At 69.3% G+C, this 57075-nt stretch carries 49 protein-coding genes (1 of these 49 running past the window's edge); 27 read left to right on the top strand and 22 right to left on the bottom strand.

Annotation, left to right across the window (positions count from 1 at the left end; translation table 11 throughout):
• The 6 genes from D3869_RS23230 to D3869_RS23205 all read left to right on the top strand — a co-directional run.
• Window positions 1–1113, top strand: the 3' portion of a protein-coding gene (locus tag D3869_RS23230; RefSeq protein ID WP_137142190.1) for a lipid II:glycine glycyltransferase FemX. It extends 87 nt beyond the left edge of the window; the window shows 1113 of its 1200 coding nt (coding positions 88–1200); the start codon falls outside the window, past its left edge; the stop codon is at window positions 1111–1113.
• Window positions 1114–1164: 51 nt separating this feature from the next.
• Window positions 1165–2205, top strand: coding sequence for an SIS domain-containing protein (locus D3869_RS23225; RefSeq protein ID WP_137142189.1), 1041 nt, complete (start codon window positions 1165–1167; stop codon window positions 2203–2205).
• Between the two features lie 156 nt (window positions 2206–2361).
• A complete protein-coding gene (locus tag D3869_RS23220) occupies window positions 2362–3573 on the top strand; it encodes a hypothetical protein (protein WP_137142188.1) in 1212 nt (403 codons plus the stop codon).
• Window positions 3570–4247: a GDSL-type esterase/lipase family protein gene (locus D3869_RS23215; RefSeq protein WP_137142187.1), complete on the top strand. Its 678-nt coding sequence runs from the start codon at window positions 3570–3572 to the stop codon at window positions 4245–4247. Before D3869_RS23220 ends, D3869_RS23215 begins: the two co-directional genes overlap by 4 nt.
• 42 nt (window positions 4248–4289) lie before the next feature.
• Window positions 4290–5432, top strand: a complete 1143-nt coding sequence (locus D3869_RS23210; protein ID WP_137142186.1) for a THUMP domain-containing class I SAM-dependent RNA methyltransferase — start codon at window positions 4290–4292, stop codon at window positions 5430–5432.
• A gap of 27 nt (window positions 5433–5459) precedes the next feature.
• Window positions 5460–7577, top strand: a complete 2118-nt coding sequence (locus tag D3869_RS23205) for a molybdopterin-containing oxidoreductase family protein (RefSeq protein ID WP_137142185.1) — start codon at window positions 5460–5462, stop codon at window positions 7575–7577.
• Here D3869_RS23205 and D3869_RS23200 read toward each other — a convergent pair.
• The 3 genes from D3869_RS23200 to D3869_RS23195 all read right to left on the bottom strand — a co-directional run bounded on the left by D3869_RS23200 (window position 7574) and on the right by D3869_RS23195 (window position 9954).
• Entirely contained in the window at window positions 7574–8308 is a 735-nt protein-coding gene (locus tag D3869_RS23200; RefSeq protein WP_137142184.1) for a proteasome-type protease, read from the bottom strand. The two genes, D3869_RS23205 and D3869_RS23200, sit on opposite strands and share 4 nt — an antisense overlap.
• A 161-nt stretch (window positions 8309–8469) precedes the next feature.
• Entirely contained in the window at window positions 8470–8637 is a 168-nt protein-coding gene (locus D3869_RS33225) for a hypothetical protein (protein WP_175426583.1), read from the bottom strand.
• Between the two features lie 582 nt (window positions 8638–9219).
• Window positions 9220–9954 carry a GntR family transcriptional regulator gene (locus D3869_RS23195; protein WP_247895994.1) on the bottom strand — a complete coding sequence of 245 codons (735 nt, stop codon included), beginning with the start codon at window positions 9952–9954 and terminating at the stop codon, window positions 9220–9222.
• A 224-nt stretch (window positions 9955–10178) separates the two neighbouring features.
• On the opposite strand from D3869_RS23195, the gene D3869_RS23190 reads away from it, so the two are divergent.
• The 7 genes from D3869_RS23190 (at window position 10179) to D3869_RS23155 (ending at window position 18115) form a co-directional block, all read left to right on the top strand.
• Window positions 10179–11192, top strand: a complete 1014-nt coding sequence (locus D3869_RS23190) for an ABC transporter substrate-binding protein (RefSeq protein WP_137142183.1) — start codon at window positions 10179–10181, stop codon at window positions 11190–11192.
• 216 nt (window positions 11193–11408) lie between these two features.
• Complete coding sequence (locus D3869_RS23185; protein WP_094304680.1) at window positions 11409–12215, top strand: ABC transporter permease; 807 nt, start codon at window positions 11409–11411, stop codon at window positions 12213–12215.
• A gap of 3 nt (window positions 12216–12218) precedes the next feature.
• Window positions 12219–13001 carry an ABC transporter ATP-binding protein gene (locus D3869_RS23180; RefSeq protein ID WP_137117753.1) on the top strand — a complete coding sequence of 261 codons (783 nt, stop codon included), beginning with the start codon at window positions 12219–12221 and terminating at the stop codon, window positions 12999–13001.
• Entirely contained in the window at window positions 12998–14329 is a 1332-nt protein-coding gene (locus tag D3869_RS23175) for an amidohydrolase family protein (protein ID WP_137142182.1), read from the top strand. The genes D3869_RS23180 and D3869_RS23175 overlap by 4 nt, the downstream gene beginning before the upstream one ends.
• A gap of 17 nt (window positions 14330–14346) precedes the next feature.
• Window positions 14347–15078 carry a maleate cis-trans isomerase family protein gene (locus tag D3869_RS23170; RefSeq protein WP_137142181.1) on the top strand — a complete coding sequence of 244 codons (732 nt, stop codon included), beginning with the start codon at window positions 14347–14349 and terminating at the stop codon, window positions 15076–15078.
• 138 nt (window positions 15079–15216) lie between these two features.
• Window positions 15217–16653 (top strand): dihydropyrimidinase, encoded by a 1437-nt coding sequence (gene hydA / locus D3869_RS23160; RefSeq protein WP_247895993.1) that lies wholly within the window; start codon window positions 15217–15219, stop codon window positions 16651–16653.
• Between the two features lie 46 nt (window positions 16654–16699).
• Complete coding sequence (locus tag D3869_RS23155) at window positions 16700–18115, top strand: amidase (protein WP_137142178.1); 1416 nt, start codon at window positions 16700–16702, stop codon at window positions 18113–18115.
• Between the two features lie 115 nt (window positions 18116–18230).
• On the opposite strand, the gene D3869_RS23150 is transcribed toward D3869_RS23155, so the two are convergent.
• The 4 genes from D3869_RS23150 to D3869_RS23135 all read right to left on the bottom strand — a co-directional run bounded on the left by D3869_RS23150 (window position 18231) and on the right by D3869_RS23135 (window position 22091).
• Window positions 18231–18983 (bottom strand): SGNH/GDSL hydrolase family protein, encoded by a 753-nt coding sequence (locus D3869_RS23150; RefSeq protein ID WP_247895992.1) that lies wholly within the window; start codon window positions 18981–18983, stop codon window positions 18231–18233.
• A gap of 58 nt (window positions 18984–19041) precedes the next feature.
• Entirely contained in the window at window positions 19042–19803 is a 762-nt protein-coding gene (locus D3869_RS23145; RefSeq protein WP_137142177.1) for an SGNH/GDSL hydrolase family protein, read from the bottom strand.
• The gene (locus tag D3869_RS23140) at window positions 19800–20963 is read right to left on the bottom strand and encodes an OpgC family protein (RefSeq protein ID WP_247895991.1); all 1164 of its coding nucleotides are present in this window, start codon (window positions 20961–20963) and stop codon (window positions 19800–19802) included. Before D3869_RS23140 ends, D3869_RS23145 begins: the two co-directional genes overlap by 4 nt.
• A gap of 324 nt (window positions 20964–21287) precedes the next feature.
• On the bottom strand, window positions 21288–22091 hold the full coding sequence (locus tag D3869_RS23135) for a hypothetical protein (protein WP_137142175.1): 804 nt from the start codon (window positions 22089–22091) through the stop codon (window positions 21288–21290).
• 522 nt (window positions 22092–22613) lie between these two features.
• Here D3869_RS23135 and D3869_RS23130 point away from each other — a divergent pair.
• From D3869_RS23130 to D3869_RS23115, 4 genes are all read left to right on the top strand, one after another.
• Window positions 22614–23777, top strand: a complete 1164-nt coding sequence (locus D3869_RS23130; RefSeq protein WP_137142174.1) for an ABC transporter ATP-binding protein — start codon at window positions 22614–22616, stop codon at window positions 23775–23777.
• A 46-nt stretch (window positions 23778–23823) separates the two neighbouring features.
• Complete coding sequence (locus tag D3869_RS23125) at window positions 23824–24870, top strand: ABC transporter substrate-binding protein (protein WP_137142173.1); 1047 nt, start codon at window positions 23824–23826, stop codon at window positions 24868–24870.
• A gap of 102 nt (window positions 24871–24972) precedes the next feature.
• The gene (locus D3869_RS23120) at window positions 24973–25872 is read left to right on the top strand and encodes an ABC transporter permease (RefSeq protein WP_137142172.1); all 900 of its coding nucleotides are present in this window, start codon (window positions 24973–24975) and stop codon (window positions 25870–25872) included.
• Window positions 25865–26680 carry an ABC transporter permease gene (locus tag D3869_RS23115; protein WP_175426582.1) on the top strand — a complete coding sequence of 272 codons (816 nt, stop codon included), beginning with the start codon at window positions 25865–25867 and terminating at the stop codon, window positions 26678–26680. The genes D3869_RS23120 and D3869_RS23115 overlap by 8 nt, the downstream gene beginning before the upstream one ends.
• Before the next feature lie 16 nt (window positions 26681–26696).
• Here D3869_RS23115 and D3869_RS23110 read toward each other — a convergent pair whose 3' ends face one another.
• Window positions 26697–27053 (bottom strand): hydroxyisourate hydrolase, encoded by a 357-nt coding sequence (locus tag D3869_RS23110; RefSeq protein WP_137142171.1) that lies wholly within the window; start codon window positions 27051–27053, stop codon window positions 26697–26699.
• Window positions 27054–27082: 29 nt separating this feature from the next.
• On the opposite strand from D3869_RS23110, the gene D3869_RS23105 reads away from it, so the two are divergent.
• The 5 genes from D3869_RS23105 (at window position 27083) to D3869_RS23085 (ending at window position 34490) form a co-directional block, all read left to right on the top strand.
• The gene (locus tag D3869_RS23105; RefSeq protein ID WP_137142170.1) at window positions 27083–28315 is read left to right on the top strand and encodes an MFS transporter; all 1233 of its coding nucleotides are present in this window, start codon (window positions 27083–27085) and stop codon (window positions 28313–28315) included.
• On the top strand, window positions 28303–29700 hold the full coding sequence (locus tag D3869_RS23100; RefSeq protein ID WP_137142169.1) for an amidase: 1398 nt from the start codon (window positions 28303–28305) through the stop codon (window positions 29698–29700). The genes D3869_RS23105 and D3869_RS23100 overlap by 13 nt, the downstream gene beginning before the upstream one ends.
• Before the next feature lie 429 nt (window positions 29701–30129).
• Complete coding sequence (locus D3869_RS23095; protein ID WP_175426581.1) at window positions 30130–33033, top strand: hybrid sensor histidine kinase/response regulator; 2904 nt, start codon at window positions 30130–30132, stop codon at window positions 33031–33033.
• A gap of 146 nt (window positions 33034–33179) precedes the next feature.
• Window positions 33180–33368, top strand: a complete 189-nt coding sequence (locus tag D3869_RS23090) for a hypothetical protein (protein WP_137142167.1) — start codon at window positions 33180–33182, stop codon at window positions 33366–33368.
• 156 nt (window positions 33369–33524) lie between these two features.
• Window positions 33525–34490 (top strand): hypothetical protein, encoded by a 966-nt coding sequence (locus D3869_RS23085; protein WP_137142166.1) that lies wholly within the window; start codon window positions 33525–33527, stop codon window positions 34488–34490.
• Between the two features lie 24 nt (window positions 34491–34514).
• On the opposite strand, the gene D3869_RS23080 is transcribed toward D3869_RS23085, so the two are convergent.
• Complete coding sequence (locus tag D3869_RS23080) at window positions 34515–35147, bottom strand: class I SAM-dependent methyltransferase (RefSeq protein ID WP_137142165.1); 633 nt, start codon at window positions 35145–35147, stop codon at window positions 34515–34517.
• A 159-nt stretch (window positions 35148–35306) separates the two neighbouring features.
• On the opposite strand from D3869_RS23080, the gene D3869_RS23075 reads away from it, so the two are divergent.
• Window positions 35307–35636, top strand: a complete 330-nt coding sequence (locus D3869_RS23075) for a hypothetical protein (protein ID WP_137142164.1) — start codon at window positions 35307–35309, stop codon at window positions 35634–35636.
• A gap of 25 nt (window positions 35637–35661) precedes the next feature.
• Here the strand turns inward: D3869_RS23075 and D3869_RS23070 are convergent, their stop codons facing one another.
• The gene (locus D3869_RS23070) at window positions 35662–35991 is read right to left on the bottom strand and encodes a hypothetical protein (protein WP_040136188.1); all 330 of its coding nucleotides are present in this window, start codon (window positions 35989–35991) and stop codon (window positions 35662–35664) included.
• 125 nt (window positions 35992–36116) lie between these two features.
• Window positions 36117–37739, bottom strand: a complete 1623-nt coding sequence (locus tag D3869_RS23065; RefSeq protein ID WP_247895990.1) for a ribonuclease J — start codon at window positions 37737–37739, stop codon at window positions 36117–36119.
• Window positions 37740–38259: 520 nt separating this feature from the next.
• Here D3869_RS23065 and D3869_RS23060 point away from each other — a divergent pair.
• Complete coding sequence (locus D3869_RS23060; RefSeq protein ID WP_137142163.1) at window positions 38260–39597, top strand: BON domain-containing protein; 1338 nt, start codon at window positions 38260–38262, stop codon at window positions 39595–39597.
• A gap of 58 nt (window positions 39598–39655) precedes the next feature.
• Here D3869_RS23060 and D3869_RS23055 read toward each other — a convergent pair whose 3' ends face one another.
• On the bottom strand, window positions 39656–41452 hold the full coding sequence (locus D3869_RS23055; RefSeq protein WP_137142162.1) for a glycoside hydrolase family 15 protein: 1797 nt from the start codon (window positions 41450–41452) through the stop codon (window positions 39656–39658).
• A 192-nt stretch (window positions 41453–41644) separates the two neighbouring features.
• Here D3869_RS23055 and D3869_RS23050 point away from each other — a divergent pair, with 192 nt between their 5' ends.
• Window positions 41645–43150 carry a right-handed parallel beta-helix repeat-containing protein gene (locus D3869_RS23050; protein WP_247895989.1) on the top strand — a complete coding sequence of 502 codons (1506 nt, stop codon included), beginning with the start codon at window positions 41645–41647 and terminating at the stop codon, window positions 43148–43150.
• A gap of 331 nt (window positions 43151–43481) precedes the next feature.
• Window positions 43482–44354 (top strand): response regulator transcription factor, encoded by an 873-nt coding sequence (locus D3869_RS23045; RefSeq protein WP_137142161.1) that lies wholly within the window; start codon window positions 43482–43484, stop codon window positions 44352–44354.
• A gap of 60 nt (window positions 44355–44414) precedes the next feature.
• Here D3869_RS23045 and D3869_RS23040 read toward each other — a convergent pair whose 3' ends face one another.
• On the bottom strand, window positions 44415–45041 hold the full coding sequence (locus D3869_RS23040) for a response regulator transcription factor (protein WP_247896019.1): 627 nt from the start codon (window positions 45039–45041) through the stop codon (window positions 44415–44417).
• A gap of 962 nt (window positions 45042–46003) precedes the next feature.
• Between D3869_RS23040 and D3869_RS23035 the strand changes: the two genes are divergently transcribed.
• Window positions 46004–46687, top strand: a complete 684-nt coding sequence (locus D3869_RS23035) for a response regulator transcription factor (protein WP_247895988.1) — start codon at window positions 46004–46006, stop codon at window positions 46685–46687.
• Here the strand turns inward: D3869_RS23035 and D3869_RS23030 are convergent.
• The 9 genes from D3869_RS23030 to D3869_RS22990 form a co-directional block, all read right to left on the bottom strand.
• Entirely contained in the window at window positions 46638–47186 is a 549-nt protein-coding gene (locus tag D3869_RS23030; protein ID WP_137142158.1) for a response regulator transcription factor, read from the bottom strand. The two genes, D3869_RS23035 and D3869_RS23030, sit on opposite strands and share 50 nt — an antisense overlap.
• A 124-nt stretch (window positions 47187–47310) precedes the next feature.
• On the bottom strand, window positions 47311–48747 hold the full coding sequence (locus D3869_RS23025; RefSeq protein ID WP_137142157.1) for a UDP-glucose dehydrogenase family protein: 1437 nt from the start codon (window positions 48745–48747) through the stop codon (window positions 47311–47313).
• Between the two features lie 80 nt (window positions 48748–48827).
• Window positions 48828–49835 (bottom strand): SDR family NAD(P)-dependent oxidoreductase, encoded by a 1008-nt coding sequence (locus D3869_RS23020; protein ID WP_137142156.1) that lies wholly within the window; start codon window positions 49833–49835, stop codon window positions 48828–48830.
• Between the two features lie 27 nt (window positions 49836–49862).
• Window positions 49863–50942 (bottom strand): GDP-mannose 4,6-dehydratase, encoded by a 1080-nt coding sequence (locus D3869_RS23015; RefSeq protein ID WP_137142155.1) that lies wholly within the window; start codon window positions 50940–50942, stop codon window positions 49863–49865.
• A gap of 73 nt (window positions 50943–51015) precedes the next feature.
• Window positions 51016–52260, bottom strand: coding sequence for a glycosyltransferase family 4 protein (locus D3869_RS23010; RefSeq protein WP_137142154.1), 1245 nt, complete (start codon window positions 52258–52260; stop codon window positions 51016–51018).
• A 198-nt stretch (window positions 52261–52458) separates the two neighbouring features.
• The gene (locus D3869_RS23005; RefSeq protein WP_137142153.1) at window positions 52459–53265 is read right to left on the bottom strand and encodes a WecB/TagA/CpsF family glycosyltransferase; all 807 of its coding nucleotides are present in this window, start codon (window positions 53263–53265) and stop codon (window positions 52459–52461) included.
• Window positions 53262–54341 (bottom strand): NAD-dependent epimerase/dehydratase family protein, encoded by a 1080-nt coding sequence (locus D3869_RS23000; RefSeq protein WP_137142152.1) that lies wholly within the window; start codon window positions 54339–54341, stop codon window positions 53262–53264. Before D3869_RS23000 ends, D3869_RS23005 begins: the two co-directional genes overlap by 4 nt.
• Before the next feature lie 51 nt (window positions 54342–54392).
• Window positions 54393–55946: an undecaprenyl-phosphate glucose phosphotransferase gene (locus D3869_RS22995; protein WP_175426580.1), complete on the bottom strand. Its 1554-nt coding sequence runs from the start codon at window positions 55944–55946 to the stop codon at window positions 54393–54395.
• A 136-nt stretch (window positions 55947–56082) separates the two neighbouring features.
• Window positions 56083–57030 (bottom strand): UDP-glucuronic acid decarboxylase family protein, encoded by a 948-nt coding sequence (locus tag D3869_RS22990; protein WP_137142150.1) that lies wholly within the window; start codon window positions 57028–57030, stop codon window positions 56083–56085.
• Window positions 57031–57075 lie beyond the last annotated feature (45 nt).

The following is a 57075-nucleotide window of genomic DNA, read 5'->3' as shown; positions in this document are numbered from 1 at the left end:
ATTCTCGATGGCTTCGACGACGCCAACATCTTCCAGACCTGGGATTATGGCCGCATCGCCCATGCCGGGCGCGAGTTGAGCCACCTCGTCGTGCGGCGCGACGGGCGTCCGGTGGCGGCGGTTCAGGTGCTGTTGCGCCGCGTGCCGGGCATCGGCGGCCTGGCGCTGGTCATGTGGGGCCCGATGTGGCACCCGCGCGGCCAGGGGCCGGACCACGCCGCCCTGATGACCGCGCTGCACGCGCTGAAGGCGGAATACACGGACCGGCGCGGCCTGCTGCTGCGCCTGCTGCCCCATGTCTCGCAGGCGGACGGGGAGGCGGTGACGGCGGCCCTGGCTTCGCTGGGGATGCGGTTCCGGGAGGAGAAGGCCCCCTACCGCACCTTCATCACCGACCTGAACGCCGACGAGGCCGGCCTGCGCTCCAACCTGTCGCACCACTGGCGGCGCGGGCTGAACAAGGCCGAGCGGATGGGGATTGAGGTCGTCGAGGGCTCCCACACCGAGCTGCTGGAGACCATCGACGACATCTTCGTCGAGACGCAGCGCCGCAAGGGCTTCAAGGCCTACGACAGCCGCACCTTCACCCGCATCAACGAGGCGCTGCCGACGCGGCGGAAGATGCGCGCCTTCCTTGCCATGCATGAGGGGCGGCCGGTGGCCGGCGTGGTGGTGTCGCTGTTCGGCACCACCGGCCAGATGCAGAACTCCGCCACGCTGGAAGCCGGGCTGCGGGTCAACGCCGCCTACCTGCTGCAATGGCGGGCGCTGCTGTGGATCAAGGCGAACGGCGGGCTGCGCTACGACCTGCACGGGGTGAACGCTCAGACCAACCCCGGCGTCTATCAGTTCAAGCGCGGCCTCGCCGGCAAGCATCCGGTCGAGACGGTTCATCTCGGCACCTTCGAGACGCCCGGCCCCCTGCCCAGCCGCCTGCTGGTCCAGGGCGGCGAATCGATGCGCGCCCAGGCCGACCGCTGGAAGACCCAGGCCGGCGCGATGGTGAACCGGCTGCGCAATTGGAAACCGCCCCAGGCCGAACCCACCCCGACGGAGGAGATGGACCCCGCCGACGCCGCCGTGCTGGCGAAGGCGCCGACCGGCCCGGCGTGAGTTTGAGCGGCACCGCCGTGTTATGATCGGCCTGGAACGGAGGCCGGACCCATGACCAGCGATCCCCTGATGATGCAGGAGGCCGCCACCGCCCCCGCGGCGGTGCGGCGCCTGCTCGACTCCGACGCCGAAGCGGTGGCGGCCCTTGCCGACCGGCTGCGGGCCGTGCCGCCACCCTTCGCGATGACGATCGCGCGGGGCAGCAGCGACCACGCCGCCGGCTACGCCCGCTACCTGTTCGAAACGGCGCTGGGGCTGGTCACCGCCTCGGCGGCGCCGTCGGTGGTCACAGCCTACGGCTCCAATCTGCGGGTGAGGGACGCCTTCGTCCTGGCCATCTCCCAATCGGGCCAGAGCCCCGACCTGCTGCGCGTCGCGGACGCGGCGCGGGCCGGCGGCGCTCTGACGGCGGCGCTGGTCAACGCAGAGGACTCGCCGCTGGCGGAGCGGGTCGCCCATCCCTTGCCCCTGCACGCCGGGCCGGAGTTGAGCGTCGCCGCGACCAAGAGCTTCGTCGCCAGCCTCGCCGCCATCGCACGGCTGACCGCCGTCTGGACGGACGACCGCGCGCTTCTCGACGCCCTTTTCCGGTTGCCCCCTTGGCTGGAGCGGGCCGGAGCGGCGGACTGGTCGGCGGCGCTGCCGATCTTGGAGACCGTGTCCAGCCTGCTGATCGTCGCGCGGGGGCGCAGCTATCCCATCGCCCAGGAAATGGCGCTGAAGTTCAAGGAGACCGCCGCCGCCCACGCCGAACCCTTCAGCGCGGCGGAGGTGATGCACGGCCCGATGGCGCTGGTCGAGCCGGGCTTCCCCGTGCTGGTCGTGGCGGTGCGGGACGAGACGCTGGACGGCGTGCTGGACACCGCCCGCGCGCTGAAGCGGGCCGGCGCCCATCTGCTGGTCGCCTCCGCCGAGGAACGGGCGCTTGCCTTGGCCGACACGCCCCTGGCCCTGCCACCGCCGCTGCACCCGGTGCTGGACCCCATCGCGGCGATCCAGGCCTTCTACCCCTTCATGGCCCGGCTGGCGGTGGCGCGCGGCTTCGACCCCGACCGGCCCCGCCATCTGCGCAAGGTCACTCGGACAGTCTGAACGGTCGGCCAGCCCGAACGGCCGGACAGTCTGATTGAATTGCCTCGAATTCGCGGTGATCATTTCGGTGCCGCCGCCACCGCCCGTTGACGCGGCCCGACCGGCTCGCGCTAGGCTTGCCGAAACCACGGCTTGGCAGCGAAACGGGACAGCAGCATGACCATCGGCATCGGCGCGGACGACCTTCTGCGGTTTGAAAGTCTGGGCGACAATTGTGAGTTCGGCTTTGTCCTGCGCCGGTTGTCCTGCGAGGCGGGGAGCCTGTTCCGCTGGGCCTCCATGAAGCCCGACCAGCTCCTGGCCAAGCTGCGCGCCAATTTCGAGGGCATGTACCGGTTCGAGAATCTGTCGCCGCTGCGCACCGGCATGGTGCTGGATTCCGCCTACGGCATCGGCTGGCACAGCGACATGAAGTCCGATGTCACCGGCGGACGCTTGGTCTTCCGCGACGACGAGGCGACGAGGCGCGCGATGCACCGCCGGGAGACGCGCAAGATCCAGTATCTCCAGACCAAGTTCACCGCGCGGGCGGCGATGGGCGGGGTGATCTTCGTCGTGAAGTCGAACCCCGGCATCGCCCCCGCGACCGTCGACGGCCTTTATGAGGCGTTGGCCGCACTGGCGGGCCACGACGACTTCGCCCTGCTCGAGGTTCAGGCGACCGACGACCCCGCCCGGATCGGCCGCGTGGATTGGCAGCGGCCCGGCCTGATGCGCGGCTACGTCACCCGCTTCGCCCCCTACCATCAGGCGGACGACATCGACGCCGCGGCGTGGTTCTCCATCGTCCAGGGCGCGCTGCGCCTGTTCCCCTGTCACGACTGGGCGCAGCGCCACGCCGCCCTGCGCATCGGCACACCGGACGCGCTGGTGCAACTGCGCTTCCCCTTCGGCCCCGATCAGGACATGAGTAAGCCCATCGCGGGCGACCTGCGCGCCGGAACCGCCCGGTTGCTGAACGGCAACAGCTGGTGCCGCCCCTATGAGGGGATGTTCCGCCTGCACGGCCCGGATCCGGAGAAGCCCGGAACCACGCTGCGCTGGACGGGAGTCCACGCGCCCGGCGCCTTCCATCTCGGCGCCACCCTGCGCTGCCCCCTGCGGGACTCCGTCCCGCTCCGCGTCGCGGTTTCCATCGCCGCGGAGGACGGCGCAACGCTGGCCGAGGAGCGGTTCGAGGTGCATCCCGGCCGGGCGACCGACCTCGTGCTGGACGCCCCCGCCCCGAAGGGTCCGCTGACCGTCGCGCTGACGGTGAACGCCCTGCGCCCGCTGACCGAGGGTGAGCGCGCCGTGCTGGACCTCTCGCCGCCCGCCCTGCACCCGGAGCAGGTCCCGGCCGTCGCCCTGCCGGCGAAGGCGGCGTGAGTCGGATCATCCGAGCGGGATGGGCCGGGGTCGCCGCACTGCTGGCGTTCCTGGCCATTCCGGCGCAGGGCGAGACGCCTGTCGGCCCACGCACGCAGCCGCCCTACCCGGACTGGCTGACCAAGCGCATGGAGACGCTGCGGCGGCAGGACCCGAAGGCAATGCTGCTGGGGGATTCCCTGATCGCCGGCTGGCCCCCCGATCTCGCCCACCGGCTGTTCGACGCGGAACCGCTGAATTTCGGGGCCGGGGGCGACACCACGGGAAACCTGCTGTGGCGGGTGCGGCACTCCTTCGGGCCGGGCATGGGGCTGAGGTCCGCGCTGATCCTGGTCGGAACGAACGACCTGCCGAACCGCTCCGCCGCGGAGATCGCCGGCACCATCGGGACCATCGCGGCGGAGGTGAGGCGGTCCGCCCCCGGCGCCTGCGTCACGCTGCTCACCCTGCTGCCGCGGCGCGACGGCAACGCCGCCTTCGCCGAACGCATCATGGACGTGAACCGGCGGCTGGCCGCCCTCGCCGACCCCGGACTGCGCGTGGTGGATGCCAACACCCCGCTGCGCGACGCCTGCCCGGCAGAGGGCGCCTGCCCGCTCTACAAGGACCCGGTGCACCTGACCCGCGCCGGCTATGAGCGTCTGACCGCCATGGTCGGCAAGGCCGGTTGCTAGAAAGATGTCGAAGGCGGCGGGGCTTCGGGATATCTAGGGGCCATGACCAGCGACACCGCCGCCGCCGACCGTACCGGCACCGATTTCGAGATCTTCATCGTCACCGCGCCGGGCCTGGAATCCGTGCTCTGCGCGGAGGTGAAGGCCAAGGGCTTCCGCGACGCCACCGCCATCAAGGGCGGCGTCACCGTCCGCGGCGGCTGGCCGGAGGTCTGGCGGGCGAACCTGGAACTGCGCGGGGCGACCCGCGTGCTGGCCCGCGTCGCCTCCTTCCGCGCCTTCCACCTCGCCCAGCTCGACAAGCGGGCGCGCCGGGTGCCCTGGGCCGAGTTCCTCCGCCCCGACGTGCCGGTCCGCGTCGAGGCGTCCTGCAAGGGCTCGCGCATCTACCACGCCGGGGCGACCGCCCAGCGCATCGAGCGCGCCATCACCGAGGAGCTGGGCGCCCCCATCTCCGCCGAGGCCGAGGTCTCCATCAAGGCCCGCATCGACGACGACCTGTGCACCATCAGCGTCGACGCGTCGGGCGAGTCCCTGCACAAGCGCGGCCACAAGGAAGAGATCCACAAGGCCCCGCTGCGCGAGACGCTGGCCGCGCTGTTCCTGCACCATTGCGGCTTCGACGGCAGCGAACCGGTGGTCGATCCGATGTGCGGGTCCGGCACCTTCGTCATCGAGGCGGCGGAGATCGCCGCCGGCCTCCACCCCGGACGCAGCCGCCGCTTCGCCTTTGAACAGCTCGCCTCCTTCGACGACGCGGCGTGGCAGGCAATGCGCTCCGCGGGCGGAACGGGCGCCGCGCCCGCGGTCCGTTTCTACGGCAGCGACCGCGACGGCGGAGCCATCGCCATGAGCCGCGCCAACGCCGAGCGCGCGGGCGTCGCCGCCCTGACGGACTTCCAGAAGCACGCGGTCAGCGACCTGATGCCGCCGGAGGGTCCGCCGGGCCTCGTCATCGTCAACCCGCCCTACGGCGCGCGGATCGGCGAGAAGAAGCCGCTGTTCGCCCTCTACGGCGCGCTGGGCCAGACCCTGCTGACACGCTTTTCCGGCTGGCGGGTCGGTCTCGTCACCAACGAGGCGTCGCTGGCCCAGGCGACCGGCCTGCCTTTCCAGCCGTCCGGCCCGTCGGTGTCGCACGGCGGCCTGCGCGTGACGCTGCACAGCACCGCCGCCCTTCCCTGACCCCTTCCCGCACCCATTTGTAGAACCATGTCCAACCGCACCGCCCCCCGCCTGCACGCCCCCCGTCTGCAAGCATCGGCCTGCCCGCACGATTGCCCGTCCACCTGCGCGCTGGAGGTCGAGGTGCTGGACGATCGCCGCATCGGGCGCATCCGCGGCGCTGCCGACAACAGCTACACCGCCGGGGTGATTTGCGCGAAGGTCGCCCGTTACGCCGAGCGGGTGCACCATCCCGACCGGCTGACGCAGCCGCTGCGCCGCACCGGTCCCAAGGGCTCCGGCCAGTTTGCGCCGATCTCCTGGGACGAGGCGCTGGACATCGTCGCCGACCGGTTCCTGGAGGCCGAGCGGCAACACGGGCCGGAGACGGTGTGGCCCTACTACTACGCGGGCACCATGGGGCTGGTGCAGCGCGACGGCATCAACCGGCTGCGCCACGCCCGGCGCTGGTCGGGCTTCTTCGCCACCATCTGCACCAACCCGGCCTGGGCCGGCTGGCTGGCCGGCGCCGGCAAGCTGGCCGGGGCCGACCCGCGTGAGATGGCCAAGTCCGACCTCGTGGTGATCTGGGGCACCAACGCCGTCTCCACCCAGGTCAACGTGATGACCCACGCGGTCCGCGCCCGCAAGGAGCGCGGGGCCAAGATCGCCGTGGTCGACGTCTACCGCACCCCGACCATGGAGCAGGCGGACATTTCCCTGCTGATCCGTCCGGGCAGCGACGGGGCGCTGGCTTGCGCGGTGATGCATGTGCTGTTCCGTGACGGGCTGGCCGACCGCGCCTATCTCGCCAGCCACGCCGACGATCCCGCCGGGCTGGAGGCGCATCTCGCCAGCCGCACCCCGGAATGGGCCGAGGCCATCACCGGCCTGCCGGCGGCGGAGATCGAGGCCTTTGCCCGGCTGGTCGGGCGGACGCCACGCAGCTATTTCCGGCTGGGCTACGGCTTCACCCGCTCGCGCAACGGGGCGGTGAACATGCACGCCGCCTCCTGCATCCCGGTGGTCAGCGGCGCTTGGCAGGTCGAGGGCGGCGGGGCCTTCCACTCCAACAGCGGCATCTACGGCTGGAACAAGACGCTGATCGAGGGGCTGGACCTGCGTGACCCGACCGTGCGCATGCTCGACCAGTCGCGCATCGGCCCGATCCTGGAGGGCGACCCGGAGGCGCTGGCCGGCGGCCCGCCGGTGACGGCTCTGCTGATCCAGAACACCAACCCGGTGACCATCGCCCCCGATCAGGCGCGCGTGCGCCGCGGCTTCGCCCGCGACGACCTGTTCGTCTGCGTGCATGAGCAGTTCATGACCGAGACGGCCCGCATGGCCGACATCGTGCTGCCCGCCACCATGTTCCTGGAACATGACGACCTCTATCAGGCCGGCGGCAACCAGCACATCCTGCTCGGGCCCAAGCTGGTCGATCCGCCCGGCGACTGCCGGCCCAACCACGCCGTCATCACGGAGCTGGCGCGGCGGCTGGGCAGCGACTCCCACCCCGGCTTCGCCATGACCGAGCGGGAATTGATCGACGCCACGCTGCGCGCGTCCGGCCACGGCACGCTGGAGGCGCTGGAATCCCAGCGCTTCCTCGACGTGCAGCCGGCTTTCGAGGAGGCGCATTTCGTGAAGGGCTTCCGCTGGCCCGACGGCAAGTTCCGCCTGAAGCCGGACTGGCCCAAGGTGCCCTACGCCGCGCCGTCCACCTTCGGCCCGGTCGATTCGATGCCGACCTTCCCCGACCATTGGGCGGTGACGGAGGAGGCGGACGATGAGCATCCGTTGCGGCTGGTCACCGCGCCGGCCCGCAACTTCCTGAACAGCAGCTTCACCGAGACCCCGACCTCGGCGGGGCGGGAGCGCCGGCCGAGCCTGATGCTGCACCCCGAGGACGCGGCGGAACTGGGCATCGCGGAGGGCGATCGGGTGGAGGCCGTCAACGGGCGCGGCGCGGTGCTCCTGCACGCGCGGCTGTTCGACGGGGTGCGGCGGGGCGTGGTCATCGCCGAATCCATCTGGCCCAACGCCGCGCACGAGGGCGGGCGCGGCATCAACAGCCTGACCGGCGCCGACCCGGTGGCGCCCTTCGGCGGCGCCGCCTTCCACGACAGCCATGTGCGGGTGCGGAAGGCGGCGGAACCCGTTTAGTCAGCCCATTTGGGCGGCGGCAGGGAGCGGAAGGCCTCGCGGAGCGCCTGAGACCAGCCGTCGCTGATCTCCTTGAAGCAGGGGTCGTCCTCGCCGATCCGCCGCCGCGTCTCCAGCTTCAGCGCATCGCGGCGGTACGCGATCAGGTCGAGCGGCAGCCCGACCGTCAGGTTGGAGCGCAGCGTGCTGTCCATGGAGATCAGCACCAGCTTCATCCCCTCCTCCAGCGGCGTGTTGTGGGTCAACGCGCGGTCGAGGATCGGCTTGCCGTACTTGTGTTCCCCGATCTGGAAGAAGGCGTTGTCGGCGGTCGCCTCGATGAAGTTGCCGGCGGCGTAGACGTGGAACAGCCGCACCCGGTCCCCGCGGATCTGACCGCCAAGGATGATGGACAGGTCGAAATCCACCCGCTGCTCCTTCAGCGCGTGGCCGTCCCGCTTCCACACCTGACGCACGGCGGCGCCGACGAGCTGGGCCGCCTGGAACATGCCGTTCACGCTGGAGATGGTCCGGATCTCGCCGTCCAGCTCCACCCCCTCCTGGATCAGCGCGATCACGGACTGGGTCAGCGACAGGTTGCCGGCGGTCATCAGCGCGATCATGCGGTCGCCCGGCTCTTCGAAGACGTGCATCTTGCTGAAGATGGAGATGTGATCCACCCCCGCGTTGGTGCGCGTGTCCGACAGCATCACCAAGCCGTCCTTCAGATACAGGGCGACGCAGTAGGTCATGGTCTGTCCTCTCCCCTCCCAGCGGAAGCCGGACCGCCCACGCGAAAAGGGGCGGCCGGCCGGCCGCCCCAGTGTATGCCGAAAAAACCATCACGCCGCAAACCCATCGCGGGGGACAGGACATCATGCCCCGCCCCTGCGACGTCCCTTGCGGCGTCCGCTCAGCGCTGCTGCCCGCCCTTATCGTCCCGGTCGTCGTCCATGCCCTGCTGCCGCCGGTTCGCCTGGTCCTGCCCCTGCTGCCGGTTCTTCGGGTTGTCCTGGGTCTGCTGCCCCTGCTTCCGCTCGTCCTGGCTGCCCATCTGGTTCGGGTTCCGTTCGTCGGCCATGGTGCTTCCTCCGCAGTGTCGGTTCCGATGCCCGGCGGGCATGACGTGAACCAAGACGGCGATGGTACGCGCTGCCATCGGCCCGCTCCTACATTGGCAGTCGATCATGTCCCGATTCGCGTGGAACTTCCGGGTTGCGGCGCAAGGTCATAGGCTAAAAAATATACACCTCCGGCCACCACGCCCATTGACATCATGCGGGTACGTATGGTCTATCTTTCGTAGCGCTGCGAACAGCGTCAGGCCGGAGTCTAGGGAGGACTCGGTAGTCCGTGAAAGCAGGGGCGCGCCGCACAAAAACAAAGGCGCGCGCACAATGCAACACGCTGCATGCCTCAAGCCCTTGCACCCCCCGCAGGGCTTTGACGGCGGCAGCGTGTTTCACTTTCAGGGCCTTGCTTCACCATCGGACATTGCAGTCGATTGCTGCGGCGCACACGCCTCGTGACACGCTTCGGGCAAAGAAAAAGGCCGCCAGGATTGCTCCGGCGGCCCGAGTCTAGGGAGGAAACGCCCGAAAAGGCGTCAGTGAAACTAATATATTCCGCACCGCAGCATAATTTCAAGCCTTAATCGAACGAATCATCCCGCGTCCATCGGCTCGGCCCCGGCCGCCGCCTTTTCCCCCTGAGCCGCCGCGGGGCGCAGAGCCTGGATGACCGCCACCGCGGTGCGGCGGCTGTGATCGGCCAGCAGGGCCCCCGCCTCCTCGGCGTCGCGGCGGCGGAAGGCCGTCATGAAGCCCGCATGCTCGTCCACCGATTCCTGCCAGCGCCCGGTGTCGTAGTTGGCGAGCGAGCGGGCGCGCAGGATCTTGGCGGCAAAGCCGGCGTAGGTCGCCTCCAGCGCCGGATTGCGGGCCATGGCGACGATCTGGGCGTGGATCTGGCGGTTGGTCAGGAAATAGGCCGCGCGCTCCCCCGCCTCGTGCTGGGTGACCAGCTGGTCGTGCATCCGGTCGAGCTTCGCGAACTCCGCATCGGAGCCGTTGCGGCAGGCGAGCGTCCCGGCCAGCCGTTCCAGCGCGTCCATCACTTCGAAGATCGCGCCGATCTCGTCGGGGTCCACGGGCGCGACAATGGCGCCGCGGTGCGGGCGAAGCTCCACCAGCCCTTCCGATGACAGAACCCGCAGCGCCTCGCGCAACGGCGTGCGGGAAATCCCGAGTTGCTCGCACAGCTGGACCTCGGGGACGCGCACGCCGGGCGGCAACTCCCCGTCCAGGATCATCGCCCGCAGCTCCTCCACCGCGGAATGATGCAGCGTCGCGCGGCGGATCGGCCGGGCCGGCGCCTTCATGGTCTTGATCCTGTCCATCCTGACCCACCACTCCCGAAAGTGCTGCATACTTGGGCATGCATGCCGAAATGATGCGCCATGCCCAAAATTCAGGCAAGACCGTTCCACTGCGGCCGACTTCGCTCAATATGCCCTAAACAGCTGAAAACAGCCAATAAATTGGCGATTATAATATTGTATACAATTTGGCACGGACCTTGCGAAAGGAGGAGGGACGCAACCGCATCGGGAGCACCTCTTTCATGACGTTCCGGTCCCTCACCCTGACGACCGTCACCGCTGCCTTCCTCGCCCTCTCCGCCGCCGCCACCGCTCAGGCGGCCGACGCGGAGAAGCTGAAGCTGGGCTTCGCCAAATGCGCCCATTGCCTGCCGATGGCGCTGACCCCGGAACTCGCCAAGGGCGTGGAGATCGAGGCGATCAACTTCAACTCCGGCAACGACGTGCTGACCGCGCTGGTGTCGAAGAGCATCGACATGGCCCAGGTCACCTACCTGCACTACATCACGGCGCTCGATAAGGGCTTCGACGTGGTGGCCGTGTCCGGTCAGGTGAACGGTGGGTCGGAGATCGTCGTCGGCAAGGGCATCACCCTGAAGGCCGATGATTGGGACGGGCTGAAGACGCTGATCGCCGAGCGCAAGGAGAAGGGCGAGCCGCTGCGCGTCGCGGCGTCCCGCGGCAACGCGCAGGACATCCACATGCGCGGCGCCCTCCAGAAGCACGGCATCAACGTCAACAAGGACGTGCAGTTCATCAACATCCCGAACCCGTCCGACCACGCCGCCGCCCTCCAGCGCGGCGAGGTGGACGTGATCTGCACGGTGGAGCCCTTCGCCTCGCAGATCCGCCAGACCGGCGTCGGCACGCATTTCGCCCTGCCCTATGATCAGGCCGCCGGCAACCTGACCAACCTGATCGTCACCCGCTCCGACGTCATCAAGGACCACCCGAAGGCGGTCGAGGCCACCGTCGGCTCGGTCGTCGCCCTGGTCGACAAGCTGAAGTCCGACCAGACCGTGTGGGTGGACGTCATCAACAAATACACCGGCATGGACAAGGCCGTCGCCGCCGAGGCGCTGAAGAACGCCTCCCCGGATTACGCCATCCACAAGGACAGCACGCTGGCCATCGCCACGATGATGCGCGAGCTGAAGTACATCTCCAACGACGTCACCGCCGCCGCGGAGAAGAACCTGAATTACACCTTCCTCGAAGCCGTCACCAAGAAGCCGAAGAGCGAGCTGGGCTTCTAAGAATTTCCCCTCTCCCCTCCGCTCACGCGCAAACGAAGTTTGCGCTGACGCGGCAGGCGGACCTTTGGTCCGCCGAAAGCGGGGAGAGGGTCAGGGTGAGGGGGTTGCGCTTATGACGGACGTTCCGCCATGCGCACCCCCCTCACCGGCCCTACGGGCCACCCTCTCCCCGGAGGGGAGAGGGCTATGAACATGACGGGATAGGAAAACCGGGCCATGACGGCATTGTCGAAATCCTGGGAGCGCGCCGTCGTTCCCCTCTTCATCCTGGCCGCCTGGGAGGCGTTCTCCCGGTCCGGCTTCCTGCCAGCGGCGCTGCTGCCGGCCCCGTCGGTGGTGCTGCACACCTGGGGCGACTGGATCTTCGGCTTCGACGAGACCTCGCAGGGCAACACGGGGCGCTGGCTCGCCGACGCCCTGTCCAGCGCCACGCGCGTCGCCGCCGGCTATGGCATCGCGGTGGTCAGCGGCGTCCTGCTGGGCATCGCCATCGGCTGGTGGCGCTGGGTCGAGCGGACGGTGGAGCCGACGCTCCAGATGCTCCGCCCGGTGCCGCCGGTGTCGTGGATCCCGCTGGCGATCATCTGGTTCGGCATCGCCAACAAGCCGGCCATCTTCCTGGTCTTCCTCGGTGCCTTCTTCCCGATCCTGATGAACACCATCCACGGGGTGAAGACCGCCGACCGCAACCTGATCCGCGCCGCCTCGATGATGGGTGCCACGGAGCAGCAGCTTCTGCGCCACGTCGTGTTCCCGGCGGCCCTGCCCAGCATCTTCGCCGGCCTGCGCATCGGCATCGGCGCGGCCTGGATGCTGACCGTCACGGCGGAGATGGTCGCGGTGAAGAGCGGCCTCGGCTACGTGCTGTGGGACAGCTACTACTTCCTGCGCTACGACCTCGTGCTCGCCGCGATGGCCAGCATCGGCCTGCTCGGCTACGCGACCGACGCCCTCATCAAGGTCCTGATGTCCGCCGCGCTGCACTGGCAGCACGGCTCCACGCTCCAAAGCCGGGAGGGCTGAGCGATGGCTTCCATCGAGCTTCGCAACATCACCAAGATCTTCCGCGACGCCAAGCGCAAGCGCGACCTGCTGGCCATCGACGACGTCAGCCTGTCGGTTGAGAAGAACGAGTTCCTCTGCCTGCTCGGCTCGTCGGGCTGCGGCAAGTCCACGCTGCTGAACATGATCGCCGGCTTCGAGAAGCCGACCGAGGGCACCGTGACGGTGGGGGGCAAGGCCGTAGACGGCCCCGGCGCCGACCGCGGCATGGTCTTCCAGCAGGCCAACCTGATGCCCTGGCTGCCGGTGTGGGAGAACGTCGCCTTCCACCTGCGCCTGAAGGGCTGGCGCAAGGCCGACCGGCGCGACGCCGCCCAGGAATACATCGACATGGTCGGCCTGCGCGGCTTCGAGAACCATTTCCCGGCGGAGCTGTCGGGCGGCATGAGCCAGCGCGTCGGCATCGCCCGCGCTCTTCTGCTGAACCCGCAGGTCATCCTGATGGACGAGCCCTTCGCGGCGCTCGACGCCCAGACCAAGATGGACATGCAGGAGGAACTGGTCGCCATCTGGCAGAAGCAGCGCTGCACCGTCGTCTTCGTCACCCACAGCGTGGACGAGGCGCTGGTGCTGGGCACACGCGTCGCCGTGATGACCAGCCGTCCGGGCCGCATCCGCGAGCTGATCGCGCTCGACCTGCCGCGCCCGCGCGACACCACCGGCCCGCGCTTCAACGACCACAAGCGCCACATCCTCAACCTGATCCGTGAGGAGGGCATGCAGCAACGGCAGGCCGCCGTCGCGTGACCGGCCGGCTCGATCTGCTGCTGACCGGCGTCACCGCCCTGACCGGGGAGGCCGTCGGCAGCGTCGTGGACGACGCCACCATCGGCATCCGCGACGGCCGCATCGTCCATCTCGCCCCGGCATCGCAGGGGCTTCCCGCCGCCGCCGAGGTCCGCCACCTGCCGGGGCGGGTGGTCACGCCGGGCTTCGTCAACGCGCACCTGCACGCCGTCCTGGTGATGGTGCGCGGCGTCGCCGCCGATCTCGGCTTCGCCCCCTCCTACACGCCGGGCGTGCCCAAGGGCACCGACGCCACGCCTGAGGAGGCCCGCGCGCTGGCCCGGCTGGGCGCGGTGGAGGCCCTGCTGTCCGGCTCGACGCTGATCTGCGACCATTTCGTTCACGCCGACGCGACGCTCGACGCCATCGCCGAGCTTGGCCTGCGCGTCCATGCGAGCTGGCGCGTCCATGACGTGGACTTCGCCCGCGTGGCCCAGGGCGAATGGCGATTCGACCCGGCCATCGGCTCCGACCTGCTGCTGCGGACACTGGATCTGCACGCCCGCTGGAACGGCGCCAACGGCGGGCGCATCCGCGTGCAGATGGCCGCCCACGCGCCGGACACCTGCTCCCCCGCCTTTCTGCGCACCTTGGCGGACGAGGCTGCGGCGCGCTCCATGCGCGTCAACACCCATCTGGCGCAGAGCCGGGTGGAGGTGGAGCGGGTGAAGGCCTCCACCGGCCTGACCCCGGCGGAACTGCTGGACGAGTGCGGGCTGATGAACGACCGGCTGCTCGCCACCCACTGCCTCTATGTGGATGACGGCGACATCGCCCGCCTCGCCCGCGCCGGGGCGCACGCGGTGCATGTGCCGAAATGCAACGCCGCCTCGGGCCGGCTGGCGCCGACGCCGAAGCTGAAGGAGGCCGGCGTGAACCTTGCGCTGTGCACCGACACGCAGCACGGCGACATGGTGGAGGCGATGCGCTGGGCGCTCGCCACCGCGCGCATCCAGCAGGGCGGGGTCACTGCCGCCTGGCAGCCCACCGACGTGTTCCGCATGGCGACGCTGGGCGGCGCGCAGGCGGTGGGCATGGCCGAGGAGATCGGCACGCTGGCCGTGGGGAAGCTGGCCGACCTCGTGGTCTTCGACGCCCGACGCCCGCATCTGCGCCCGCTGATGAACCCGCTCGGCACGCTCGTCCACACCGCGCAGGGCCGCGACGTGGAGATGGTGCTGGTGGACGGCGAAACCCTGGTCGCGGACGGGCGCCCCGTCCGCGCCGACCTGAACGAGATCTGCACCGAGGCCGACAAGGCCGCCCGCGCGCTGTGGGCGCGCGCCTGACCGAGAGAACCATGGATATGAGCAACCGCGTCCTTCTGGGCATGCTGACCCCCTCCTCCAACACGGTGCTGGAGCCCGTCACCTCCGCAATGCTGAGCGGCCTGCCGGAGGTGACCGCCCATTTCGGGCGCTTCACGGTGAAGGAGATTTCCCTGCGCGCCGCGGCGCTGGACCAGTTCACCGACGCGCCCTTTTTGGACGCCGCCCGGCTGCTCGCCGACGCCCGGCTGAACGTGATCGGCTGGAACGGCACCTCGGCCGGCTGGCTGGGCTTCGCGGCCGACGAGAAGCTGTGCGCCTCCATCGAGGCGGAGACGGGCATCCCCGCCTGCACCTCCATGCTCGCGCTGAACGAGATTCTGGAGACGACCGGGCGCAAGCGCTTCGCCATCGTCAGCCCCTATCTGCACGAGATCCAGGAGAAGATGGTCGCCAACTATAACGCCGCCGGGTTCGAGGTGGTGGCGGAGCGGCACCTGAACGACCGCGGCAACTTCTCCTTCTCCGAGGTCACCGAGGAGACCATCGAGCGGATGTGCATGGAGGTCGCGGAGTCCAAGCCGGAGGCGATCGCCATCGTCTGCACCAACATGCGCGGCGCCCCGGTGGCCGAGCGCATGGAGAAGGCGCTGGGCATCCCCGTCTACGACACGGTGTCCACGGTGGTGTGGAAGGCGCTGCGCATGACCGGCGTGGACACCCGCCGCGTCGAGGGCTGGGGCAGCCTGTTCCACGAGCTGCATGGCTGAGCGGAGTATTGCCCCCACCCCGGCCCTCCCCCGCTTCGCGGGAGAGGGTGCCTTCTGCGGAGCGGCGGCCGTCCCCTCCCCTGCGTCAGCGGGGGAGGGTTAGGGAGGGGGCAAAACGTCACGATGGGAGAAAAGGACATGAACTTCGATCTGGTCATCCGCAACGGCACGGTCGCCACCGCGTCGGACGTGTTCAAGGCCGATGTCGGCGTGCGCGGCGGGCGGATCGCCGCGCTGGGCGAGGGGATGGCCGCCGGGCGGGAGGAGATCGACGCCGCCGGCCTGCTCGTCCTGCCGGGCGGGGTGGACGGCCACGTCCATTTCGACCAGCCGACCGGCGACGAGTCGGTCATGGCCGACGATTTCCTGACCGGCACCCGCTCGGCGGCCTTCGGCGGCACCACGACCGTGCTGCCCTTCGCCTGCCAGGAGAAGGGCAAGACGCTGCGCGCCGCGGTGGACGACTATCACCGCCGCGCCGCCGGGAAGCCGCTGATCGACTACGCCTTCCACCTCATCGTCACCGACCCCACCGAACAGGTTCTCGGCCAGGAGTTGCCGGCGCTGATCCGCGAGGGCTACACGTCCTTCAAGATCTACATGACCTACGACGCGCTGAAGCTGAACGACCGCCAGATCCTGGAGGTGCTGGACATCGCCCGCGCCGAGGGCGCCATGGTCATGATGCACGCGGAGAACGCTGACTGCATCGCCTGGCTGACCGAGAAGCTGGAGCGCGCCGGCCAGACCGCCCCTTATTTCCACGGCGTCTCCCGCCCCCGCGTGGCGGAGCGCGAGGCCACCCACCGCGCCATCTCCCTGGCGGAGCTGGTGGACGTGCCGATCCTGATCGTCCATGTCTCCGGCGCCGACGCGGTGGAGCAGATCCGCTGGGCGCAGGGGCGCGGCCTGCGCATTTACGCCGAGACCTGCCCGCAATACCTGTTCCTGACCGCCGATGACCTCGGCGGGGAAGGGTTCGAGGGGGCCAAGTGCATCTGCTCGCCGCCGCCGCGCGATGCCGCGAACCAGAAGGTGATCTGGGACGGGCTGACCGGCGGCGCCTTCCAGGTCTTCTCCTCCGACCACGCGCCCTTCCGCTTCGACGGGCCGGGCGGCAAGAAGGTGCATGGCGAACAGGCGCCCTTCCGCTGCGTCCCCAACGGCATTCCCGGCGTGGAGACGCGCCTGCCGCTGCTCTTCTCCGAAGGCGTGATGAAGGGCCGGATGGAGCTGACCAAGTTCGTCGAGCTGACCGCCGCCAACCCCGCCCGCATGTACGGCCTGCACCCGCGCAAGGGCACCATCGCGGTGGGGGCGGACGCCGACATCGCCCTGTGGGACCCGTCGCGCACGGTCACCATCACCAACGACATCCTGCACCACAATGTGGACTACACGCCCTATGAGGGGATCGAGGTCACCGGCTGGCCGGTCGTCACGCTGTCCCGCGGCGCGGTGATCTGCCGCGACGGCGAACTGCTGGCCGAGCCGGGCCGCGGCGAGTTCCTGCCCTGCGGCCTGCCCGCCGCGGCGCGGCCCAAGGGCTCGCCCGCCCCCATCCTGCCGTTCTAAACTCGGCCCGCCGCAACCGGAGACCCTGCCCCATGAGAGTGTGCCCATGAGCGCTCCCGACCTGTTCCGCCTGAGCGCCGCCGAGATGGCGGCGGGCGTGCGCACCCGCCGCTTCCGGGCGCGCGACCTCGTGGCGGCGAGCCTGGAGCGCATCGCGGCGCTGGACGGCGGGCTGAAGTCCTTCATCACCGTGGCCCCCGACGCCGCGCTCGCCGCGGCCGAGGCCGCCGACCGTCGGGTCGAGGCGGGGGCGCCGCTCGGCCCGCTGCACGGCGTGCCGGTGGGCGTCAAGGACCTGACGCTGACGGCGGGGCTGCGCACCACCTACGGCTCCACCCTCTACGCCGACCTGATCCCCGACACCGACGACCTCAGCGTCGCCCGGCTGAAGGCCGCGGGCGCCATCATCGTCGGCAAGACCAACACGCCGGAGTTCGGCTTCGGCGCGATCACCGGCAACGAGCTGTGCGGGCCGACCGCCAACCCCTACGACCTCGACAAGACCAGCGGCGGGTCGAGCGGCGGGAGCGCCGCCGCGGTCGCCGCCGGGCTGGTGCCGCTGGCGCAGGGGACCGACTTCGGCGGCTCGGTGCGCACGCCGGCCAGCTTCTGCGGGGTGGTCGGGCTGCGCCCGACGCCGGGACGCATCCCCAGCCCGGGCCGCGCGCTGGCCTGGGACGGGTTGGCGACGCAGGGCTTCCTCGCCCGCGACGTGGCCGACGCGGCACTGGCGCTGGCCGCCGTCAGCGGGCCGGACCCGCGCGACCCGACCTCCCTTCCCGTCCCGGAATGGACGGTGCCGGATCTCGACGCCCTCGACCCGCTGTCGCTGCGGGTGGCCTGGAGCACGGACCTCGGCTCCGCCCTGGTCGACCTCGGGCTGGCCGAGCGGTTCGAGGCGGTGATGCGCGGGCTGGACGGCCGCTTCGGGGACTTCGTGGAGGCCACGCCCGACTGCCGGGAAGCCAGCGCCGCCTTCGGCACGCTGCGCGCGGCGCACATCTTCCACACCTACGGCCGGACGCTGGAGCAGGACGGCGACCGGCTGAGCCCGTCGGTCGCCTGGAACATCGCGCGGGGCAAGGGGCTGACCGCCGCCGACTATCTGCGGGCGGAGGCCCAGCGCAGCGCCCTCTACCGCCGCTTCGCCGCCTTCTTCCGCGACCACGACATCCTGATGACGCTGAGCGCCAGCGTGCCGCCCTTCCCCAACGCCCAGGGCGACGTGACGGAGATCAACGGCTTCCGCCTGTCCACCATCATCGACTATCTGGCGATCACCTACACGGTGTCGCTGGTCGGCTTCCCCTGCCTGTCGATCCCCTGCGGCTGGACGGCCGACGGTCTGCCCATCGGCCTGCAACTGATCGCCCGCCCCTACGAGGAGGACCGGCTGCTGCGCTGCGCCCGTTTCCTGGAGCGGGATCTGGGGTTCCGCCATCGCTGGCCGAAGGGGCTGTAACGGCGGCCCCCACCCTAACCCTCCCCCGCTTCGCAGGGGAGGGGACGGCCGCCGCTTTGCAAAATCCCCCTCCCCTGCGTCAGCGGGGGAGGGCCGGGGTGGGGGGCATTGACCCTCACGGACGCCCGGACACCGTCCCCGCCGTCCGCAGGCTGAAGGCGTCGTGCAGCGAGGCGGCCAGCGTGCGGGCCACGCAGTCGTAGCCGAAGTCGTTCTGGTGGATGCCGTCCGGACCGACCAGATCGCCCATGGCGGCCTGCCCTGTCTCCACCCACTGGCGCATCACCGCGTAGCGGTGGAACAGGCCAACCCCCTCCTCCGCAGCGACGCGAGCGATGCGCTCCTCCATCTCCCCGTGCCGGGGCTTCGCCAGCATGGCCGGGGCGTATTGCAGGTCCATCAGAACGACGTCCAGTCCGGCGTCCTTCAGCGTCCGCACGCCGTTGCGGATCACCTGCTCCGCCGCGTCGGGATCGTCGCCGCGCAGGACGGTGTTGGCCGCCACCTGCCAGATCACCAGATCGGGCGCCTCGTCCAGAACGTCGCGCCGGAAGCGCTTCAGCATGTCCGGCCCAGTCTCCCCGTTGGCGCCTTTGTTGAGAATGGTCAGGGCGAGACCAGGGTAGCGCGCGCCGAGATGCTCGGCCAGCCGCGCCGGGTAGCTGTGTTCCGCTTTGCTCGCCCCCGCCCCGGCCGTCGAGGAGGAGCCGATGGCGACGATGCGCAGCGGCCCGCCAGCGGCCAGCGCCCGAGCGCTGCGCGGCAGCGGCACGGCGAGGTCGGCGGTCTGCACGGAGACGGCGCAGGCCGCCGCCCGCACCGGATCGGGCGTGGCGGTCAGGCCGGCGAGGAACGGGACGAGGGACAACAGGGCGGCGGAGAGGACGGCGGCCCTCCGGCCACGGGTCCGGGGGCGGGCGTGCCTGTCACGGAGCGGGTCTCCCGGCGCGGTCGATCATGGTGGACACGGTGTCGGCCAGGATGCGGCCGAGGCAGCGGTGGACGAACTGGTAGGCCTGCAGCTTCTCCTCCTTGGAGTCAGGGGCGAAGCCGACACGGCCCTCCTCGAACCAATGCCGCATCATCTCGAAACGGGGGAAATGGACCACGTCGCTGTTCTGCGACATCCACTCCACATAGTCCAGGTAGGGCTGGAAGGTGATGAGCTGGCTCGTCTGCGGGCTGTACTGCATGTCCATCAGGATCACGTCGGCGCCGCGCCCCTGGGCCGCCGCGATGCCGCGGCCCAGCGCCTCCCCGAAGCTGTCGGGCCCGATGTTCCGCATGGCGTCCGCCGTCCCCACCTGCCAGACCAGCAGGGAGGCGGCGGAGGCGGCCAGTTCCCGGTTCAGGATCGGCAGCATCTCCTGCACGGTCGCCCCCGGCGCGCTGCGGACGGTCACGCTGACCTTGCGGTCGGGCAAGCGGGCCGCCAGCTCCTTCTCCAGCAGCGCCGGATAGGCGGTGTCGGGGCGCGAACTCGCCGAGTTCAGCACCAGGATGGGCAGCGCGCCGCCGCGCTTCAGCCGCTCCCAGGCGCGCGGCAGGGCGCCATCCACGGTGTAGACGCTTTCCGGAACGGCGCAGGGGTCGCTGGGCGTCTCCGACGCCGCCTGCGCGACGCCCATGGCGGTGGATGCGGTCAGTCCCGCGAGAACGGCCAGGGTCAAGACGGTCGCGCGCTTCATGCGCTCGGGTCCTTGGCAGAAGCTGTGGCGGCAGGGGCCAGTGGTGCGGCGGTGGCCGCGGGCGGGGCGGACGCCGGTTGGCGGGGCGGCCGTCCCACGGACTGATACCAGGTCAGCACCCGCGCGGCGGCCACCATCACGGCGATTCCGGCGAGTGTGACCGAAAACTGGGCAAAAAGCGAGGCGGACCAGTGGTTCAGAACGGTCTGGCCAGCGAAGGACAGAAAGATGCCCAGGCAGAAGACCTGAAGCGACTGCCGCCCGCACAGGATCACCGGCGCCAGAGCCGGCCAGCGCAGCCAAGCGCTGTCGAACCGCGCGATCTGCAGGACGACGTAGGCCAGCGCGCAGAAATGCGCGAGCCGAAGCAAATCAAGGTCGGTCTTGCTGATCGGGTAGAGGATCTCCGCCAGCCACACCGGCATCAGGGCGGCCATCGGCGCGACCTGCCAGGAGATCACCAGCAGGAGGGAAGCGAACAGATACCCCCCAGCCAGCCACAGCAGCGCGGTCCGCCGCTTCGTCAGCGCCGCCGCCACCTCGGGCAGCCGCTGCATGGTCGCCCCCAGCACGAACAGGAGCTGCCAGGCAAAGGGGTTGAAGAACCAGACGCCGCCGTCCGGGTAGGTCGGCAGGTTCCAGTCCAGGAGGCGCGCCGCCGCGTAGAGCGCGACCGACCCGGCCAGCAGGGCCAGCGGCCAGCGCCTTAGCACCGGCAGAACGACCGGGAGGGACAGCAGCAGCACGATGTAGAGCGGCAGGATATCCAGGTTGGCCGGGCGGAATTTCAGAGCCAGCGCCTGGACCAGCGACACCGCGGGATCGGCGAAGAAGCCGGCGATGCCCATTTCCTCGGTGAACAGCGGGTTGTCGAAGACGCGCGCGGTGTAGGCGACCTGCGCCGTAAAGGCGATGAACAGGAAGAGATAGGCGATGTAGAGCGTCCAGCAGCGGTCCAGGACCTTGGCCGCCGCAAACCGCCAGCCATGCTGGTCGAGGATCCGCGCATAGACCAGCGACGAGGTGTAGCCGGAGATGAACACGAAGACCTCGGTCGCGTCGCTGAGACCGAAGTTGCGCATCGTCACCCAGGCGATCTGGTTGCCCGGAATATGGTCCACGAAGATGAACCAGAGGGCCAGCCCGCGGAAAAAGTCCAACCGAAGATCGCGCTTGCCGCCCGACGCCACCGCCCGACCCCGCCCTTGTTTCGTGTGCGGCGCACCGTGGCACGGTGTTCCGGTCTTGGCAATCGGCTCGGCGGACGGTGAACGGCGATCCCGTGCCGACGCGCGGCGCATCCCTGCCGCTTTGCAGCACCGTGCCGGACGGCCCATCCCGGCCCCGCCGGATGCCTTGTCCGCCAGTTTGGTGCTCGCCCCTCACCGGCCACGGGCTGTTCCGCTTTGCGCCGCTGGCCGCTCAACTCCTGCCGACCGGCCGATCCCGACCTCCGAGATCGCAACGACGCCACGAGCCTCCCTTCAATCGAAGCGCTCATGCGCGTGGATGCAGCGCTCGACCCATTCGACCAGCCGGGCCGGCGTGCAGCTGCGCTCGAAGACGTCCGCGGCTTTGCGCCCGATCGCCTCCAGGGTCGCGTCATCCGCGTTGGCGATCACGGATGTCAGATCCTCATAGCCGTCGGCGCAGGGGAGATAGCAACCGTCCAGATTGGCGTCGAACGGCAGAACCTCCGGCAAGCGTGGCGACACCGTCGCGGCACCGAGGGCCATGTATTGGAGCTGGCCCCGGTCCAGCATGTTGTTGTTCTGCCCGGGCACGCACACGCTGAGCCGGATGTTGGACACGTCGTCCCAGAACGCGGCTTGGGGGAGCTGGTCGTTGGCGAAAGCGTCACCGAAGGCGACACGGAGCTGTGTCATGACCTCAAGGCGCCGCTGAAGCGCATTGCCGTAAGGGCGTTGGCGCATGGTGATCCCAAGGCGGCCCACCGGAGCGTATTTCACACCGGAACGCAGGCGATAAAATTCATCCCAATCATAGAAGGACACCGGAGAAAAAGGAAAAACATTCAGATAGGATTCTCCTGTCTTACAGTGAAACTTGAAGACAGGAAGTTTGCTATCGTACGTCCAAAGACCGGCATCGGAGAAATCAAAGAGAATCCACTGCCCATCGACGTTGCAAAACAACACGGTTTCATTTTCAGAAGATATGTTTGCAAAATCAATGTCCGCGCCAGAATATCGAAATATCTCCAGAATATAGCGAAAATGAATGTCATAATAGCGCTGCCCTTTATTCTCTGGGAACAAGATTTTCATGACGAGCGACCTTAAGATGACAATCAAAGAAGAGAGGCAGGAAAAATCTGCGCAATTCTGTTTCCATAGCAGATTTCACAAAATCCAGCAAGAAAAGCCGGCGGCGACATGGGCGGTCAGAGCGCTGGCGCGCTCTGAATTGGGCGACGCCAATACAGGACGACAGTTGCCAACAAGAACAATCCAATGCCCACCTCTCCCCTCCCCCGCGATGCGTGGCGCACAAGGGAGACCACCTCTCTCGACTGCCTTGCCCCACCCGTGCGCCTCGCCTCTATGCCCACGCTTCGGGCATCATGATCACGGCTGAGGCTGTGACCAAATCTTAGGCATATTTGACGGGCAGATTGCCCAGCTTCGCGCCGCGCCCGAACAGGGCTGTCCGGGCGAACACCAGAGTGTGTGGGGAGCCGGGGCCGGAGCGTCCTTGAGCGCGGCGGAATGGCACGCGGGTTGCTCTTCCCTGTCCTGCGCCGCGCCACCGGGGGGTTCCCGCCGGTGCGCCCCACCAGGATACGCCCCATGGCCGCACTCCACTCCGCCCGTTCGCACCACCCGCCGGTCCCGCAGCCTGCCGCGGAGGAGTCCGCCACGCCGGCGGGCGTCGCGGTGACGCTGGACGGCATCACCCACCGCTTCGGGGCCTCCACCGCCGTGGACAACGTGACGCTGGAGATCAAGGCGGGCGAGCTGGTGGCCCTGTTGGGGCCGTCCGGCTGCGGCAAGACCACGCTGCTGCGCATCCTCGCCGGCTTCCAGGCGCAGACGCTGGGCCGCGTCGTCATCGGCGACCGGGTGGTCGACAGCCTGCCGCCCGCCGGGCGCGGCGTCGGCATCGTGTTCCAGAACTACGCGCTGTTCCCGCACATGACCGTGGCGCAGAACGTCGCCTATGGCTTGGAGGCGCGGGGGGCGGCCCGCGACGCGGTGCGGGCGCGGGTGGAGGCCATGCTCGGCCTGGTGAAGCTGGACGCCATGCGCGACCGCTTCCCCAAGCAGCTCTCCGGCGGACAGCAGCAGCGCGTGGCGCTGGCCCGCGCCCTGGCGATCCAGCCGAGCATCCTGCTGCTCGACGAGCCCTTCGCGGCGCTCGACAAGAACCTGCGGCTGGACATGCAGATCGAGATCAAGCAGCTCCAGCGCCGCTTCGGCATCACCACCATCATGGTCACCCACGACCAGGAGGAGGCGCTGAGCATGGCCGACCGCATCGCCGTGCTGAGCCGCGGCAGGCTGGAGCAATTCGGCACGCCGGAGGACGTCTACGACCGTCCCGGGACCCTGTTCGTCAACGGCTTCGTCGGCAGCGCCAACCAGTTGCGGGGCCGCGTCGTCCGCACCTCCGGAAGCGTCGCCGAAGTGGCGCTGGAGGCCGGGACCATGCTCTCCGCCGTCACGCCCGACGCCGCTTTGACCGCGGGCGACCCCGCCATCCTCTGCGTGCGCCCGGAGAATCTGCGGCTCGCCACCGAGGCGGCGCCCCAGCAGATCGCCGGCACCGTGGACCTCGCCCTGCCGCTCGGCCCCGTGGTCGTGTACGAGGTGCGCACCGCCGACGGCGGGCAGGTGAAGGTGACCGAGCCGCGCGTGGCCGGCGCCGCTCTGCGCGCGCCCGGCACGCCGGTCCGGCTGCAGCCCGTCTCCCCCCAGACCTGCCGCGCCTTCGCCGTTCCCGCGGGCGCCTGATTCCTCCCCTCCCCCTTCTCTCCTCCTCCCCCTGGAGTGCCCGCCGATGACCTTCGACCGCCGCCAGATCCTCGCCGCCGGCCTCACGCTCGGCGCCATGTCCCTGTTCCCCGGCATGAGCTGGGCGCAGGCGCGCAAGCTGGTGTTCGCCACCTTCACCGGAAGCTGGGAGGAAGCCCACCGCGACGTCATCGTCCCGCATTTCCGCAAGGCCACGGGCAACGCCGACATCGCGCTGGACCCGATGCTGTCGGTGGACATGATCGCCAAGGTGTCCGCCGCCAAGGCGAACCCGCCGATCGACGTGATGCTGATGGACCCCGGCCCGCGCCTGTCGGTGATCGGCCAGGATCTGGCCGCCCCCTTCCCCGTCGCGGACAGCAAGAACTACCAGGACCTTCTGCCGGTGGCCCAGCTTCCCGAAGGGCCGGGCATCTTCTTCCAGGCGGTCGGCATCACCTACAACCCGGAGAAGGTCAAGACCCCGCCGACGAGCTGGGACGACCTGTGGAAGCCGGAATACAAGGGCCGCGTCGGCATCACCAACATGAACTCCACGCTCGGCACCGCCTTCATGGTCGAGCTGGCGAAGACCCGCGGCGGCGGCGAGAACGACATCGAGCCGGCCTTCGCCGCGCTGAAGGAGCTTCAGCCGAATCTCGGCGCCGTCGCGCCGAATCCCGGCGCGCTCGCCACCCTGTTCCAGCAGGGCCAGATCGACATCTCCCCGGGCAACTTCAACGCCATCCAGATCCTGCGCGCCCGCGGCGTGCCGGTGGAGTTCGCCAAGCCGAAGACCGGCACCATCGCCTTCCTGACCACCGCCCACATCACCAAGAACTCGCCCAACGCCAAGCTGGCGGCGGCGCTGATCGAATCCGCCATGGCGCCGGAGGTGCAGACCAAGCTGATGCAGGCGCCCTTCTACGTCATTCCGACGAATTCCAAGGTGCAGATGGACGGTGACATCGCCCGCATGATCGCCAAGGACCAGGAGGAGCTGAAGGCGTCCTTCGTGTTCCACGACTGGTCGGTGATCAACCAGAACCGCGCCGGCTGGATCGAGCGGTTCAACAAGGAGATCAAGGTGTAAGGGCGGGAAACGGGCCCCCACCCAACCCTCCCCCTGCGAGAGCGAGGGAGGGCGGGAGGGGGGCCACTGCAACCACTTCCCTCCTCCAAAGAGATCGCGCCCATGACCGCAGCCACCGCCATCACCGCCCCTGGGCTCGCCGGACCCGCGACCGCCGCACGGCCCCGCATCGGGCGGGAATGGACGCTGGCGCTGCCGCTGGCCGCCTTCTTCGCGGTGTTCTTCGTGACGCCGCTGCTCCTGCTGGTCGCCGTCAGCCTCTACGCCGACGCGGAGATGACCCGGTTCGGGCTGGACCAGTACATCCGCTTCTTCGGCGACACCTTCAATCTGGCCGTGCTCGGCAGCACGCTGCTGCTGGGGGTGAAGGTCACGGCGCTGACGCTGCTGTTCGGCTATCCGCTGGCCTGGCTCTACACCCGCAGCGGACCGCGGATGCAATCGGCGCTGATCCTGATCATCATCCTGCCGCTGCTGACCTCCGTCGTGGTGCGCACCTTCGCCTGGATCGTCATCCTCGGGCGGGACGGCATCGTCAACAACCTGCTGCTGTCGCTGGGTCTGGCGGAGACGCCGTTGCGCCTGCTCTACACCGAAGGCGGTCTGGTCGCCGCCCTGGTGCAGGTGCAGATGCCGCTGATGGTGCTGCCGCTGATCACCACCCTGTCGCGTCTGGACCCCAACCTGCTCGACGCCTCGGCGGCGCTGGGCGCCGGGCCGTGGCGGGGCTTCCTCAAGGTGACGCTGCCGCTGAGCCTGCCGGGGATCGTCGCGGGGTGCCTGCTGACCTACGCCGCCGCGGTCACCGCCTTCATCACCCAGTCGCTGGTCGGCGGCGGGCAGATGCTGTTCATGCCGCAATACATCTATCAACAGACGATCACGCTCCACAACTGGCCCTTCGCCGCCGCCATCTCCATCGTCTTCATGGTCTCGGTGCTGGGTGTGGTGATGCTGTTCAATCTGCTGGGCCGCGCCAGCAAGGGGTACGTCCATGCCTGACATGCAGCGCCCGACCCTGGGAAGCGCCTCCTTCGGCCTCGTCATGGGCACGCTCGCCGGCGCGGCGCTGCTGCTGCTGGCGGCGCCGACGCTGGTGGTGCTCGTCACCTCCTTCACCGACGGCTATTCGCTGAAGTTCCCGCCGCCGTCCTACAGCCTGCGCTGGTACGCCTCGCTGATCGACGCGTGGCAGCTCCAGGACGCCGCGCTGGTCAGCCTGAAGCTGGGCGCCGTGGTCACCGCCGTGTCGGCGGTGCTGGGCACCGCCGCCGCGCTGGCCATCGGGCGCAGCCGGCGGGCGTGGGCGCGCGGGCTGGACGCGCTGTTCATGTCGCCGCTGGTCCTGCCGGCGCTGGCCTTCGGCCTCGCCTCGCTGGTGTTCTTCAGCACGGCGGGGGTGGAGCTGTCCTTCCTGACGCTGGCCATCGGTCACATCGTGGTCAGCGTGCCCTACGTCCTGCGCACCACGCTGGCGAGCCTCGCCCAGCTCGACCCCGCGCTCCTGGAAAGCTCCGAGAGCCTGGGGGCCGGGCGCCTCTACACCTTCCGCCGGGTGACGCTGCCGACCATCCGCAACGGCATCGGCGCCGGCGCCTTCATCGCCTTCATGTCGAGCTTCGACAACATCCCGGTGTCGCTGTTCATGGCCGACGCCCGCAACGAGGTGCTGCCCATCCGCATGTGGCAGATCCTGGAGAACAGTCTGGACGTCCGCGCCGCGGCGGTGTCCGGCGTGCTGATCGCCGTCACCGTCCTGGCGATGGTGGTGATGGAGCGCGTCGCCGGCCTGTCGCGCCAGCTCCGCTGAGCCCAAGGCCCGAAACTTACGCGCCCCGGAACAGGGAATAGCCCCAGGGGGTGAATTTCAGCGGCAGATGGTAGTGCTGCGCCACGTCGGTGACGGTGAAGCGGAACGGCGCCTCCTCCAGGAAGGCCGGTTCCGCCGCCCCCACGCCTTGCGCGCGCAGCCAGGGGCCGATGTGGAACACCGCCTCGTAGACGCCGGCCGTCACGCCCGCGCCGCCGACCACCGGATGGTCAAGCGCACCATTGGCACACAAACGGCTTTCCGCTAGCCTGTCCCGCTGTCCGTCCCGCAAAGCATAGAGTTCCACCCGCATCCCCTCGGCGGGCACCCCGCGCGCCACATCCACCGCATGCAACGAAATCCCGCCGGCCATCGGCCCGTCCCTTTCCTTGTGGAGTCCCCATGAACGTCTGGTTGCTGCCTCTGATCGCCATGGCGGCGGTTCAGGCGTTCGTCGGGCTGTGTCTCTTCGCGATTCCGGTGATCGCGCCGCAGGCGGCGCCCGACCTGGGGGTCGATCCGGGGCTTCTCGGGCTTTATACCGCGGTCGTCTTCACCGCCGCCATCCCCGCGTCGCTGGGGGCGGGCGGGCTGATCGCGCGCTGGGGGGCGATCCGCACCTGCCAGGCCTGCCTGCTCGCCGCCGCCGGGGCGGCGCTGCTGTCGGCCAGCGCCCTTCCCGTCGCCTTCCTGCTGGGGGCGCTGGCGCTGGGCTTCGCCTTCGGGCCGGAAACGCCGGCCAGCACGCAACTGCTGTCCCGGCTGACCCCGCCGGAGAAGCGGCCGCTGGTCTTCTCGCTGCGCCAGACCGGCAACCAGTTCGGCGGCATGGCCGCCGGATTCGCCGTGCCGCTGCTGGTCCTGTCCTTCGGCTGGCAGGCGAGCCTGATGGTGGTGGCGGGCGCCACCGCCGTGCTGGCGCTCGCCCTGGAGCCGCTGGCCCGCCGCCACGACGGCGACGACCGCGCCGCTCCCCGCCCCGCCGGCCGCGGCACGCTGAAGCGCGCGCTCGACTTGGTCGCCGGGGAGCCGGCGCTGCGCCGGCTGGCCATGGCGGTCTGCGCCTTCTCCGCCATGCAGCTCTGCCTGAACGGCTTCCTGGTCAGCTTCGCGGTGACCGGCCTGGACTGGAGCCTGCCGCTGGCCGGGACGGCGCTGGCGGTGGCGCAGGGCGCCGGGCTGGTGGGGCGCGTCGGCTGGGGCCTCGTCGCGACGCGCTGGGCCCCGCCCCGCGTCATCCTCGCCGGGCTGGGCGTCGCCATGAGCGTCGCCGCCGCCCTCGTCGCCATCGCCACCCCCGGCTGGCCGGTGCCCGCCTTTCTGGCCGTCTGCGCCGCCTTCGGCCTGTCGGCGAGCGGCTGGAACGGCCTGTTCGTCTCCGAGGTCGCCCGTCTCGCCCCGCCGGGCCGGGCGGGCGAGGCGACGGGGGGCATGCTCGCCATCGCCTACGCCGGGCTGGTCGCCGGGCCGGCGCTGTTCAGCCTTCTGGTCGCCGGGGGGTTCGGCTATTCCGCCGGCTATCTGGCCGCCGCCGCCGCCGCGCTGGCCGGCGTCGCGGCGCTGGTCATTCCCCTGCCGCCAGCCCCCACCCCGGACCTTTCCACCGCTGCCGAGGACACCCCATGCGCACGATGAGCGCCCGCCGGATCGCCGAACAGGTCGCCGCCCGCGCGGTCAGCGCCGTCGCGCTCTATGACGATCTGCTGGAGCGGATCGCGGTGGAGAATCCGCGGCTGAACGCCATTGTCCATCTCGACCCGGAGGCCGGACGGGCGGAGGCGCGGGCCGCCGACGCGCGGGCCGCGCGGGGCGAGGCTCTGCCCCTGCTCGGCGTGCCTTTCACGGTGAAGGACAACATCTGGGTGCGCGGCCAGCCGGTCCGCCAGGGATCGCGGCTGTTCGAGGACTTCGTGGCGCCGGAGGACGCGGTGGCGGTGGCCCGGCTGCGCGCCGCGGGCGCCGTCTTCGCGGGAATCACCAACTGCTCCGAATTCGCCTGCAAGGGGGTGACGACCAATCTGCTGCACGGCCCGACCCGGAATCCCTGGGACGTGACGCTGACGCCCGGCGGCTCCTCCGGCGGGGCGGCCAGCGCGGTGGCGGCGGGCTTGGCGCCGCTGGCGCTGTGCACCGACGGCGGCGGCTCGACCCGCCGGCCCGCCGCCCATGTCGGGGTGGTCGGCATGAAGCCGTCGGCCGGGGTCGTCCCCCACCCCATCGGCTTCGCCGAGCCGGTGTTCGGCAACTCGGTGATGGGCCAGATGGCCCGCTCGGTCGCCGACGTGGCGCTGATGCTGGACGTTCTGGCCGGGCCGGACCCGCGCGACCCGCAATCGGTGGTCCTATCCGGTTCCTTCGCCCGTGCCGCCGTCCCCGACCCGGCGGGCCTGCGAGTCGCCTACAGCCGGCGGCTGGGGCTGGACGCCCCGGTCGATCCCGACGTCGCCGCCTGCGTGGAGCGCGCCGTCCACCGCCTCGCCGACGCCGGGGCCATCGTCGAGGAAGCCGACCCGGTCTGGCCCGCCGGGGCCGGGGAAAGCGGCCTGATGCCCCTCCAGTTCGCCGGCCTCGCCGCGCTCTACGGCGAGCGCTATCGGGCGACTCCGGACCTGTTCGACCCCGACATCGGGCAGCAGATCGACGCCGGCCTGCGCACCAGCGGCGCGGAGGTCGCCCGCGCCCTGCATCTGCGGGAGGAAGCCTACCGCGCGCTGGCCGCTCTCTTTGCGCGCTACGATCTGCTGGTCTGCCCGACGACTCCGGTCACCGCATGGCCGTTCGACCGGCTCGGCCCCGCCACCATCGACGGGCGTCCGGTGACGCCGCGCGGCCACGCCGTCTTCACGCCGCTGTTCAATCACTGCTACGCCCCGGCCTGCTCGGTCCCCTGCGGGCTGACGGAGAGCGGCGGGCTTCCTGTCGGGCTTCAGATCGCCGGTCCGCGCCTGTCCGATGCGGCGGTGCTGCGGCTGGCCGCCGCGGTGGAGGCCACCTGCGGTTACGCTCCAGCCTTGGTGTGACAGCTTTTCCAAGAAATGGAGGGCCAGAAATCGGGATAGAACGGACTGCCTGTTTTAATCACCATCGTATTCTGGCAATCTTTGCCCGCAGAAGGGTGGAGTAGGGAGATACGGGTGAAGACCAGCGAGCCGGACCAGCGGCCTGGATGGTCGGCGCGTCGGTTGTCGATTCTTTTCCTTGTGGTTGCATTACCGCTAATCGCCTTTGAAGTGTACAACATCCTGGAATTGCGCAAGTCCCGGGAAGCGGAAATCCGCACGGAGTCGATGCAGCTTCTGGATCAGGTCGAATCCGAACAGAAACGCATTGCCGACGACATTGAACACGTTTTGGTTGCCCTTACCGAAATGGGGATCGGGCGGCTGTCCCCAGCGGCCTGCCAGGACACACTTCTTCGGATCAAGGCGAAGTTTCCCCCGTATCTGGCGGTGAGCGTCAGCAACCGGTCTGGGACCATCTGGTGCTCCACCGAACCGCGGGCGCGTGGCCTTTCGGTCGCCGACCGCAGCTATTGGCGGGAGGCACTGACCACGGGGGAGCAGACCAACGGGGCCACCCTGACCTCGCGCACCACGGGACGCCCTTCCATCCCCTTCGCTCTGGCCTACAAGGACGAGAACGGCGTTCCAGCGGGGGTGGTCACGGCGTTTCTCGACACCACTTGGCTGAACCTGTTCCTTCGCGAAAAGAGCCTGCCGGAGGACGCGGAGGTGGTGATCGCCGATCGCTCCGGCATCGTCCTGGCGCACCAGCCCGAAATGCCGGACACCGTCGGCCGACCGCTACACACGCCTTACCAGGCCCTGCTGGACCGGGGCGAGCGGCGTGTGGTCGAGGAATCCGGGCCGGATGGCCGGATGCGGATCACCGCGGTGTCGCCACTGGCCGCGGGCGTCCCCAACCTTTACCTCCATGTCAGCCTGGACAAGGACGAATCCATGCGGCCGGTCAACGCGGCGGCACGGCGCACCCTCATCATCTTTACCGGGCTGTTCCTGTTCGCCGGAGTGACCGCAGGCTGGAGCTTGTGGCGTTTCCTGCGTGCGCATGAACTGGCGCGCAGCAACGCGCTGCGCATGGCGGCGGTGCTCGGCAGCACGGTGGACGGCGTGATCGAGCTGGATCGCGACTGGCGCTTCACCTACCTGAACGACAAGGCGGTTTCCCTGGTCGCCCAGGGCCGCGACCTGCGCGGCCGGTCGCTGTGGGAAGCCTTTCCGGAGCTAGTGGACACGCCGCTGTGGCAGAAGGCGCATCAGGCGATGGCCGAACACATGCCCACGGACGCCGAGTTCCAGGGTGCTCGCACCGGGCGCTGGTTCTGGATGCGGGCCTTTCCCAACGCGGACGGCATGTCGGTCTATCTTCTCGACATCACACGACGGCGCCAGGCCGAGGACGATCTGCGCAAGAGCAAGGACCGGCTGAGCCTCGCCCTGGAGTCGGCGTTGGCCGGCACCTTCGACTGGGATCTGGCCGCCGGCCAGGGGCACTGGTCGGACGAGACCTTCCACATCTTCGGGCTCGATCCCGCCGTGCACGAGGCGACCAGCGCCGTCTGGCGGTCCGTGGTCCATCCCGACGATTTCGACATCGCCACGCTGAAGGCCCAGACGGAAATGCTCGCCGAACGGCGCGCCTACATCCGGCTGGAATACCGCATCGTCCAGCCCGGCGGCGCCATCCGCTGGGTCTCGTCGATCGGACGCGTCAGCTATGGTCCGGACGGCACACCGCTGCAGTTCAGCGGCCTGAACCTCGACATCACCGAGCGCAAGGCGCTGGAGGAGGCGCTGCGCCGCAGCGAGGAGCGGCTGACCATCGCGCTGACCGCGTCGGAGGCCGGCATCTGGGATTTCGACCTGCGCGACCGGACGCTGGCCTGGTCGGACGGCATGTACCGGCTGTACGGCGTCACCCCGGACAGTTTCACGCCCGGCGAGGACAGCTTCTTCGAACTGGTCCACCCGGCGGACCGGGACACGGTGCGCCGGTTCACGAAGGACGTGCTGGAGGCCCGGCGCTCCGATTACCGCGGGGAGTTCCGCATTCTTCATCCGCGCGACGGGGTGCGTTGGATCATGGCGATCGGGCGCCCCGTCTACGACAATGGGCGTCTGGTGCGGCTCAGCGGATTGAACATCGACATCACCGGGCGCAAGGCGATGGAGGAGGCCCTGCGCGAGGCCAAGGCCAAGGCCGACGAGGCCAACATCTCCAAGTCGAAGTTCCTGGCGGCGGCCAGCCACGACCTGCGCCAGCCGCTGCAATCCGCCCTGCTGTTCGCCGGGGTCCTGCAACGCCACGTCGATCCCGACAAGGGCCGCGGCCCGCTGGCCTCGCTGGAACGCGCGCTGGAGACGTTGAAGAACCTTCTCGACAGCCTGCTGGACGTGTCGCGCCTGGACGCCGGTGTCATCACCCCGCAAATCGGTACGGTGCCCCTGCGCCCGATGCTGGAGGAGATCGAGGCGGCCTACGCTCCCATCGCGGCGAGCAAGGGGCTGGAATTCGCCGTCGTCCAACCCGCCCCGGATCTGGCGGTGCGCAGCGATCGGCTGCTGCTTGGCCGGATGCTCCGCAATCTGGTGGAGAACGCCATCCGCTACACCGAGGCGGGCTATGTCCGGGTGTCCTGCGAAGCAACCAACGGCAACGTCCGCATCACCGTGCAGGACAGCGGAATCGGCATCTCGGCGGAACAGCAGACCAAGGTCTTCGAGGAGTTCCATCAGGTCGGCAACCCGGAGCGCGACCGCAACCAGGGGCTCGGCCTGGGCTTGGCCATCGTGCAGAGGCTGTCCCGGCTGCTGAACCACCCGGTGACGGTCCGCTCCGAACCGGCCCACGGCTCGGTCTTTTCCATCGAGGCGCCGCGTGCCGCCGCTCCGGCCGTTACCCCTCCGTCTCCCGAAGCCGAAGCCGCTCCGTCCGGCGACGGGCGGCTGGCCGTCCTGGTCGAAGACGACGTGATCGTCCTGTTGGGCCTGCGGACGATCTTCCAGGAATGGGGGTACGAGGTGGTGGTGGCCGGCTCCGCGGAGCAGGCGCTGGACCGGCTGCGCGGACTGAGCCGCCGCCCGGACCTGATCATTGCCGATTATCGGTTGCGCAACGGGCGGATCGGCACCGAAGCCATCGTGCAGATCCGTTCCCTGGTTGGATCCCCGGTTCCGGCCATCATCCTGACCGGCGAGATCGGCACCGACTGCGACCACGACGCGACGGCGCTCGGGCTCGCCGTGGTGCGCAAGCCGATCACGCCGCGCCAACTGCAGAGCGCCGTCCAGGATCTTCTGAACCACAACCCGTTGAGCCAGACCGGGGACTGAGCGCCCACCGGGACCGGGGAACGGCGGACAAAAAGCGGACCAACCTTGACGGGGCAGTGGCGCTGCCCCATATTGTGCACTGCAACATAACGATAAGCCCTTTCCCCAGGGGGAGACGCCTTCTCAATCCTTTGAGGAGGTCCCTTATGAACACGCCTTCGCACTTCGCTTCCGCCCTTCCCTCCCAACGCGACATGCAGCTCATCCGCCGCAAGGCCGCGCGGCTGCGCGCCGACCATCTCCGGTCCCTGCTGGGCCGGCTGGCCGCGTTTCTGAAAGGGCGCAACGCCGACCTCGATCCGCGCCGGCTGGGTGGCGGCCGGGCCGTCGGCTGACGACGGACGGCCCTGATTTTTCCCTGACACAGCGGCAGTAACGCCCCGCCACGCTCGGCAGACCCGTCCGCGGGCGCTCGGCGGCGGGGTGGCCCGGCGGCGGTTCGCGACAGCGGCGCCGTGAGGGCCGGTTGTTCTTTGGTTGGAGTTTTTGATATGCAGAAACGAGCGGTCGCCCTGGGCGGCTTCGGTGGGTTCAACCTGCACGGCGCGGGCGTGCTGACGGCGCTCGACCGCCTGGACCGGATGCCCGACCTGTTCACGGTGACCTCCGGACAGATCGTCGTGCTGGCCGCCTGGCTGCGCGGCGAGGACGTGCGCCGCCTGCTTCTCGAACACACGGGGGCGTCCGGCGGGCTGCTCCAGGCTTGGCAGACCGCCCTGTTCGGGCACAAGGGCGTGTTCCGCCCGGTGCTGGGCGAGCATGCGCGGCGCTGGCTGGATGTCCCGCTGTCGCCCTCGGCGGTGCTGGAGCGGCTGATGCCGGCCCGCCAGTACGCCCCGGTGCGCGACCGCGACACCGTCGCCGAGATCGCCCGCACCCTCAACGAGGCCGAGGTCGGCGTCGTCTTCAACACCTATGATTTCCGCTCCGGCAATGGGCTGCTGCACGGCAACGCCGCCGCCCGGCGCCTGATGGCCGGGGAGGTCGGGCTTGAGGACATCACCGCCGACGCGGTGGAAAGCGCCCTCTGGCTCTATCTCTACGGCTTCGAGGAGGCCCCCGGCGGGCTGATCGACGGCGCCTATCACCGCAGCATCATCCTGTCGGAACTGCACGGCTTCGACGAGGTGACGGTGGCCGCGCCCTTCCCCGTCTCCTGGATCGGGCCGGTGCCGCGCAACCAGCTGGAGGTGGAGAACTGGAAGATCCGCCAGTGGTTCGCCAACTCCTACAAGGCGGAGGTGGCGCGGCTGCGCCGGGTGATCGAGCTGATGGAGCGCGGCACGCTCAACGACCCGGCCTACCGCATCCGCTCCCTGACCGAGCTGCCGCTGCGCCGCCATTACGGCTACTTCGACTATTTCACCGAGAAGCCGGAGGTGTTCGACGACGCGCTCGCCCAGGCGCTCGACCATTTCGGCGGCGGCCCGGCGCACGAGCAGCGGCGCGCCGGCTGATCGGCCGACAGACGGCCCGGCGGCTCAGGCCGCGCGGGCCTCCACCAGCTTCACGCAGTCGCCCATCACGAAGCGGCTGTCCACCGCCCCCATGCCGGCCTGCGGCAGGTGGGTCTCGTAGCCGGCGGTGTAGCGGGCGCCGAAGGCGAAGCTCAGCCAGGGCGACACCACGCGCATCCACAGCCGGGCCGCCGCGCGCTCCGACTGGGTGTAGTCGAGGATGCGCAGCGTCCCCTCCGGCTTGAGGATGCGCCGCATCTCACGCAGCACCGGCACCTGAAGCTCCTCGGGAAGGACGCAGAAGACGAAGGTCGCCACCACATGGTCGAAATGGCCGTCGGGAAAGCCGGTGGCGGCCAGATCCAGCACCTGGAACTCCACCGCCCGCCCCAGCCGGTCCGCCCGCTTGGCGGCGCGGGCCAGCATGGACGGGCTGGCGTCCACCGCGGTCACGCGGGCGCCGGCGGGATAGAAGGGGATGTTGCAGCCGGTGCCCGCCCCGGCGTCCAGAATGCGCCCGGACAAGCCGCGGAACGTGCCCCGGCGCAGGCGCCGCTTCCACATCACCTCGTAACCGAGATCCAGCGCGTCGTAGAGCGGGGCGATGCGTTCATAGGTGCGCACATAGCCGCTCTGAATGGTTGGGCCGGTCTGCATGGTTGGAGACTCCCCCGAAGCCGCCCGTGCGCGCCCGTGAGGGCGGAGGGCCGGAAGTGCGTTTCGCCTGTTCTTCCTTTCATAGCAGGCGAATGTGACGGATCATCGCGCCTGGGGTCCAAGCCCGACAAACGGCCCGACAAATGGAATGGAGATGGCATGGATGCGCTGAACCCGGCGGCGGAGGCCCGCCGTCAGGCCGGACTGGAAATCCAGGCGCTGGCCGAGGATTTCGAACAGAGCGACGAGGCCGCCTTCCTGCGGATGCGCATCGTCGGCGGGGTGGTGGCGGGTGTGGTGACGCTGGTCCTGCTGGTGCTGCTGACCGCCGGGGCGGACTGGCGCTATCTGTTCGGCTTCTGGGTGGTGATCGTCGGCTTCATCGGGATCGGCTACGCCGTGTCCGTCTACCGCCAGCGGCAGCAGACCGCGCGGCTGCGCGCCCTGGCGACCCGCTGGCTGACCGGCGGAACCGTCCCGCCAGTCTGAGGAGGCCCTTGAGGAAAGAGCCGGGTCAGGAGGCGCGCGAGCCGCGGCGCTTGCGGCGGCGCTGGAAACTCTGGATGCGCTCGATCACTTCACCCATGTCCGCCGCCTCCTCCACCTCGCCGAGATGCAGGAGGACGCGGATGTAGGTGTCGATCAGGCCAAGGACGGCCTCCTCGTCGGTCACGCCGTAGGCCGCCTGGCCCAGGGCGTCGACGATCAGGGTCCCGCTGTCGGCCAGCGCCTCGGCCACCTCGTTAATGGCGCGATCGAGGGCGGTGTCGTCCCCCTCCGGCGCTTCCAGCACCGGGTCGAGGATGTCGGGAAAGGAAAGCCGGTCGGCGGGATAGCCAGCCATGGGCAACTCTCCAAGAAAAAACAGGGCCGTGAGCCGGCCCCTGGTGCGCGCGAACGGAGGGTGGGTTTCCCCCTTCTGGTGATTCGTGGCCCGATGAACGTTGGCGGTGAGGAGGGATGGCCGCGTCAGGCGGCCATCGACTCCACGGCGTCGGCCAGGGGGGCGGCCAGGGCGTCCGCGTCCTCCGCGACGGGCAGGCCCGTCCAGGGGATCAGGTCCCGCCCGGTGTTGGCGAGGCGCTTGGCCTCCATATGGCCGATCACCGCGGTGCCTTCCCGGGCGATCCGCAGGATGTCGCCGTCCTCCGGAACCAGCGCCCGTTCCACCCCGCAGGCGCGGGCGAGGCGGGCGTGGGCCTCCAGATGCTCGATGGTGCCGTGCACCGGCACGGAGAAGCGCGGACGGATCAGGTCGTACATGCGGATCAGGTCGTCCCGCTTGGGGTGGCCCGACACATGCACCGGCGCATCGGCCGGGGTCACCACCGTCACGCCCTTGGCCTTCAGATGGTCCTGCACGTCGGCCAGCACCACCTCGTTGCCGGGGATGGCGCGGGCGGAGAAGATCACCGTGTCGCCGCTCTCCAGCCACAGGTCGCGGTGGCCGTCGCGGGCGAGACGGCTGAGCGCCGCCCGCTCCTCGCCCTGGCTGCCGGTGCACAGGAACACGAGGTTCCGGCGCGGCGTCCAGGAGGCCTCCATGATGGAGATGAACTCCGGCGCCTTCTCCAGATAGCCGCTGGCGCGGGCCGCCTTCTCCATGCGCAGCATCGACCGGCCGACCAGCACCACCTTGCGGTCGTGGGCCGCCGCGGCCTCCGCCACCGCCTGCATGCGGGCGACGTTGGACGCGAAGCCGGTCACCGCGATGGCGCCCTTGCGCCCGGCGAAGGCCTCGATCAGGCCGGCGCGGGCGTCCGCCTCCGACCCCGTGGTGCCGTCGACGTTGGCGTTGGTGCTGTCGCACATCATCGCCAGCACGCCGCGGTCGCCCAGCCGCTTCAGCGCGTCCAGGTCCATGGTCGGACCGACCAGCGGGTGCGGGTCGAACTTCCAGTCGCCGGTGTGCAGGACCGTGCCGGCCTTGGTGTGGATCGCCACCGACACCGGCTCGGGGATCGAGTGGGTGACGGTGATGGTCTCGATGCCGAAGGGGCCGATCTCGAAGGAGGCGCCCGGCTCGAACACCCGGATGCGGGCGTGGCGCAGGCCGCCGGTCTCCTTCAGCCGGTCACGGATGACGTGGGCGGCGAAGGGGGTCGCGTAGATCGGGCATTCCAGCCCCGGCCAAAGATGATGGATGGCGCCGATGTGGTCTTCGTGGGCGTGGGTGACGACCAGCCCGACCACCTCGTCCATCCGCTCCTCGATGAAGGAGGGATCGGCCATCAGGCTGTCGATGCCCGGCGCCTCATCGCCCATGAAGGCGACGCCGGCGTCCACGATCAGCCATTTTCCGGCATGGCCGTAGAGCGCCATGTTCATGCCGATGCGCGAGCAGCCGCCGAGCGGGATGAACAGGATTTCGTCGTGTCCCGGCACCGGGCCGGGAACCGGCGCGCCCGGCGGACGGGTCGCCTTTGGGCGCTCGTAGGGCTTGGGGTTCTGGTTCTTCTGGAAACGCGGGCCGCCGGACTTGCCGCTGCGCACATCGCCAACAATCGTGTTCGGGCGGTTGCCGCCAAAATTCGAGTTCGGGCGGTTGCCGCCCTTGGGCGCCGCGCGGCGGCGCTTGTTATCAAACGTCATTCGTCCTTCTGCTTTACAACATCTCAGCCGGCATTCAACGCTGCCGGACGGGCGTGCATCGCGTGTCGATGCGGATCTCGGGGGTCTCCCCGGCCATCAGCGGCGCCAGGACCATGGGGATGGGTCGAGGCAGCCAGCCGGAACGGCCAGGGAGAGCGGTGTTCGAGCCAGTAATCCAGATGACGACGCCGGTCAACCGCTGAATCACGACCCGCAAAGGGGTTTGCCGGTCGGTCACCCGAAGGTTACGGGCATCCGCCGACGATGTTGCACATATGTTTCCTTGGCCGCGTCGTTCAAGGGGCTGTTCGCGCCTTGGTCCCCGCGCGCTCCGCGCGGTGTGGCGGCGGAGGGCGAAAAGGCTGGAATCGCAGGCGGTTGCGGGCTTTCGAAAGCGTTTCGGTTGGCTGGCCTGTGCGAAGCGCATGGCAAAGCCCCCCGCGGTCCGCGATCCTTCGCCCCCTCCCCTGTTGTTTGCGGACGCCCGGCGAACGGGCACTGTCAAAATGGGGAGCATCCCATGTCCGATTATGAATCCAGGTGGAGGAACGACCAGGGCGCCCGCCGCGATGATGACCGGTGGGAGCGTGACCGCGGGCGCGGCGAGAGCCGCGAGTGGAGCGCCGGTTCGTACCAGAACCGCGGCCGTGACGAGTTCGGTCAATCGAATTGGGGCCAATCCGGTTCGGGCCAATCCGGCCGTTCCGGCATGATGGGCGGCGGTGGCCGCCAGCCCGGCTACGGCTACGAGGGTCAGGGCCGCGAAGGCTTCGACTACGGGCGGGACTATTGGCGTCAGCAGGAAGGCCGGGGTGATTACGGCCAGGGTTCTTATGGCCAAGGCTCCTATGGCCAAGGCTCCGGCGGTCGCGATTATGGCCCCGACTACGGGTCCCGCGGTTCCTTCGGCCAGGGCCAGAGCGACTGGCGCTCCCGCGACGACCGCCGGAATTACGAAGACCGCGGCGACTATGGTCAGGACTTCGGCTACCGTGGCGGCTTTGGCCGGTCCGATTATGGGCGGTCCGATTATGGCCGGTCCGACTACGGCAGCGGGGCCTATGGCGGCCGCGACTACGGCAGCCGCGACTATGGCAACCGCGACTACGGCGGCATGGACTACGGGTCCCGGGGCACCGGGAACCGCGACTACAGCAGCCGCGATTATGGCAACCGCGACTATGGCCGGATGGGCTACGGCGGCGGAAGCGGCCGCAACGAGGAGCGCGGCTTCTTCGAGCGGGCGGGCGACGAGATGGCCTCCTGGTTCGGCGACGAGGACGCGGCCCGCCGCCGCCGCATGGACGCCCGCAACGACGATCCCGGCGCGCAGCACCATCGGGGCCGCGGGCCGCGCGGCTACACCCGCTCCGACGACCGCATCCGCGAGGATGTGAACGACCGCCTGACCGACGATCCCTACATCGACGCGTCGGAGATCGACGTGACCGTCAGCAATTGCGAGGTCACGCTGAGCGGCACGGTGGACGACCGCCGGACCAAGCGCCGCGCCGAGGACATGGCCGAAACCATCTCCGGCGTCCGCCACGTGCAGAACAACCTGCGCGTCCGTGAGCGGACCTCCGGCGGCACCGGCACCACCGCCGGGGCGTCGGCCATGGCCGGGCTCGGCACCACCGGGACTTCCGGCAGCGGCATGGGCAGCACCGGCCTGGGCGGTTCCGGGATGAGCGGGTCCACGACGGGCACGTCGGGAACCTCCAGCACCTCCGGGACCGGCATGTCCGGCACCAGCGGCACAGGGATGAGCGGGAGTTCCGGGAGCACGGACACCAGCCGCAGCAGCACGTCCAGCAGCACCACGGGCAGCAGCACCACGGGCAGCAACATCCGCTGACCATGAGCAACGCGCCCCTCCCGCCTTCACCGGCGGGAGGGGCTTTTGCTGCCCGCCGTCAGTCCCCGTCCTGGCGCTGCTCCGCGGGCTTCTCCGCCCGGGTCAGGTTGAAGGCGGTGTTGATCAGCGCGATGTGGGAGAAGGCCTGCGGGAAGTTGCCGACCAGACGCTCCGCCTTTGTGTCGTACTCCTCCGACAGCAGGCCCAGGTCGTTGCGCAGGGCGAGCAGCCTGTTGAACAGCGCCTCGGCCTCGGCCTGACGCCCCTGGAGCACGTAGACGTCGGCCAGCCAGAAGGAGCAGGCGAGGAACACCCCCTCCCCGTCGGGCAGCCCGTCGTCGGTCCTCTCGGTCCGGTAACGCAAGACAAGCCCGTCCTGAAGCAGCTCCGTCTCGATGGCGGCGACCGTTCCCTGGATGCGCGGATCGTCCACCGGCAGGAAACCGACCATCGGCAGCATCAGCAGCGCCGCGTCGACGTGGCTGGCCCCGTAATGCTGGACGAAGCTGTTCCGTTCCTTCGAATAGCCATGGGCGCAGACATCCTCGAAAATGGCCTGCCGCAGCGCCTTCCAGCGCTCCAGCGGCGCGTCCAGCCCGAACCTCTCCGCGCTTTTCACCATGCGGTCCACGGCGACCCACGCCATCACCTTGGAATGGGTGAAATGCCGCGCGCCGCCGCGCACCTCCCAGATGCCTTCGTCGGGCTGGTCCCACACCGATTCCATGTGGTCGAGCAGGGCGCACTGGACGTGCCAGGCCTCCGGCCGGATCTCGATGCCGCGCATCCGCGCCTGGTGCGCCGCGTCCATCATCTCGCCATAGACATCGAGCTGGAGCTGGGGGGCCGCGGCGTTGCCGACGCGGACCGGGCTGGCGCCCTCGTAGCCCGGCAGCCAGGGCACCTCCCATTCCAGCAGGCGTCGCTCCCCGGCGATGCCATACATGATCTGGATCTGCTGCGGACTGCCCGCGATGGTGCGCATGCCCCAGTCGCGCCAGTCCCGCGCCTCCTGCAGATAGCCGGCGTTCATCAGCGCCAGCAGGGTCAGGGTGGCGTCGCGCAGCCAGCAGTAGCGGTAGTCCCAGTTCCGCACCCCACCGAGTTGTTCGGGCAAGGAGGTCGTCGGCGCCGCCACGATGCCGCCGGTCGGGCGGTAGGTCAGGGCCTTCAGCGTGACCAGCGAGCGCACCACCGCGTCCCGCCAGAGGCCGCTGTAGGTGCAACGCCCGCTCCATTCCGCCCAGAAACGTTCGGTCTCCGTCAGCGCCACTTCGGCATCGACCGGCGGCGGCGGCGGCAGGTGCGAGGGGGAATGGATCATCACGAAGCTGAGGCTCTCACCCTCCGCCACGGTGAAATCGGCGACGGTGCTCAAATCCTCGCCGTGGATCGGGGCGCTGGTGTGCAGGACGACCATGTCCGGCCCGGCGATGGCGCGCAGGGTGTGCGGGCCGATCCGCGTCACCCACGGCACGACGTGCCCGTAGCCGAAGCGCAGCGTCAGGTCCATCCGCATGGCGACGCGCCCCCGCCGTCCCCGCAGGATGCGCACGACGTCCGACGCCTCGCCGCGCGGGGGCATGAAATCGATCATGGTGACGGCGCCCTCCGCCGTCTCGAACTCCGTTTCCAGGATCAGGCTGTCGCCGCGGTAGCGCCGGGTCGTGCGGGCGTCGGGATCGCTCGGGCGCAGCAGCCAGCGCCCGTTCTCGGGCGTGCCCAGGAGTGCCGCGAAGCAGGCGTCGGAATCGAAGCGCGGCCAGCACAGCCAGTCGATGGAACCTTCGGCGGACAGCAGGGCTGCGGTCTCGCAGTCTCCCAGAAGGGCGTAATCCTCGATGCGGGAGGCCATGGCACGCTCTCGAACGATTGGGGGTGTGCCCCTGGGCAACGGCCCGTGAACGCTCCGGTTCCCTCCGGTCGGGGCCCCGAGCCGACGAAGGTCGATCGTCCGGTTTGACGATTCTGGCCGCCGGACCCGCGTGTTAGCGTTTTCGCCCATCACCGGAGGCCCCTCGCCGGAGAACGACCCATCGAGGCCACCATGGACACCGGACGCGCCACGCCCCGGCGGCATGCTCCCCGCCCCGCCCGCCTCGCGGCGGCGGTGCTCCTTTTCGCCGGCCTTCCGATGGCGGCGGCGGGAGCGGAGCCCTCCACCGTCTCCCTGCGGCCCGGCGCCGACATCCAGGCGGCGGTGGACCGCCATCCCCCCGGCACGCGCTTCCGGCTTGAGGCCGGCATCCACCGCCTGCAGTCCATCGTGCCCAAGGACCGCGATCTGTTCGAGGGCGCCCCCGGCGCGGTGTTGAGCGGGGCGCGCCGGCTGACCGCCTTCGTCCGCCGCGGCTCCGTCTGGGTGGCCCGCGGACAGACGCAGGAGGGGCGGGTCAACGCGGCGGAATTCTGCCGCTCCGGCTTTCCCCGCTGCGCCCGCCCGGAGGATCTGTTCATCGACGACGCGCCGATGCTGCATGTCGGCGACCGGTCCGCCGTCGGGCCGGGGCGCTGGTTCTTCGATTACGGCGCCGACGAGATCCTGATCGGCGACGATCCCACCGGGCGAACCGTGGAAACCAGCGTCATCCCCCGCGCCTTCGGCGGAACCGCGTCGGGCGTCGTCATCCGGAACCTGACCATCGAGAAGTACGCCGCCCCCATCCAGGCCGCCGCCGTGGACGCGGAGTTCGGCCCCGGCTGGACCGTCCGGAACACCACGGTGCGCCTGAACCACGGCGTCGGCGTCAACGCCGGCACCGGCAGCCGCATCCTCGGCAACCGCATCCTCGACAACGGCCACGCCGGCTTTTCCGGATCGGGGACGGATTTCCTGATCGCCGGCAACGAGATCGCGCGCAACGGCTATGCCGGCGTCGATTTCCATTGGGAAGGCGGCGGCGGCAAGATCACCGAATCCGGCGGCGGCGGACTCATCCGGGGCAATTGCGTCCACGGCAATGTGGGCGCCGGCATCTGGGCCGACATCGACGTGCACCGGCTGGTGATCGAGGACAATCTGGTCTTCGGCAACGCCGACAACGGCATCACCTACGAAATCAGCTACGACGGGGTGATCCGCAACAACCGGGTCGCCGACAACGGGCAGCGCGGCCAGGGCTGGTTCTGGGGGGCCCAGATCCTGATCTCCAGCGCGCGGGGCGTGAAGGTCCACGGCAACGACATCGACGTGCCGGACGGCTACGGCAACGCGGTGACGGTGGTGTCCCAGGACCGCGCCCCCTACACCCCCGCCGTCGGCAACGAGATCTTCGACAACCGCATCGTCATCCGCAACGCCGACGCGCGCGTCGGCGCCGTCACCGACGTGGACTCCGACAACGCCGTGGTCGCCGCCGGCAACCGGCTCTACGGCAACCGCTACCGCCTCGCCGATCTCCGGGAGCGCGTCTGGTTCTGGAACGATGCGGAGGCGGACTGGGACGCCATCCGCGCCCAGGGGCAGGAGACGGGAAGCGTCGTCGACGTCGGCATCCCGCAGAAGACCCCACTGGCCTGCCCGGCCATGCCGCCCATCGAGAAAAATCAATGACCGCGTTCGCCAGCCATTCCATAGAGAGAAAAACCCCCACTCACAACAATCAAAAGTCCAATTCTCCCTGTTACAATTTTGAAAAACTTACTAATTTGGAGGTACTTTGCGGATATCTGCGCACAGTATTATGATCTTGTTTGCGATTGACGGTCAAAACCCCCTGCGATGTTATAGGCTTGAAGCGATCGCGCAAGCCTCTCGAGGCATCGCTTTCCCAGGTGATCCGGTTCATTTGATCGAATAGGGCCAAAATCTTCGCGGCAATGATGTTGGCGGCGATCCTGGCCGGGTCGGCGTGTCCATGGCGTGTGGCAGAAGGAGGTCTTGTATGTTGCCGTGCAAAGACGGAGCGCGCTCGCCCAACGCCGCCCGCCGCGCCCCATCGATCACGACCATCACGCCCAGCCGCATCCTGGCAGCCATTTCCCTGACCGCCGCACCGATGAACGACTCCGGCTCCTTCGGGTCCTACTACCGGATGTCCGGGGGCGCCCGCCCCCTGGGGGAGGATCAGATCGTCACCGCCATCCTGCACGACGAAACGCCGCTGACGCGGGAAAGCCTGTCCACCAGCCTGAACCTGTGCGGACGGGGTGTGCGGGTGCTGACGGCGGCATCCGTTGCGGATTTGGAAAGCGTGATGCGGCGGAACGATGCACCGGACGTGGCCTTGGTCAACTTCAGCGGGCGGCTCGCCTCCGATCCGGAGTTCCGTCCGCGGCTGGCCGAACTTCTGGAAGTGCTGGATGGCGTCCCGCTGATCATGCTGTCGGATTCCGACGAAACGGCGACCGCGCTGGAAGCCATCCGCCAGGGCGCGCACGGCTACATCTCCACCACCGTCGGGCTCACCATGGCGCTGGAGGCGATCCGCCTGGTCGCGGCGGGTGGCATCTTCGTTCCGGCCCCCATCCTGCACCGGCTGATCATCGACCAGGCCGGGATGCCGGACCCGGTGCTCCACGCCGCCTTATCCGTCCCGGCCCCCGCGGTCAACGGCAAGCCCCACCTGTCGCAACTGACCCCGCGCCAACTCTCCGTCCTGGAATGCCTCCAGGAGGGCAAGCCGAACAAGGTCATCGCCCACGAGTTGGGAATGCGGGAAAGCACCGTCAAAGTGCATGTCCGGAACATCCTGCGGCGGCTCGGCGCCACCAACCGGACGGAGGCGGTGTGCCGCGTCATGCGCGAGGAAAACTGAGCCCAACGCGGAAGAACGGCACGGGTTGGTCCCGCACCGTTCCGTTGCGGCACCAACCGATCAGGGCTGGTTCGATTCCAGCGGCGCGCCGCGGGACAGATGGGCGTGCGCCATGAAGGCGGCCTCCGTCCGGTTGGTGGCGCCAAGCTTCTTCAGCACGTTGCGCACATGGGCCTTGGCGGTGTTCTCGCACATGCCCAGCATGTAGGCGATGAGCTTGTTCGACTTGCCCTCGCGCATGCAGGTCAGCACGGCCATTTCCCGCGGCGTCAGTCCGCCGATCCGATCCGGCACCGGCACGGAGGCGCCCGGCGCCGGCGTCTGCGGGAGGGCGATGCCGCCCGGCACCGGCGCGATCAGCGATTGCAGGGACGTGGCGGGGACGAAGGTCCCTCCGGCGGCGACCAGCCGGATCGCCTCCAGCATGACCCCAAGCCCGAGGCTGGGCACGATGTAGCCGCGCACGCCGAGGCGCAGGCTCTCCAGGATCATCCCGCCGTCGTCGCGGTCCGAGATGATCACCAGCGGCACCGGCAGACAGGCCGACACGGCGTCGCGAATGGCGGCGCACAGGACGTCGTTCAGTCCCATCTGCGCGCCGATGTTGCACAGGACGACCTCCGTCCGCCCGTCCCGCGCCAGGGCACCGGCGGCGTCCCTCAGCGAGGCCACCGACCGCACGGTCATATCCTGGCATAGCGTGCCGAGCCCGAGCGAGAAACAGTCGCGCGTCAGGCTGTTCGGGTCCGCCAGAACCACCGCAATGCCTGGAGCAATACCGGGCGCAACCGCTGAGACAACCATCGATTGCTGTTTGTTGTCCGTCGTCATCCGCTCCCCCTATCGGTCAAACACCAGTTCCTCTCACCTCTTCAAACCAGGATTGCGGGGCTTGCCCCGCTTTCGCCGGTGAGAAGGACTACAATTCTCGGGTGAGCGCGTCCGCCCGCGGATACTCGGAAAGATTTCACTTTTTTCATTTTGAGCGCCTTTCCCTGCCGACCACATGGATTGTTTCTGTTGGAAGATCATCAGGAATGCTTGCGCGGTTTGCATTTGATGTTTTCAACGTTACCAGAACAGCAGGCTTGGTAAATACGCACTTCGATGCAAGGTTGTGGCGGCCCGGCCTTTTGTTCCGTACCCATTCCGGCGCCCATCGCGCCATGGCTCGCCGCCTTCGTACGCCTTTGTGAGGATGACGGCGGCGTGGAGCGCCTGTTACACCCGATCCAATCACCCGGCACGGAGGACTGCCGACCGCCGTTTTATGCTCCGCGACCAAAAGAACAGACCCAAACGACACAAATCAGGGATCCACTCACCCTGACCAATGGAAACGCATCAAGGACAAGACACTGTGCTTCCGGACGGCTGCCATCGAAACCTCTCCGGAATACACGGCATTCAAACGAAAACACTTCAAATAGGTGGTAAAGATGGGGACCGACATAGTTAACTCTGCACGGGATTGACGTTGACGAGAACTTGGGTGCAGCGCAGCATAAGACCAGTGAAACGGGGGTCGGGAGACAGGCTTCATGGCAGTCAGCGCGAAGGCGGTTCCATCGCACTGCGCCGCCGCAGGCGGCCCGGAACCAGTGAACGGGCGACGGAGCATCGCAGCCCTTCTTCTGGATGAAACCCCGTTGACCCGCGAAAGCCTGTCCGCCGGCCTCGGCCTGCGCGACCCGTCCCTGCAAATGCGAACCGCGGCGTCAGTGGACGAGGCCAGGACGGCGCTCGCCACCGGAACGGCACCCGCCGTCGTGCTGTGCAACCTCGCCAGCCTGACCCCGCCGAACGGCAGTGTCCTGGCGACGCTGCGCGACGTTGCCGGTGCCATCGGCAGCACGCCGCTGGTCATCCTGTCCGACGGGGAGGAGACGGACCTTCCGCTGGAGGCCAGCCGGCTGGGCGTTCGGGGGTGTCTGCCGACCAGCGTCGGCCTCGCCGTCGCCCAAGAGGCGCTGCGTCTGGTGGCGGACGGCGGCACCTTCTTCCCCTCCCCCTTCCTCCACCGCCTGATGCGGCGCCGCGAGGACCCGCGAGACGATCCGCCGATGCCGTCCTGCAGCGCGGCGCTGACCGCGCGTCAGCGCGGCGTGCTGCAACGGCTTCGCGAAGGGAAATCGAACCGCGTCATCGCGCAGGAGCTGGGGATCAGCGAAAACACGGCGAAGGTTCATGTCCGCGGCATCCTGCGGGCGCTGGGCGCCGCCAACCGCGTTGAGGCCGTGCGCAAGGCGTGGCAACCGGCCGAAGCGGCCGCTCAGGAACCGTTCAGCCGGGATTTGGGCCGGGGCCGGGATCGGGGCCGGGATCGGGATTGACCGTACCGCCGCCGTGGATCAGCCGCAGGGCGGCGATCACCTCGGCCAGCGGCATCCGTCCGCTCAACACCCCACGCAGACCGAGGCGCGCCGCCGCGGCGGCCACCGCCACGCCGGGCCGGTCCGCCAGAACGGCCACGGGGGGATGGGGACCGCCACCCGACAGCGCTTCCAGAAGCTGGCCCACCCCGCCCTTCGCCGGGTCGACGCGCCCGATGCTCACGAGAACCACATCGGTGCCGCGCAGGGCTGCGGGAAGGTCCGCCAACGCCACGGCGCTGCGCCGGTGGCTGACCGCCACGTCCGGAGCGAAGGCGTTGATGGCGGCGGCGAGGCTTTCGCCGAACAGCGCGCGGTCGTCGATCAGCAGCACGGCGATCGGCGCCCGCCCACCGGTCCGCCCGCCCGGGCGCGGGGAACGGGCGCCGCCCCGCGCACCGGACGGCGCACGGGGCATGAACTCTTGACGGATGCCGACCAGCGCGTCCAAGCCAATCATGGCGGCGTCTTTCGGAATCGGGAGATCCCAGCCGGCCCCCCGTGCCGGGCCGCCGCCGCCGGGGCGGGGGCGGCCCGTTCAGGGCGCCGGTGCGTGGCCGGAGTAGGCCGGCGTCGCGCCCGCGTCAATCCGCCAAGTCGGAGGCGGCGGCCGCAAGCTGTCCGGAGAAGGGAAGGACACAGGAGTCCGCCGCGAAGCCGTTGCTGAGCAACATGGCCTCCGCCGCCTTGCGCCGTTTCGCCGCGTCCGGCCGCGCGTCGCGCCGCCCGACGGAGCAGTAGTGGAAACCCGCCGCCGCCATGGCCGCAGGGGCGTAGACGTTGCGCAGATCAACCATCACCGGGCGGCGCATCAGGCTGCGGACGCGCCCCAGATCCAGCGCGCGGAACTCGTTCCATTCCGTCAGGATGGCGACGCAGTCGGCCTCGGCGAGCGGGGCGTAGGCGTCGTCGTGCCAGACCACGCCGGGCAGCAGATGGCGCCCCTCCTCCATGCCGGCGGGGTCGTAGACGTGAACCGTCGCCCCGGCCTCCTGAAGCAGCGGGATGATCTCCAGGCTCGCCGCCTCGCGCATGTCGTTGGTGTCGGGCTTGAAGGTGATGCCCAGCACGGCGATGCGCTTGCCCGCCGCGTCCGGTCCGCAGGCCTGGAGGATCCGCCCGGCCATCAGCCGCTTGCGCGCCCGGTTAACGTCCACCACCGTTTCGATCAGCCGCACCGGCGCGCCATGCTGCCGCCCGGTGCGCACCAGCGCCTCGGTGTCCTTGGGAAAGCAGGACCCGCCGAAGCCCGGCCCGGCGTTCAGGAAGGGACGCCCGATGCGCGCGTCCATCCCCATGCCCGCCGCCACGTCCTGCACGTCGGCCCCCACCCGCTCGCACAGGTCGGCCACCTCGTTGATGAAGGTGATCTTGAAGGCGAGGAAGGCATTGGCCGAGTATTTCGTCAGCTCCGCCGTCTCGATGCCGGTGCGCACGAAGGGCGTCCCGGCGCGGATCAGCGGCTGGTAGAGGGCGTCCATCACCGCCCGCGCCCGGTCGGAGTCGGCGCCGATCACCACGCGGTCGGGCTGCATGAAGTCGCCGATGGCCGAGCCTTCGCGCAGGAATTCCGGGTTGGACACCACGTCGAACTCGGCGCGCGGGTTGATGTCCCTCACGATGGCGGCGACCTGGCGCCCGGTGCCGACCGGCACGGTCGATTTGGTGACGATGACGGTGTAGCGGGACATGGTCCGCGCGATCTCCGCCGCCGCCGCGTGGACGTAGGTCAGATCGGCCCCGCCGTCACCGGGGCGGGAGGGGGTGCCGACCGCGATCAGCACCACGTCCGCCCCCTCCATGGCGACCGCGAGGTCGGAGGTGAAGGACAGACGCTCCGCCGCCATGTTGCGCGCCACGAGGACGTCGAGGCCGGGCTCGTAGATGGGGATCTCGCCGCCCCTCAGGCGCCGGATTTTCGTTTCGTCCTTGTCCACACAGCACACGTCGATGCCGAATTCGGCAAAGCAGGCGCCGGACACGAGGCCGACATAGCCGGTCCCCACAACAGCGATCCGCATCATTCCACTCCTGTTGCTTGATGGCGTTGCCGAAGCCATCCCTGGCCGGCTTGAAGGTTGGCCGGCTTGAAAAATGACCCTCAGGCCACGGCGCGCTCCGCAATGCCGCTTTCCGGACCGCTTTCCAGCCCGTCTCCGCGGCCATTCTCGCGCAGCGCCCAGCGCACGGTTTCCACCAGCCCCTGCTCCAGCCGGGTGCGCGGCGTCCAGCCGAGCACCGACCCGGCGTAGGTCACGTCCGCCTGCACGCTGCGCTGCTCGCCCGGGCGTTCGGGGTGGTAGAGCACGGGATGGTCCGCCCGCGTCCGGCCGAGCGCCCCCAGCGCGAGGTCGGCCAGTTCGCTGATGCTGGTCTGCCGCCCACTGCCGAGGTTGAAGATCTTCCCGTGGCTGGCCGGGTTGTCGAGCGCGCCGACCCAGGCGTCCACCACGTCGTCGATGAAGACGAAATCGCGGGTCTGCTTGCCGTCGCCGTAGATGCGGATCGGCTCGCCGCGGATGATGTTGCCCAGGAAGATGCCCAGCACCCCCTGGTAGGGGTTGTCCACCGCCTGCCGCGGCCCGTAGACGTTGTACATGCGGAAGGAGGTGACGGCCAGAGCGCCCGGCAGATCGGGCCGCGCCGCCGTCAGATGCACGTAGCGCTCACCCGCGTATTTCGTCACCCCGTAGTAGGACACCGGGGAGCAGGGCGTGTCCTCCGGCGTCGGCACCACCTCGGCGTTGCCGTAGGCGCTCATCGAGCTGGCGTAGAGAAGGCGCTTCACCCCGCGCTCCACGCACTGCTGGAGGACGTTCACCGTCCCCTCCACGTTGGTGCGCAGGTCGCCGACCGGGTTGCTGAAGGCGCGGATGATCGACACCTGCCCGGCGATGTGGATCACCGCGTCGGGCACCTCCTCGAAGGCCTTGTCGAGGTCGGCGGGGTTGGTGACGTCGCCGCGGATGTAGCGCACCTCCGCCGGCACGTTGGCGCGCAGCCCGGTGGACTCGTTGTCGATCACCGTCACCCGGTGGCCGAGCGACACGAGGCGGTGCGTGATGTGGGAGCCGATGAAGCCGGCCCCGCCCGTTACAAGCACGTCCATAGGTTCCTCCACCGCACGGGAATGGGATTACGCGCTGAGGGCGATGCGGCCCGGTTCCAACTGGGCCTGGTCCGTGGGCAGGCCGTTCTGCGCGAGGTAGCGCTCCGCCCAGTCCCACAGGCGGCGGATGCCGGTGTCGCGGTCGATCTGCGGGCGCCAGCCGAGGATCTGCTCCGCCTTGCGGATGTCGCTGACGTAGCAGGGCTGGTCGCCGGGCCGCCAGTCGGAGAAGTCGGCCTCCACCGGCGCGCCGCGCAGGGTGGACAGCATCTCCCCGAACTCGCGCCAGACCGAGATGGTGTTCTCCGGCCCGCCGCCGATGTTGAAGACCTGCCCGCGGCTGACCTCGATCTTCTCGGTGGCGAGGCGGAAGGCTCGCACGAGATCCTCGACGAACAGCACGTCGCGCACCTGCATGCCGTCGCCGTAGATGTGGATGGGCCGACCGCTCAGCGCCGAGATGATGAAATGCGCGACCCAGCCCTGGTCCTCGTTGCCGAACTGGCGCGGCCCGTAGATGCAGCTCATCCGGAAGACGACGGTCGGCAGGTCGTAGATGCGGGCGTAGTCGCGCACATACTGGTCCGCCGCCCCCTTGGAGCAGCCGTAGGGCGAATGGAAGTCCAGCGGTTCCGCCTCCGAGACGCCGAGCGGACGGTCGACGAAGCGGTAGCGGCTGTCGGTCTGCTCCACCGCCACATGCTCCAGCCCGCCATAGACCTTGTTGGTCGAGGTGAAGACCACCTTCGGCGGGGTCTTCATGCGGCGCGCCGCCTCCAGCACGTTGAAGGTGCCGAGCGCGTTGATGTCGAAGTCGGTGCGCGGGTCGTCCAGCGACGATGTGACCGCCACCTGACCGGCGAGGTGGTAGACCTCCTCCACCCCGGCCATGCAGGATTTGACGGCGGCGAAGTCGCGCACGTCGGCCTTCATGAAGGTCAGGCGGGAGCCGGCGTTGAGGGTCTGGAGCCACGCCGCGTTCCGCTCGCTGCCCGGCCGCAGCAGGGCGTCCAGGACAACGACGTCGCGCCCGTCCTCCAGAAGGTTCTTGACCAGATTGCAGCCGACGAAGCCGGCCCCGCCGGTCACGAGCGTCTTGCCTTCCATAGGTGTCTTCTCCATTGCTGCGGCTTTTACCGGTTGGGCAGGGGGTGTTGGGCAGAGGGCGTTGGACAGGGGTTCAGGCGGCCTTGAGGACGGCGGCCCCCGCCGGACGGCGGACCACCGCCTCGTAGAGCCGGTGGGTGTCGGCGGCGGCGGCGGCCCAGTCGAAGCGCTGGGCGGCGCGCAGGCGTCCGTGGCGGCCCATCCGCGCCCGCCGTTCGGGGTCGGCGGCCAGCTGTTCGACGGCGGCGCGCAGGGCCTGCGGGTCGCCCGGCTCGACGATCACTGCGCAGCCGTCGTCGACCTGATGCGGAATGCCGCCGACCCGGGTCGTCACCACCGGGACGCCGAAGGCCATCGCCTCCAGGATCACGTTGGGGAAGGTGTCGGCCAGGGTCGGGAAGACGAACAGGTCGGAGCGGCGGAACATGGCGGCGACCTCCGCCTCGGCCAGATTGCCGGTGAGGTGGATGGTCTGGCCCGGCCCGCAGCGGCGCTGGTAGGCCTCGTAATCGACGAAGTCCCGCTTCTCGCCGCCGACAATCAGGCGGAACGGCATCGACAGCCCCACGAAGGCGTCGAGCAGCACGCCCAGCCCCTTGTTGGCCGTGTGGTTGGCCAGGAAGAAGGCGGTGAACGGACCGCCGTCCTCATCCCGCTCCGGGATGCCGAAACGGCGGTGGATGTCCCGGTCCGCCGGGGTCGGCGCGCCCCAGTCGTCCGGGCGGTCGACGCCGTAGGGAATGACGGCGATGTCGTCCCCGGTGAAGCCGAAGCCGCGGACGATGGGCAGATCGACCGGCGAGATCGCGCAGATGGCCGCGGCGTTGCGCACCACGTAGCGCACCGGACGGTCGATCAGCAGGTCCCAGGCCAGCCGCCGCGCCGCGTCCATGCGGCGGAAGGCCGCCGGGTTGCCGATCTCCACGAAGCCGTGGGTGGACACCACGTAGGGCACGCCCTTGGCCACGCAGGCGCGGGCCACCCGCATCATCTCCAGCGCCGGGATCGGGTTGTGGATGTGCACCAGATCGTAGGAGCCGTGGCGGATCAGCGCCGGGATGCTCGACTGGTAGAACAGGGTCTTCGCGCGGTTGGGCAGGACGGTGTCGAGCCCGACGAAGGGGCTGGAGGTCCGTACTTCGATCCGTTCGCCCGGCTTGCTCAGGTCCATCGGGACCCGGCTCGCCATGCCCATGTTCGCGATGTCAATGCGATCATGCGCCTGCAGCGCGACGCTCAGCTTCTCCGCCGCCTTGCTGGCGCCGCTAACCGCCAGATGCGGCGGCACGACGATCGCCGACAGGATCTTCAGGCTCATCGCAGAAATCCTCGACTGTCATGGAAGCGCGTGCCGCATCGGTCGCGGTTCACGGCGCCGTTCCGAGGTCGTTCAGGAAAATCCGCCGATGCAAGGCCGTTTCATTTTAAAACAGCACCACACGATCACAGCATCGGAGGATGTTTCATTTTTAATAACGGCTCTTTTATTTGGCAACCACCAAACAACCATCACCGCCTAGCCAAATCGAAGCTCTCCTTTCGGACGTCGCGCCTGGCCGCTGCGGACCAACGGCATCTGCACCGCTTGGCAGGCCAGCAGGAACAGAAAGGCCGGATTCAGCATGACGTAGCGCCGCCACAGCCGCCGCGGTTCGGTGGACAGCCGGAACAGCCATTCCAGGCCGGCATTCTGCATCCACATCGGCGCCTGCGGCTGTTTCCCGGCGATGAAGTCGAAGGCCGCGCCGACCGCGATCAGCGGCATCGACAGCGCCGCCTTGTGCTCGTAGACCCAGGTCTCCTGGCGCGGGCAGCCCAGCCCGACGAAGACGATGCGGGCGCCGGACTCGATGATCTCACGGTCCACCGCCGCCCGCTCCTCGCTGCTGAGGGTGCGGAAGGCGGACGGGCGGGCGCCGGCGATGATCAGGCCGGGGAAGCGCTCCGTCAGCGCCGTGGTCAGCGTGGCGAGCAGCCCCGCCGTGGCGCCGTAGAGGTAGATGGGCAGCCCCTTCGCCGCCGCCGCCGCGCAGGTGCGCAGCATCAGGTTCGGACCGTAGACGCGGTCCGGCAGGGCGGCGCCGTGCAGCCGGTTCAGCGCCCAGCGCACCGGCTGGCCGTCCGGCGTCACGAGATCGATGGCGTTCAGGCGGTAGCGGTGCTCGGGGTCGAGCGCCCCGGTCATCACGCCGTGCACGGCGAGCGCGCTGACCGCGAAGGGCTTCTGCTGCTCCGCCGCGTCGATGATGGCGCGCACGCCGGCCTCGTAATCGACGGCGTTGACGTAGACGCCGAGCACTTCCTTTTTCCCATGGTCGATCATGCCACGGCCTCCACGCGCCAGCGGCGCCGATTGCTGTCGTGAATGTCGGTGAGGATGTTGCGCACGTCGTGCCGGATGTCCCAGGACGGGTAGTGGGAGCGGAACCGGTCGAGCGAGCTGACCCACCAGATGTGGTCGCCGATGCGGTTGGCCTCCTTGAAGGCCAGATCCATCGGGCGCCCGGTGATCTCCTCGCACAGGGCCACCGCCTCCAGGATGGAGCAGTTGCTCGCCCGTCCGCCGCCGATGTTGTAAACCTCGGCGCTGCGCGGCGCGTCGTAGAATGCTTGGAAGGCGGCGATCAGGTCGTTGCTGTGGATGTTGTCGCGGACCTGCTTGCCCTTGTAGCCGATCACGTCGTAGCGGGTGCCGGTGACGGCGCAGCGCATCAGATAGGCCAGGAAGCCGTGAAGCTGCGTCGGCGAATGGTTCGGCCCGGTCAGGCAGCCGCCGCGGAAGCACACCGTCTTCATCCCGAAATAGCGGCCGTATTCCTGGACCAGCACGTCGGCGGCCACCTTGGAGGCGCCGAACAGGCTGTGCAGGGTGGCGTCGATCGACATGTCCTCGGCGATGCCGCCGGCGTAGCGGTGCGCCGGGTCGATCTCGTAGCGCGTTTCCGTCTCGATCAGCGGCAGGCGATTCGGCGTGTCGCCGTAGACCTTGTTGGTCGAGGTGAAGATGAACACCGCGTCCGGGCAGTGGCGCCGCGCCGCCTCCAGCAGGTTCAGCGTGCCGTTGGCGTTCACCGAGAAATCCATCTGCGGGTCGCGCGCCGCCCAATCGTGCGAGGGCTGGGCCGCCGTGTGGATGATCAGGGAGATGGCGGAGCCGTGCCGCTCGAACAGCGCGTCGATGGCCGCGGCGTCGCGGATGTCGATGGCGTGGTGGCGGTAGCGCTGGCGCAGCGTCTGTTCCAGGGTCTGGCGCTGCCACGCGGTCGAGGCCTCGTCGCCGAAGAAGGTGCGCCGCATGTCGTTGTCGATGCCGACGACGTCCATTCCCAGCGCACCGAAATGCAGGCAACTCTCCGACCCGATCAATCCGCAGGAACCGGTGACAAGGGCGACGGACATGGCGTCAAACTCCTTTGCGGTCTGTTTGTTGGTTCAGCCGGGGTTTTTTGGTCAGTAGGCGTTGCGGTCCCAGAAAAGGAGAAGGGCGGTGCGCACCATGATCTCGGCGTCCAGCCCCAGGGACCAGTTGTCGACGTAGTAGAGGTCGTGCTCGACGCGGCGGGCGGCGGTGTGGAGGTTGTCGATCTCGCCGCGCAACCCGTTGACCTGCGCCCAACCGGTGATTCCGGGGCGGACGCGGTGGCGGCAGGCGTAGTTCTCCACCGCCTCGTGGTACAGCACGTCCCCGGCCTTCATGGCGACGGGATGGGGCCGCGGCCCGACGATGGACATGTCGCCGCGCAGGACGTTGAAGAGCTGCGGAAGCTCGTCGATGCTGGTGCGGCGCAGGAAGCGCCCGACGCGCGTCACCCTGGGGTCGTTGCGCACGGTCCGCTGCGCGCCCGACTGGTCGCCCCGGTCGGTGTGCATCGTGCGGAACTTCCAGATCTCGAATTCCTCGTTGTTGAAGCCGAAGCGCTTCTGGCGGAACAGCACCGGGCCGGGGCTTTCCAGCTTGATGGCCGCCGCGGCGAGCAGCAGCACCGGCGCCAGGACCGCCAGCGCCGCGCCGCCGATCACCAGGTCCTCCGACCGCTTCAGCACGCCGCGCCAGCCGGCCAGCGGGTGATGGATGACGCCCAGCAGCGGAATGCCCGCCGTCGCATCGACCGAAAGGCCCGCGGTGCGGGCGATCAGCCGGTGCGGCAGCAGGCGGACGTCCACCGCCAGGACGCGCAGCCGTTCCAGGATGTCGGTGATCTCGGCCTCGGCGCTCCAGGGCAGGGCCACCACCACGAGGTCGATGCGGTTCTTGCGCACCTGCTCCACCAACCCGGTCACGCCTCCCAGCACCGGCACCCCGGCCAGCCGGGCGGTGGCCAGGGGCGGAGCGTTCGCAGATGACGGCCGGTCCGCCGCGGTGGACACCGCGCCGATCACCTGATAGCCCGCCCCGTCCGTGCGCTGGAGCCGGTCCAGCCACTCGAAGGCCAGATCGTTGGTGCCGACCAGCAGCGTCCGCTGCCTCAATCCGCCGGCCAGATTCCAGTCGCGCGCCAGCCGGAGGACCAGGCTGCGCAACGCGGTCAGCCCGAACAGGCCGAGCCCGTACCACAGCCACAGCGTCCCCGCCGCCGCCGTGTCGAGCCGCCGCAGGTCCCCCGTCACGCCGAGCATGAGCACGAGCACCAGGAAGGCCGCGGTCCAGGCCCCGAACAGCGGCCCGGCGTGCGAACCGATGGTCCGCCGCACCGCCTTGGGACGCAGGTTGCGGTAGCAGCCCGCGCTGTAGAAGCACATCAGCGACAGCACCACCAGCGGGCCGACCGCGGCGTTGAAGACGCCCGCGAAAGCATGAGCAGAAATAGCATGAGCAGAGTCTGCGAACAGGGCCGGATCGGCCGGGGCGGCCCGCAGCAAACGGGCGGCGATGCCCTCCGCCGCCAGCCCCGTCCCGACGACCATCAGCGCGTCCGCGGCCACCAGCCCGCACAGCAGGGCGGGGGCGGAGGCCGCCGCGGCGACCGGCGACGCGGATTGCGGGCGCGGTCCTTGGAAGGCCATACCCACCCGCGTCCTGTAATCCGGCTTCGCCGAGCTGTCTCGTGAAGGGAGTTCGAACATCCGCCGTTCCCTGTTGGCCCATTCCCTGCCGCCGCACCCCAGCGATGCGGCGGCGCTGCCGGCTGCCGTGCCGCGCTCAGAAATAGGTTTTGGCGAAATAGGCGATGGTGCGCTCCAGCCCCTCTTCGAGCGGCACGTGCGGCATCCATTTCAGGTAGGCGTGGGCCTTGGTGATGTCCGGCTTGCGCTGCCGCGGATCGTCCTGGGGCAGCGGATGCCGCTCGATCCGGGAGCGCGATCCGGTCATCCGGATGACGGTCTCCGCCAGCTCCAGGATGGTGAACTCGCCGGGATTGCCGAGGTTGATCGGGCCGGTCACCGTTCCGTCCGTCTCCATCAGCCGGTGCAGCCCCTCGACCAGGTCGTCGACGTAGCAGAAGGACCGCGTCTGCGAGCCGTCGCCGTAGATCGTGATCGGATCGCCCTTCAGCGCCTGGACGATGAAGTTCGACACCACGCGCCCGTCGTTCGGATTCATGCGCGGCCCGTAGGTGTTGAAGATGCGCGCGACCTTGATCGGGACCTTGTGCTGCCGGTTGTAGTCGAAGAACAGCGTCTCGGCGCAGCGCTTGCCCTCGTCGTAGCAGGCGCGCGGGCCGATCGGATTGACGTTGCCCCAGTAATCCTCGCGCTGCGGGTGGACGAAGGGGTCGCCGTAGACCTCGCTGGTCGAGGCCTGGAGGATGGTCGCCTTCACCCGCTTGGCCAGCCCCAGCATGTTGATGGCGCCGTGCACGCTGGTCTTGGTCGTCTGCACCGGGTCGAACTGGTAGTGCACCGGCGAGGCCGGGCAGGCGAGGTTGTAGATCTGGTCCACCTCGACATACAGGGGGAAGGTGATGTCGTGGCGCACCGCCTCGAACTTCGGGTTGTCGAGTAGATGCGCAATATTCGAACGCGCCCCCGTGAAATAGTTGTCGACGCACAGGACCTCTTTCCCGGCGGCCAGAAGACGCTCGCACAGGTGCGATCCGATAAACCCGGCGCCGCCTGTCACAAGAACGCGCTCAGTCGTGGACGTCATCGAGCCTCTCCATGGAGTTGACCAGGGGAATTCGTCCGGACAGCG

Source organism: Azospirillum brasilense (assembly GCF_005222205.1).
Taxonomy (GTDB): Bacteria; Pseudomonadota; Alphaproteobacteria; order Azospirillales; family Azospirillaceae; genus Azospirillum; species Azospirillum brasilense_G.
Note: the sequence above shows the minus strand (reverse complement) of the source record. Positions and strands in the feature narration are given on the sequence as shown.

What these genes read in the sequence shown, in the direction of transcription:
- D3869_RS23225 (WP_137142189.1), top strand. Translation starts at nt 1,165, where the DNA reads ATGACCAGCGATCCCCTGATGATGCAGGAGGCCGCCACCGCCCCCGCG.
- D3869_RS23220 (WP_137142188.1), top strand. Translation starts at nt 2,362, where the DNA reads ATGACCATCGGCATCGGCGCGGACGACCTTCTGCGGTTTGAAAGTCTG.
- D3869_RS23210 (WP_137142186.1), top strand. Translation starts at nt 4,290, where the DNA reads ATGACCAGCGACACCGCCGCCGCCGACCGTACCGGCACCGATTTCGAG.
- D3869_RS23205 (WP_137142185.1), top strand. Translation starts at nt 5,460, where the DNA reads ATGTCCAACCGCACCGCCCCCCGCCTGCACGCCCCCCGTCTGCAAGCA.
- D3869_RS23200 (WP_137142184.1), bottom strand. Translation starts at nt 8,308, where the DNA reads ATGACCTACTGCGTCGCCCTGTATCTGAAGGACGGCTTGGTGATGCTG.
- D3869_RS33225 (WP_175426583.1), bottom strand. Translation starts at nt 8,637, where the DNA reads ATGGCCGACGAACGGAACCCGAACCAGATGGGCAGCCAGGACGAGCGG.
- D3869_RS23195 (WP_247895994.1), bottom strand. Translation starts at nt 9,954, where the DNA reads ATGGACAGGATCAAGACCATGAAGGCGCCGGCCCGGCCGATCCGCCGC.
- D3869_RS23190 (WP_137142183.1), top strand. Translation starts at nt 10,179, where the DNA reads ATGACGTTCCGGTCCCTCACCCTGACGACCGTCACCGCTGCCTTCCTC.
- D3869_RS23185 (WP_094304680.1), top strand. Translation starts at nt 11,409, where the DNA reads ATGACGGCATTGTCGAAATCCTGGGAGCGCGCCGTCGTTCCCCTCTTC.
- D3869_RS23180 (WP_137117753.1), top strand. Translation starts at nt 12,219, where the DNA reads ATGGCTTCCATCGAGCTTCGCAACATCACCAAGATCTTCCGCGACGCC.
- D3869_RS23170 (WP_137142181.1), top strand. Translation starts at nt 14,347, where the DNA reads ATGAGCAACCGCGTCCTTCTGGGCATGCTGACCCCCTCCTCCAACACG.
- hydA (WP_247895993.1), top strand. Translation starts at nt 15,217, where the DNA reads ATGAACTTCGATCTGGTCATCCGCAACGGCACGGTCGCCACCGCGTCG.
- D3869_RS23155 (WP_137142178.1), top strand. Translation starts at nt 16,700, where the DNA reads ATGAGCGCTCCCGACCTGTTCCGCCTGAGCGCCGCCGAGATGGCGGCG.
- D3869_RS23145 (WP_137142177.1), bottom strand. Translation starts at nt 19,803, where the DNA reads ATGAAGCGCGCGACCGTCTTGACCCTGGCCGTTCTCGCGGGACTGACC.
- D3869_RS23135 (WP_137142175.1), bottom strand. Translation starts at nt 22,091, where the DNA reads ATGAAAATCTTGTTCCCAGAGAATAAAGGGCAGCGCTATTATGACATT.
- D3869_RS23130 (WP_137142174.1), top strand. Translation starts at nt 22,614, where the DNA reads ATGGCCGCACTCCACTCCGCCCGTTCGCACCACCCGCCGGTCCCGCAG.
- D3869_RS23125 (WP_137142173.1), top strand. Translation starts at nt 23,824, where the DNA reads ATGACCTTCGACCGCCGCCAGATCCTCGCCGCCGGCCTCACGCTCGGC.
- D3869_RS23120 (WP_137142172.1), top strand. Translation starts at nt 24,973, where the DNA reads ATGACCGCAGCCACCGCCATCACCGCCCCTGGGCTCGCCGGACCCGCG.
- D3869_RS23115 (WP_175426582.1), top strand. Translation starts at nt 25,865, where the DNA reads ATGCCTGACATGCAGCGCCCGACCCTGGGAAGCGCCTCCTTCGGCCTC.
- D3869_RS23110 (WP_137142171.1), bottom strand. Translation starts at nt 27,053, where the DNA reads ATGGCCGGCGGGATTTCGTTGCATGCGGTGGATGTGGCGCGCGGGGTG.
- D3869_RS23105 (WP_137142170.1), top strand. Translation starts at nt 27,083, where the DNA reads ATGAACGTCTGGTTGCTGCCTCTGATCGCCATGGCGGCGGTTCAGGCG.
- D3869_RS23100 (WP_137142169.1), top strand. Translation starts at nt 28,303, where the DNA reads ATGCGCACGATGAGCGCCCGCCGGATCGCCGAACAGGTCGCCGCCCGC.
- D3869_RS23090 (WP_137142167.1), top strand. Translation starts at nt 33,180, where the DNA reads ATGAACACGCCTTCGCACTTCGCTTCCGCCCTTCCCTCCCAACGCGAC.
- D3869_RS23085 (WP_137142166.1), top strand. Translation starts at nt 33,525, where the DNA reads ATGCAGAAACGAGCGGTCGCCCTGGGCGGCTTCGGTGGGTTCAACCTG.
- D3869_RS23080 (WP_137142165.1), bottom strand. Translation starts at nt 35,147, where the DNA reads ATGCAGACCGGCCCAACCATTCAGAGCGGCTATGTGCGCACCTATGAA.
- D3869_RS23075 (WP_137142164.1), top strand. Translation starts at nt 35,307, where the DNA reads ATGGATGCGCTGAACCCGGCGGCGGAGGCCCGCCGTCAGGCCGGACTG.
- D3869_RS23070 (WP_040136188.1), bottom strand. Translation starts at nt 35,991, where the DNA reads ATGGCTGGCTATCCCGCCGACCGGCTTTCCTTTCCCGACATCCTCGAC.
- D3869_RS23065 (WP_247895990.1), bottom strand. Translation starts at nt 37,739, where the DNA reads ATGACGTTTGATAACAAGCGCCGCCGCGCGGCGCCCAAGGGCGGCAAC.
- D3869_RS23060 (WP_137142163.1), top strand. Translation starts at nt 38,260, where the DNA reads ATGTCCGATTATGAATCCAGGTGGAGGAACGACCAGGGCGCCCGCCGC.
- D3869_RS23055 (WP_137142162.1), bottom strand. Translation starts at nt 41,452, where the DNA reads ATGGCCTCCCGCATCGAGGATTACGCCCTTCTGGGAGACTGCGAGACC.
- D3869_RS23050 (WP_247895989.1), top strand. Translation starts at nt 41,645, where the DNA reads ATGGACACCGGACGCGCCACGCCCCGGCGGCATGCTCCCCGCCCCGCC.
- D3869_RS23045 (WP_137142161.1), top strand. Translation starts at nt 43,482, where the DNA reads ATGTTGCCGTGCAAAGACGGAGCGCGCTCGCCCAACGCCGCCCGCCGC.
- D3869_RS23040 (WP_247896019.1), bottom strand. Translation starts at nt 45,041, where the DNA reads ATGACCGTGCGGTCGGTGGCCTCGCTGAGGGACGCCGCCGGTGCCCTG.
- D3869_RS23030 (WP_137142158.1), bottom strand. Translation starts at nt 47,186, where the DNA reads ATGATTGGCTTGGACGCGCTGGTCGGCATCCGTCAAGAGTTCATGCCC.
- D3869_RS23025 (WP_137142157.1), bottom strand. Translation starts at nt 48,747, where the DNA reads ATGCGGATCGCTGTTGTGGGGACCGGCTATGTCGGCCTCGTGTCCGGC.
- D3869_RS23020 (WP_137142156.1), bottom strand. Translation starts at nt 49,835, where the DNA reads ATGGACGTGCTTGTAACGGGCGGGGCCGGCTTCATCGGCTCCCACATC.
- D3869_RS23015 (WP_137142155.1), bottom strand. Translation starts at nt 50,942, where the DNA reads ATGGAAGGCAAGACGCTCGTGACCGGCGGGGCCGGCTTCGTCGGCTGC.
- D3869_RS23010 (WP_137142154.1), bottom strand. Translation starts at nt 52,260, where the DNA reads ATGAGCCTGAAGATCCTGTCGGCGATCGTCGTGCCGCCGCATCTGGCG.
- D3869_RS23005 (WP_137142153.1), bottom strand. Translation starts at nt 53,265, where the DNA reads ATGATCGACCATGGGAAAAAGGAAGTGCTCGGCGTCTACGTCAACGCC.
- D3869_RS23000 (WP_137142152.1), bottom strand. Translation starts at nt 54,341, where the DNA reads ATGTCCGTCGCCCTTGTCACCGGTTCCTGCGGATTGATCGGGTCGGAG.
- D3869_RS22995 (WP_175426580.1), bottom strand. Translation starts at nt 55,946, where the DNA reads ATGGCCTTCCAAGGACCGCGCCCGCAATCCGCGTCGCCGGTCGCCGCG.
- D3869_RS22990 (WP_137142150.1), bottom strand. Translation starts at nt 57,030, where the DNA reads ATGACGTCCACGACTGAGCGCGTTCTTGTGACAGGCGGCGCCGGGTTT.